This is a genomic window from Sphingobacterium sp. GW821-FHT03E03, assembly GCF_059420745.1.
Genome location: NZ_JBWKUH010000010.1, coordinates 57,672 through 115,342 on the forward strand (window position 1 = coordinate 57,672; position 57,671 = coordinate 115,342).

The 57,671-nt window shown below is 40.7% G+C and carries 44 protein-coding genes and 1 tRNA gene (2 of these 45 cut by a window edge); 35 read left to right on the forward strand and 10 right to left on the reverse strand.

The annotated features are described in order from the left end of the window. From AC07UV_RS13090 to AC07UV_RS13150, 13 genes are all read left to right on the forward strand, one after another. A protein-coding gene (locus AC07UV_RS13090; RefSeq protein WP_454881895.1) for an NADH-quinone oxidoreductase subunit D crosses the window boundary here: on the forward strand, positions 1-553 show its end. 683 nt of this gene lie to the left of the window's left edge; the window shows 553 of its 1,236 coding nt (coding positions 684-1,236); its start codon lies off the left edge, out of view; its stop codon occupies positions 551-553. Beyond that, entirely contained in the window at positions 546-1,067 is a 522-nt protein-coding gene (locus AC07UV_RS13095) for an NADH-quinone oxidoreductase subunit NuoE family protein (RefSeq protein WP_495184077.1), read from the forward strand. The genes AC07UV_RS13090 and AC07UV_RS13095 overlap by 8 nt, the downstream gene beginning before the upstream one ends. Position 1,068: 1 nt before the next feature. After that, on the forward strand, positions 1,069-2,424 hold the full coding sequence (nuoF, locus tag AC07UV_RS13100; RefSeq protein ID WP_259179517.1) for an NADH-quinone oxidoreductase subunit NuoF: 1,356 nt from the start codon (positions 1,069-1,071) through the stop codon (positions 2,422-2,424). 30 nt (positions 2,425-2,454) lie between these two features. Beyond that, a complete protein-coding gene (locus AC07UV_RS13105) occupies positions 2,455-3,474 on the forward strand; it encodes an NADH-quinone oxidoreductase subunit G (RefSeq protein WP_495184078.1) in 1,020 nt (339 codons plus the stop codon). Positions 3,475-3,483: 9 nt separating this feature from the next. Further along, positions 3,484-4,527 carry an NADH-quinone oxidoreductase subunit NuoH gene (gene nuoH / locus AC07UV_RS13110; RefSeq protein WP_495184079.1) on the forward strand — a complete coding sequence of 348 codons (1,044 nt, stop codon included), beginning with the start codon at positions 3,484-3,486 and terminating at the stop codon, positions 4,525-4,527. Between the two features lie 12 nt (positions 4,528-4,539). After that, positions 4,540-5,049 (forward strand): NuoI/complex I 23 kDa subunit family protein, encoded by a 510-nt coding sequence (locus tag AC07UV_RS13115; protein ID WP_077437308.1) that lies wholly within the window; start codon positions 4,540-4,542, stop codon positions 5,047-5,049. 11 nt (positions 5,050-5,060) lie between these two features. After that, positions 5,061-5,558 (forward strand): NADH-quinone oxidoreductase subunit J family protein, encoded by a 498-nt coding sequence (locus AC07UV_RS13120; RefSeq protein WP_120260473.1) that lies wholly within the window; start codon positions 5,061-5,063, stop codon positions 5,556-5,558. Beyond that, on the forward strand, positions 5,558-5,887 hold the full coding sequence (nuoK, locus tag AC07UV_RS13125) for an NADH-quinone oxidoreductase subunit NuoK (protein ID WP_077437306.1): 330 nt from the start codon (positions 5,558-5,560) through the stop codon (positions 5,885-5,887). Before AC07UV_RS13120 ends, nuoK begins: the two co-directional genes overlap by 1 nt. Positions 5,888-5,906: 19 nt before the next feature. Then, positions 5,907-7,829, forward strand: a complete 1,923-nt coding sequence (gene nuoL / locus AC07UV_RS13130) for an NADH-quinone oxidoreductase subunit L (RefSeq protein ID WP_495184080.1) — start codon at positions 5,907-5,909, stop codon at positions 7,827-7,829. Between the two features lie 15 nt (positions 7,830-7,844). Next, positions 7,845-9,287 carry a complex I subunit 4 family protein gene (locus AC07UV_RS13135; protein ID WP_495184081.1) on the forward strand — a complete coding sequence of 481 codons (1,443 nt, stop codon included), beginning with the start codon at positions 7,845-7,847 and terminating at the stop codon, positions 9,285-9,287. A gap of 18 nt (positions 9,288-9,305) precedes the next feature. After that, the gene (locus tag AC07UV_RS13140) at positions 9,306-10,682 is read left to right on the forward strand and encodes an NADH-quinone oxidoreductase subunit N (RefSeq protein WP_495184082.1); all 1,377 of its coding nucleotides are present in this window, start codon (positions 9,306-9,308) and stop codon (positions 10,680-10,682) included. Positions 10,683-10,856: 174 nt separating this feature from the next. After that, positions 10,857-13,349, forward strand: coding sequence for a DUF5686 family protein (locus tag AC07UV_RS13145; RefSeq protein ID WP_495184083.1), 2,493 nt, complete (start codon positions 10,857-10,859; stop codon positions 13,347-13,349). Between the two features lie 4 nt (positions 13,350-13,353). After that, a complete protein-coding gene (locus AC07UV_RS13150) occupies positions 13,354-14,136 on the forward strand; it encodes an enoyl-CoA hydratase/isomerase family protein (protein ID WP_495184084.1) in 783 nt (260 codons plus the stop codon). Between the two features lie 230 nt (positions 14,137-14,366). Here AC07UV_RS13150 and AC07UV_RS13155 read toward each other — a convergent pair whose 3' ends face one another. Further along, positions 14,367-15,260, reverse strand: a complete 894-nt coding sequence (locus AC07UV_RS13155; protein ID WP_495184085.1) for an AraC family transcriptional regulator — start codon at positions 15,258-15,260, stop codon at positions 14,367-14,369. A 126-nt stretch (positions 15,261-15,386) separates the two neighbouring features. On the opposite strand from AC07UV_RS13155, the gene AC07UV_RS13160 reads away from it, so the two are divergent. The 8 genes from AC07UV_RS13160 (at position 15,387) to AC07UV_RS13195 (ending at position 31,793) form a co-directional block, all read left to right on the forward strand. Further along, positions 15,387-16,775: a sugar porter family MFS transporter gene (locus tag AC07UV_RS13160; protein WP_495184086.1), complete on the forward strand. Its 1,389-nt coding sequence runs from the start codon at positions 15,387-15,389 to the stop codon at positions 16,773-16,775. A gap of 71 nt (positions 16,776-16,846) precedes the next feature. Beyond that, positions 16,847-20,215: a tetratricopeptide repeat protein gene (locus AC07UV_RS13165; protein ID WP_495184087.1), complete on the forward strand. Its 3,369-nt coding sequence runs from the start codon at positions 16,847-16,849 to the stop codon at positions 20,213-20,215. Positions 20,216-20,223: 8 nt separating this feature from the next. Then, positions 20,224-23,013 carry a DUF8487 domain-containing protein gene (locus tag AC07UV_RS13170; protein ID WP_495184088.1) on the forward strand — a complete coding sequence of 930 codons (2,790 nt, stop codon included), beginning with the start codon at positions 20,224-20,226 and terminating at the stop codon, positions 23,011-23,013. Between the two features lie 252 nt (positions 23,014-23,265). After that, positions 23,266-23,844 carry an RNA polymerase sigma factor gene (locus tag AC07UV_RS13175; protein ID WP_495184089.1) on the forward strand — a complete coding sequence of 193 codons (579 nt, stop codon included), beginning with the start codon at positions 23,266-23,268 and terminating at the stop codon, positions 23,842-23,844. Positions 23,845-23,927: 83 nt separating this feature from the next. Continuing rightward, positions 23,928-25,097 (forward strand): FecR family protein, encoded by a 1,170-nt coding sequence (locus tag AC07UV_RS13180; protein ID WP_495184090.1) that lies wholly within the window; start codon positions 23,928-23,930, stop codon positions 25,095-25,097. A gap of 180 nt (positions 25,098-25,277) precedes the next feature. Continuing rightward, positions 25,278-28,577, forward strand: coding sequence for a TonB-dependent receptor (locus AC07UV_RS13185; RefSeq protein WP_495184091.1), 3,300 nt, complete (start codon positions 25,278-25,280; stop codon positions 28,575-28,577). 8 nt (positions 28,578-28,585) lie between these two features. After that, positions 28,586-30,427, forward strand: coding sequence for a RagB/SusD family nutrient uptake outer membrane protein (locus AC07UV_RS13190; RefSeq protein ID WP_495184092.1), 1,842 nt, complete (start codon positions 28,586-28,588; stop codon positions 30,425-30,427). A gap of 25 nt (positions 30,428-30,452) precedes the next feature. Further along, positions 30,453-31,793 (forward strand): BT_3987 domain-containing protein, encoded by a 1,341-nt coding sequence (locus tag AC07UV_RS13195; protein ID WP_495184093.1) that lies wholly within the window; start codon positions 30,453-30,455, stop codon positions 31,791-31,793. 251 nt (positions 31,794-32,044) lie between these two features. Here AC07UV_RS13195 and AC07UV_RS13200 read toward each other — a convergent pair. Both AC07UV_RS13200 and AC07UV_RS13205 read right to left on the reverse strand, forming a co-directional pair. After that, positions 32,045-32,116: transfer RNA gene (locus AC07UV_RS13200), tRNA-Glu, on the reverse strand. 111 nt (positions 32,117-32,227) lie between these two features. Then, a complete protein-coding gene (locus AC07UV_RS13205) occupies positions 32,228-32,869 on the reverse strand; it encodes a 4'-phosphopantetheinyl transferase family protein (RefSeq protein WP_495184094.1) in 642 nt (213 codons plus the stop codon). 310 nt (positions 32,870-33,179) lie between these two features. On the opposite strand from AC07UV_RS13205, the gene dcd reads away from it, so the two are divergent. Next, the gene (gene dcd, locus AC07UV_RS13210; RefSeq protein ID WP_120260458.1) at positions 33,180-33,716 is read left to right on the forward strand and encodes a dCTP deaminase; all 537 of its coding nucleotides are present in this window, start codon (positions 33,180-33,182) and stop codon (positions 33,714-33,716) included. Position 33,717: 1 nt separating this feature from the next. Then, positions 33,718-34,827 (forward strand): MBL fold metallo-hydrolase, encoded by a 1,110-nt coding sequence (locus AC07UV_RS13215; RefSeq protein ID WP_495184095.1) that lies wholly within the window; start codon positions 33,718-33,720, stop codon positions 34,825-34,827. Here the strand turns inward: AC07UV_RS13215 and AC07UV_RS13220 are convergent, their stop codons facing one another. Beyond that, on the reverse strand, positions 34,828-36,066 hold the full coding sequence (locus AC07UV_RS13220; protein ID WP_495184096.1) for a glycosyltransferase: 1,239 nt from the start codon (positions 36,064-36,066) through the stop codon (positions 34,828-34,830). A gap of 122 nt (positions 36,067-36,188) precedes the next feature. Here AC07UV_RS13220 and AC07UV_RS13225 point away from each other — a divergent pair, with 122 nt between their 5' ends. The 6 genes from AC07UV_RS13225 (at position 36,189) to AC07UV_RS13250 (ending at position 43,182) form a co-directional block, all read left to right on the forward strand. Then, positions 36,189-38,783 carry a phosphatidylglycerol lysyltransferase domain-containing protein gene (locus tag AC07UV_RS13225; protein WP_495184097.1) on the forward strand — a complete coding sequence of 865 codons (2,595 nt, stop codon included), beginning with the start codon at positions 36,189-36,191 and terminating at the stop codon, positions 38,781-38,783. A gap of 39 nt (positions 38,784-38,822) precedes the next feature. Next, positions 38,823-39,491 (forward strand): AcvB/VirJ family lysyl-phosphatidylglycerol hydrolase, encoded by a 669-nt coding sequence (locus tag AC07UV_RS13230; protein ID WP_495184098.1) that lies wholly within the window; start codon positions 38,823-38,825, stop codon positions 39,489-39,491. Positions 39,492-39,567: 76 nt separating this feature from the next. Then, the gene (locus AC07UV_RS13235; RefSeq protein ID WP_495184099.1) at positions 39,568-40,608 is read left to right on the forward strand and encodes an Atu2307/SP_0267 family LLM class monooxygenase; all 1,041 of its coding nucleotides are present in this window, start codon (positions 39,568-39,570) and stop codon (positions 40,606-40,608) included. A gap of 72 nt (positions 40,609-40,680) precedes the next feature. Beyond that, the gene (locus AC07UV_RS13240) at positions 40,681-41,262 is read left to right on the forward strand and encodes a MiaE family protein (RefSeq protein ID WP_120260452.1); all 582 of its coding nucleotides are present in this window, start codon (positions 40,681-40,683) and stop codon (positions 41,260-41,262) included. Positions 41,263-41,367: 105 nt separating this feature from the next. Then, complete coding sequence (gene rlmN / locus AC07UV_RS13245) at positions 41,368-42,438, forward strand: dual-specificity RNA methyltransferase RlmN (RefSeq protein ID WP_495184100.1); 1,071 nt, start codon at positions 41,368-41,370, stop codon at positions 42,436-42,438. A 9-nt stretch (positions 42,439-42,447) separates the two neighbouring features. After that, the gene (locus tag AC07UV_RS13250; RefSeq protein WP_495184101.1) at positions 42,448-43,182 is read left to right on the forward strand and encodes a ComF family protein; all 735 of its coding nucleotides are present in this window, start codon (positions 42,448-42,450) and stop codon (positions 43,180-43,182) included. 83 nt (positions 43,183-43,265) lie between these two features. On the opposite strand, the gene AC07UV_RS13255 is transcribed toward AC07UV_RS13250, so the two are convergent. Continuing rightward, entirely contained in the window at positions 43,266-43,538 is a 273-nt protein-coding gene (locus AC07UV_RS13255) for a VanZ family protein (RefSeq protein WP_495184102.1), read from the reverse strand. A 266-nt stretch (positions 43,539-43,804) separates the two neighbouring features. Here AC07UV_RS13255 and AC07UV_RS13260 point away from each other — a divergent pair, with 266 nt between their 5' ends. From AC07UV_RS13260 to AC07UV_RS13270, 3 genes are all read left to right on the forward strand, one after another. Continuing rightward, positions 43,805-44,176: a PadR family transcriptional regulator gene (locus AC07UV_RS13260; RefSeq protein WP_282251640.1), complete on the forward strand. Its 372-nt coding sequence runs from the start codon at positions 43,805-43,807 to the stop codon at positions 44,174-44,176. Next, positions 44,169-45,839 (forward strand): PspC domain-containing protein, encoded by a 1,671-nt coding sequence (locus tag AC07UV_RS13265; protein ID WP_495184103.1) that lies wholly within the window; start codon positions 44,169-44,171, stop codon positions 45,837-45,839. The genes AC07UV_RS13260 and AC07UV_RS13265 overlap by 8 nt, the downstream gene beginning before the upstream one ends. Positions 45,840-45,988: 149 nt before the next feature. Further along, a complete protein-coding gene (locus AC07UV_RS13270; protein WP_495184104.1) occupies positions 45,989-48,397 on the forward strand; it encodes a TonB-dependent receptor domain-containing protein in 2,409 nt (802 codons plus the stop codon). Positions 48,398-48,476: 79 nt separating this feature from the next. Here the strand turns inward: AC07UV_RS13270 and AC07UV_RS13275 are convergent, their stop codons facing one another. From AC07UV_RS13275 to uxaC, 5 genes are all read right to left on the reverse strand, one after another. Beyond that, entirely contained in the window at positions 48,477-50,096 is a 1,620-nt protein-coding gene (locus tag AC07UV_RS13275; protein ID WP_495184105.1) for an NADP-dependent glyceraldehyde-3-phosphate dehydrogenase, read from the reverse strand. A 72-nt stretch (positions 50,097-50,168) separates the two neighbouring features. Then, the gene (locus tag AC07UV_RS13280) at positions 50,169-51,608 is read right to left on the reverse strand and encodes an MFS transporter (protein WP_282256155.1); all 1,440 of its coding nucleotides are present in this window, start codon (positions 51,606-51,608) and stop codon (positions 50,169-50,171) included. 33 nt (positions 51,609-51,641) lie between these two features. After that, positions 51,642-52,286, reverse strand: coding sequence for a bifunctional 4-hydroxy-2-oxoglutarate aldolase/2-dehydro-3-deoxy-phosphogluconate aldolase (locus AC07UV_RS13285; protein ID WP_495184106.1), 645 nt, complete (start codon positions 52,284-52,286; stop codon positions 51,642-51,644). Beyond that, a complete protein-coding gene (locus tag AC07UV_RS13290; RefSeq protein ID WP_282251646.1) occupies positions 52,283-53,308 on the reverse strand; it encodes a sugar kinase in 1,026 nt (341 codons plus the stop codon). Before AC07UV_RS13290 ends, AC07UV_RS13285 begins: the two co-directional genes overlap by 4 nt. A gap of 5 nt (positions 53,309-53,313) precedes the next feature. Continuing rightward, a complete protein-coding gene (gene uxaC / locus AC07UV_RS13295; RefSeq protein WP_495184107.1) occupies positions 53,314-54,714 on the reverse strand; it encodes a glucuronate isomerase in 1,401 nt (466 codons plus the stop codon). Positions 54,715-55,028: 314 nt separating this feature from the next. Here uxaC and AC07UV_RS13300 point away from each other — a divergent pair, with 314 nt between their 5' ends. The 3 genes from AC07UV_RS13300 to AC07UV_RS13310 all read left to right on the forward strand — a co-directional run. Further along, positions 55,029-56,330 carry a UDP-N-acetylmuramoyl-tripeptide--D-alanyl-D-alanine ligase gene (locus tag AC07UV_RS13300; RefSeq protein ID WP_495184108.1) on the forward strand — a complete coding sequence of 434 codons (1,302 nt, stop codon included), beginning with the start codon at positions 55,029-55,031 and terminating at the stop codon, positions 56,328-56,330. Between the two features lie 242 nt (positions 56,331-56,572). Continuing rightward, positions 56,573-57,328 carry a tRNA pseudouridine(38-40) synthase TruA gene (gene truA, locus AC07UV_RS13305; protein ID WP_495184109.1) on the forward strand — a complete coding sequence of 252 codons (756 nt, stop codon included), beginning with the start codon at positions 56,573-56,575 and terminating at the stop codon, positions 57,326-57,328. Positions 57,329-57,336: 8 nt separating this feature from the next. Further along, positions 57,337-57,671: the beginning of an ABC transporter ATP-binding protein gene (locus AC07UV_RS13310; RefSeq protein ID WP_495184110.1), read on the forward strand. It continues 1,429 nt past the right edge of the window; 335 of the gene's 1,764 nt are visible here — the first part of the coding sequence; the start codon lies at positions 57,337-57,339; its stop codon lies beyond the right edge, outside the window.

The window sequence follows — 57,671 nt, forward strand, 5'->3', positions numbered from 1 at the left end:
ATTGGATTATGGTTGGTCTGGACCTATTCTAAGAGCAACAGGTGTAGATTATGATGTTCGGGTACAAAACCCTTACTGTTCGTATGAGGAGTTTGATTTTGACGTGCCTGTCGGAGCAACGGGGGATGTATATGACCGATTTATGGTCCGGAATGAGGAAATGTGGCAGTCGCTTCGCATCATTGAACAAGCCCTGGAAAAAATCGAAAAGGAGCCTAAAGGTGTGTTTCATGCGGAAGTGCCCGATTTTTATTTGCCCCCAAAGGAGCAGGTTTATACCAATATGGAAGCACTTATATATCACTTTAAAATCGTTATGGGTGAAGTCGATACACCTAAAGCTGAAGTGTATCATTCCGTAGAGGGAGCAAATGGCGAATTGGGATTTTATTTGATTCATGATGGTGGCCGTTCACCTTACCGTCTTCATTTTAGACGACCTTCTTTCGTCAATTATCAGATGTTTGCACCGATGAGTGCGGGAATGCTAATATCAGATGCAATTTTAAATATGAGTAGTCTTAACGTTATAGCAGGAGAATTAGATGCTTAGTGTAAAACAACATAATGAAAATGTAACGTTTTCCCAGGAACTATTAGCCAAGTTTGGAGAAGTAGTGAGCCGTTATCCGGAAGGGAAGCAAAAATCAGGTCTATTGCCCATTTTGCATTTGGTCCAGGCAGAATTTGGTTGGCTTAGCGCTGATGCAATGGATCAGGTTGCAGTTTATCTCCATATTTTACCAATCGAGGTCTATGAGGTTGCAACTTTCTATACCATGTTTTTGTTGGAGCCTAAAGGTAAGTATGTTCTGGAGATCTGTCGTACTGGTCCCTGTTGCTTAGTTGGTGCAGAACGAATTATGACACATTTGGAACAGAAACTGGGCGTAAAAGAGGGGCAGGTAACCGCAGATGGGCTTTTCTCCTGGCGTGGTGTTGAATGTCTGGCTGCCTGTGGTTTTGGTCCGGTTCTTCAAATTGGACCTGAGTATACATTCTATGAGAATTTGAATGAAGCTAAGGTGGATGAATTGATTGATAATTTAAAAGCTAAAACGGAATAATATGGCACGTAAACTTTTGCTGACACATATCGATGTTCCTGGTATCAATACCTTTGAAGTGTATCGTCAAAAAGGGGGGTACGCTGCTGTTGAGAAGGCAATAAAAACGATGTCTCCTGAGGATGTGGTCGAGGAAGTGAAAAAATCTGGATTACGTGGAAGAGGTGGCGCTGGATTCCCTACGGGAATGAAATGGTCTTTTTTGGCCAAGCCGGAAGGGGTGCCACGTTATTTAGTTTGTAATGCTGATGAGTCTGAACCAGGTACATTTAAGGATCGCTATTTAATGACTTATATCCCACATGCGTTGATTGAAGGGATGATTGTTGCCAGTTTTGCGTTGGGTGCACATACTTCATATATCTATGTGAGAGGGGAAATGATGCCACAGATCAGAATCTTGGAACGTGCTATTGCTGAAGCAAAGGAGAAAGGATTTTTAGGTAAAAATATATTGGGTTCAGGCTATGATCTGGAGATTTATGTCCAACCAGGTGGTGGTGCGTATATCTGTGGGGAAGAAACTGCTTTGTTGGAATCTTTGGAAGGGAAGCGGGGAAATCCGCGTATTAAACCACCTTTCCCTGCAATAGCAGGATTATATAACTGTCCGACTGTAGTGAATAACGTAGAGTCTATTGCGGCAACCGTTCCCATTATTAACTTGGGCGGAGAAGAGTACGCAAAGATCGGTGTCGAGCGTAGTACAGGTACTAAATTGATTTCAGCCAGTGGTAATATCGTTAAACCTGGGGTATATGAAATCGAACTTGGTCTACCGGTAGAGGAATTTATCTATTCGGATGAATACTGTGGTGGTATAGCCAACGGAAAACGGATGAAAGCTGTTGTGGCTGGAGGTTCGTCTGTGCCTATTCTTCCAGCAAACCTTATCCTCAAAACAGCTGCTGGAAACAGTCGCTTGATGACTTATGAGTCGTTGTCTGATGGGGGCTTTCAAACGGGAACCATGCTTGGCTCGGGTGGTTTTATCGTATTTGATGAGGATCAATGCGTGGTCCGCAACACTTGGAATTTTGCTCGGTTCTATCATCATGAAAGTTGTGGGCAATGTTCGCCATGTCGTGAGGGAACCGGATGGATGGAAAAAGTGTTGCATAAAATAGAAAGTGGGCATGGATCGATGTCCGATATTGACTTGCTTTGGGATGTACAGCGCAAGATCGAGGGAAATACAATCTGTCCATTGGGCGATGCTGCCGCTTGGCCAGTAGCAGCGGCTATCAGGCACTTCCGGGATGAGTTTGAATGGCATATACTACATCCTGAAGAATCACAAACAAGAAATTATGGATTGGCACATTACGCAGATCCATTGCAACCAATTGTATCATAATAAAAGCTGTAACGATAAATTATAAATATCATGGCAGAAGCGGAAGATGTAAAGTTTAAGGTCACAATCGATGGTATACCAGTGGAGGTATCACCGGGGACAACCATATTGAATGCAGCAAGGCAAATTGGTGGCGACATCGTTCCGCCAGCCATGTGCTATTACTCAAAATTGGAAGGGAGTGGCGGAAAGTGTCGGACTTGTTTAGTGAAGGTTTCGAAAGGGTCTGAGAAGGATCCTCGGCCAATGCCAAAATTAGTGGCATCCTGCCGGACTACTGTTATGGATGGCATGGAGATCCAAAATATCACTTCACCAGAAGTAGTAGAGGCGAGAAAGGGTGTTGTTGAGATCCTTTTGATCAACCATCCACTGGATTGTCCGATATGCGACCAGGCCGGGGAATGTAAATTACAAGATCTAGGTTACGAGCACGGAAGTGCTGATACACGCTATGAATTTGATCGGCGGACTTTTGATCGTATTGATATAGGTGACAAAATTCAATTGCATATGAACCGTTGTATCTTATGCTATCGTTGTGTTTATGTGGCTAACCAATTGACAGATCAACGGGTACATGGTATTTTGGGACGGGGAGATCATTCGGAGATATCTACTTATATTGAAAACGTAATTGATAATGATTTTTCAGGTAATGTTATTGATGTTTGTCCTGTTGGGGCGCTTACTGACAAGACATTCCGTTTCAAAAATCGGGTCTGGTTTACGAAACCGATAGATGCACATTGTGACTGCCCGACTTGCTCTGGTAAAGTGACTTTATGGTATAAGGGAGAAGAAGTTATCCGTGTAACTGCGCGGAAAGATGAATTTGGTGAGGTAGAAGAATTTATCTGTAATACCTGCCGCTTTGATCGCAAAAAAACGAGCGACTGGATTTTGGATGAACCGACAGAAATTGATCAACAATCTGTTATCTCGGCCAATCATTATGAACTATTTAACCCGCCAAAAGTAGTGAGGGAGAATCCGATACTTCAGCAACAAAATCGCGAACAGTTGGCTAGAACAGAAAAATTGAAATAAACAGGAATCATGGAGTGGTCTTTTGTTATCGAAAAATTAATATTGGTGTCTGTGATCTTCGTTATTACCTTGGTGATTGCGATGTATTCAACACTTGCCGAGCGTAAAATTGCCGGTTTTATGCAAGATCGATATGGTCCGGATCGGGCTGGTATATTTGGAATTTTGCAACCCTTGTGTGATGGTGGAAAATTCTTCTTTAAGGAAGAGATTATCCCCGCAGGTGCACATAAGGTGCTTTTTATTGTCGGACCGACCATCGCGATCATTACCGCCTGTATCAGTTCGGCTGTTATCCCTTGGGGGCAGGAATTGCAGATTGGAGATCGTGTGGTCTCTCTACAGGTTGCAGATGTCAATGTCGGTATATTGTACATGTTTGGTGTGATCGCTTTAGGGGTATATGGTATCATGTTGGGCGGATGGGCATCCAATAATAAATTTTCTTTAATGGGAGCAATTCGCGCGGCATCACAAAGTATTAGCTATGAGATAGCTATGGGCCTTTCCATTATCGCGTTATTGATGGTGACACAAAGTCTCTCCCTTAAAGAGATTGTAGCCCAACAATCTGGTTTCGTCAATTGGAATATCTGGGCACAACCACTTGGATTTATTATTTTCATGGTTTGTGCATTTGCGGAGTGTAACCGTGTTCCCTTTGATTTACCAGAATGTGAGACTGAATTGGTTGGCGGTTATCATACAGAGTATTCTTCCATGAAATTGGGGCTCTATATGTTCTCTGAATACATTAATATGTTTGTTTCTTCGGCATTGATGGCATCTCTTTACTTTGGAGGGTATAATTTCCCTTTTATGAATGACCTAGGGCTGCCAGCAAATTGGATCACAATTATTGGTGTCATCGTATTCTTCCTTAAAATATTTGGATTTATCTTTTTCTTTATGTGGGTCCGCTGGACATTACCACGGTTCCGTTATGATCAATTGATGAATCTGGGCTGGAAGATGCTGATTCCGTTGGCTATTGCCAATATTGTACTTACAGGTGTATTTACATTGATAAAAGATACTTATTTCTCATCATAAGAAAGGATTTTTATGCAACTAAGCAATCGTAAGAAAGTAATCGAACAAAAACCAATGACCTTTTCGGAAAGAATCTATTTTCCGGCAATTGTTAGAGGGTTACGGATTACATTGAGACATTTTTTCAAGAAAATCCCTACTGTCAAGTATCCTGAGGAAATAAGACCTTATTCGAAGAATTTTAGAGGGCAACATTCGCTGAAGCGAGATGAGGAGGGACGTGAGCGCTGTACCGCATGTGGATTATGTGCGTTGTCATGTCCTGCGGAGGCCATTACTATGACTGCTGCCGAGCGTAAAAAAGGTGAAGAACACCTTTATCGCGAAGAAAAGTACGCATCAGTTTATGAAATTAATATGTTGCGTTGTATTTTCTGCGGTCTTTGTGAAGAAGCCTGTCCAAAAGAAGCTATTTATTTGGATGGTCCACATGTCACAGCAGATTACCTACGTAAGGATTTTATATATGGGAAGGATAAGTTGGTCGAGCCGACCTTTGATATTACCAAATTAAAGAGCTAATTCAAGAAATTATGACAGTATTTTATTTAGTAGCCTTCTTGTCTATTTTCTTTGCGCTGATGACCATCTTTACAAAGAACCCTGTACATAGTGTTTTGTATCTGGTCATTACCTTTTTCACATTTACAGTGCATTACATTTTATTGAATGCCCAGTTTTTGGCTGTGGTCAATTTTATTGTCTATATGGGGGCGATCATGGTACTCTTTTTATTTGTGCTCATGTTGCTCAATTTAAATAAGGATACCGAACCGATGAAATCCAATCTGGTTAAATTTATGGGGGTAATTGCCGGTTGTTGTCTTTTGGTGACCTTTTTTGGAGTATATCGTGTGTTTGAGATCTCCAACCCCTTGACTGTCGTTAATCCTGAAATTGGATTGGTGAAAAATCTGGGCAAGGTATTGTTTAACGAATTTTTGCTTCCTTTTGAGTTGTCCTCTTTATTATTATTGACAGCCATGATAGGAGCGATTTTATTAGCTAAGAAAGAACCTAAACAAATCTAATGGAAACAGTTGTTCAACAGTTGCAAGGCGTACCGATAAATCATTATTTGATTTTTTGCACTATTATTTTTGCTATTGGTGTAATCGGCGTATTGATCCGTCGTAATGTTATTATTATTATGATGTCCATCGAATTGATGCTTAACGCCGTCAACCTGCTATTAGCAGCTTTTTCGGTGCAGCATGGGGATTCATCAGGACAGGTGTTTGTCTTCTTTATTATGGCACTTGCAGCCGCGGAAGTAGCCGTCGGTCTGGCTATTATTATTATGGTATATCGGAATACGAAGTCTGTGGATATCGATTCCTTAAATAAACTTCGTTGGTAGAACTTAAGAAATAAATACGATGAGTGAATTAATTTGGTTGATTCCCCTTTTGCCCTTGATCGGGTTTATAGTAAATGGATTGGGCAGAAATGCATTTTCCAAAGGTATGATTGGTACTTTAGGCAGTGCCGTGGTTTTTATTTCTTTTATCTGCAGTTGTATCCTTTTTTCTGAAGTATATCAATCAAGACAGGCTGGACAAGCAGGAGTTATCGAACAACATCTATTTGACTGGATCTCAGTGGGGCATCTAAAAATAAGTCTTTCCTTTTTAGTGGATCCATTGAGTGCGATTATGTTGTTGATTGTGACAGGTATCGGCTTTTTGATCCATATTTATTCTATTGGGTATATGCATCATGATAACGGATTCGGTAAGTTTTTCGCCTATTTGAATCTATTTATCTTTTTCATGCTGCTCTTGGTGTTGGGCTCTAATTATCTAGTCATGTTTATTGGTTGGGAAGGTGTCGGACTTTGTTCTTACCTACTCATCGGATTTTGGTATAAAAACACTTCCTATGCAAATGCTGCGAAAAAGGCATTTGTGATGAATAGAATTGGTGATTTAGGATTCTTGTTGGCGGTATTTTTGATCCTGGGGACTTTCGGATCACTTGAATTTTCTACGGTATTTGCAGGGGCAAAGAATTTTGCTGTTGGTGACATCGCTGTGGTGAGTATCACCATACTGCTATTTATCGCTGCAACAGGTAAATCCGCACAAATTCCACTATTTACTTGGTTGCCAGATGCCATGGCTGGTCCTACACCCGTATCGGCCTTGATACACGCAGCGACTATGGTTACAGCGGGGATCTATATGATCGCTCGATCCAATGTATTGTTTGTACTCTCACCGATTACATTACAGCTGATTTCCATTATAGCGATTTGTACTGCTTTGTTGGCTGCTGCAATTGCAATAACGCAAAATGATATTAAGAAAGTACTGGCTTATTCTACAGTTTCACAACTAGGTTATATGTTTCTCGGTCTAGGCGTGGGAGCATTTACGGGTGCATTTTTTCACGTATTGACTCATGCATTCTTCAAAGCCTTATTATTTCTTGGTGCAGGATCAGTTATTCATGGTATGAGTGATGAGCAAGATATGCGAAAAATGGGTGGATTAAGGAAAGCGATGCCGATTACTTATATCACCATGCTAATTGGAACAATAGCAATTGCAGGTATCCCTCCGTTTTCCGGATTTTTCTCTAAAGATGAAATATTGGCCAATGCATTTGCTGCCAATCCGCTCTTATGGGGCTTAGGATTTTTGGGCGCGTTAATGACTGCTTTCTATATGTTCAGAATGCTATTCATGACATTCTCTGGTTCATTTAGAGGCACGGAGGAACAAAAGCATCATCTTCACGAATCACCAAAAAGTATGACAATCCCTTTAATGGTATTAGCGGTGCTTTCTGTTGTTGGTGGATTGATCAATTTACCCGCAGCGCTAGGTGGAAACCATTGGTTGGAGAATTTTCTTGAGCCGGTATTTGCTGAAGGGAAGGCATTGGTTCCTGCGGCACATCATTTGGAACATAGTACCGAATATATGCTAATGGCTGTTTCAGTAGTTGGTGTATTAATTATGGTTGGACTTGCCTACAACGTTTATGTGAAACGTCAGCAGATACCAGCAGGTGATGAAGCTCCGCGTGGTTTTCTGGCAAATCTTTCCTACCATAAATTTTATGTGGATGAACTTTATGATGCAGTCGTCGTACGCCCGATCAACTGGCTATCGACTTTCTTTGGTCAGGTCGTGGATCAACGTGGTATTGATGGTATTGTTAATGGAGCCGGTAAAGCAACATTCGATACCGGAAAAGTACTCCGCTTGCTTCAAAATGGAAATGTTGGGTTTTATTTATTGATGATGGTAATTGGAGTGATTGCTATTTTCGTTTATGGATTTTTGAGTCTTTAATATTTAGTATAATCGATGGATAACCTTTTCTTACTTATTTTATTGCCGTTAATCAGCGCATTGATTTTAGCTTTATTAAAGACCAATGCCGCCAAGTCAATAGCATTGATTTTATCAATCGTATCGCTCGCATTGACTATCCCATTCCTTTGTCAATTTGATCCAAATGGCGGAATGCAATTCGAACAAAATTGGGAGTGGATTTCTGCCTTGCATATTCATTTTCATCTCGGGGTAGACGGGATTAGCTTGCCGCTGATACTATTGACCAATGGAATGATGCCTTTCATTATTGCGACGACTTTTTCTAAAGACTACAAGGGCAATTTTTATGCATTGATGGCTTTTATGCAAGCTGGATTACTGCTTGTGTTTATGGCATTGGATGCTTTTACATTCTATGTGGGTTGGGAAATCGCTTTGATTCCAATTTATTTTATCTGCGCACTATGGGGCGAAGGTGACCGTATTCGGGTTAATCTAAAGTTTTTCATTTATACTTTTTTGGGAAGCCTTTTGATGTTGATTGGAATTCTTTATCTCTATCAACAGGTACCAAACCACGATTTTGAATGGACTTCTTTTATCGCTTTGGAGCTGGGGGATAACACACAACGTTGGTTATTCTGGGCATTTTTTATCGCCTTTGCGATTAAGATTCCCATCTTTCCGTTTCACACTTGGCAGCCGAATACATATACAAATGCCCCGGCGGCCGGAACGATGTTGTTGGCTGGTATTATGTTGAAAATGGGGGTATATGGTTTAATGCGTTGGTTATTGCCTGTGGTTCCTACGGGCGTAGCTTTATATGGGCAATTTGCAATGATCTTATGTGTCATTGGAATTGTTTATGCCTCTATCATTGCTATTAAACAGGACGATGCTAAACGATTGATCGCGTACTCCTCTATTGCGCACGTTGGATTGATCAGTGCGGGGGTCTTCACTTGGAATACAAATGGTCTAAGTGGCGCAACAATACAAATGTTAAATCACGGTATTTCGGTCATTGGGCTTTTTTATGTACTGGATATCGTGCAGCAACGTACACAAACACGCAGTCTTTCAGAACTTGGCGGAATTGCGAGCAAGGCTCCGAAATTAGCGATCTTTTTTATGATTATCTGTATGGGAGCAGTTGGGCTGCCTCTAACCAACGGTTTTATTGGTGAGTTTCTGTTATTGAAAGGTGTATTTCAATATGGATTCTGGTTTGCAGTTTTCGGCGGACTAACGTTAATATTGGGGGCTGTCTATACACTTCGCCTTTATCAGCAGACGATGTTGGGGGAAACTACGGACAAAACCACGCAGTTTGAAGATGTAAAAGGTGGCGAACTCGTTGTATTGAGTTTGATCTCCTTCTTGATTCTTTATATCGGTATATTCCCGAATTTCTTATTGAATCTTTCTGCGGGTTCAGTGGAAGTTTTAAGCACATTTTTAGGCAGATAAATAGATATATCAATTTGTATGGGAGCTATAATTACACTTTCAATATTAGCATTAGTTGTTCTTTATCTTGGCTTGTTCAAAGCGAAAACCTTGCTTTTGCCGGTTTCCATCCTTGGATTCTTGGTAGCGATTGGTTTTCTATTGAACGATTGGACAGCTGACAAGGGACCTCTTTTCAGTGGGATGGTTCATTTCGATCATTACGCGATTGCTTTTTCGGTTTTATGCATCGTCGTTACTTTGTGCATATTTATTATTTCCAAAGGGTATTTTGATGAAGGTGGGCAGGTTGCAGAGTATTATTCATTACTGATATTTTCGTTGACGGGGGCTGTTTTGGTAAATAGCTATCACAATTTCTCCATGCTCTTTTTGGGTATAGAAATCATGTCCGTGGCACTTTATATTTTAGTTGGTATCCGTAAACGGGATAAAGCGTCAAATGAGGCTGCACTGAAATACTTTTTAATGGGCGCATTTTCGACCGGATTTTTACTGTTTGGTATTGCGTTATTATACGGAGCCACAGGTTCATTCGATCTGGATGAGATAAAAGCCTATGTTGTGAATAATCCACATGCGATCTCACCCTTATTTTATGGTGGTATCTTATTGCTTATCGTTGGCCTGACATTCAAAGTTGGGGCAGCACCATTTCACTTTTGGACGCCAGACGTGTATGATGGAGCGCCTATTTTGATAACAAGTTATATGAGTACTGTGGTCAAAGTGGCTTCTTTTGCAGGTTTATTACGCTTATTTAGTTACAGTCTACTTCCTTTACAAGATTTCTGGGAGCCTGTATTCTTGATTATAGCGATTATCACATTGTTTATCGGAAATATTTCGGCTTTAATGCAATCTTCTTTCAAGCGCATGTTGGCTTATTCCAGTATCTCTCATGCGGGTTATATGTTGTTTGCAATTATCGCCGTCGGAGCGAGTTCAGCCAACAGTATCTTTGCTTATGGGCTGGCCTATTCACTCGCAACAATTGTAGCATTTACAGGGTTGATCCTTGTAAAGAAGACAACGGGATCCGAACATTTTGAGGCGTTCAATGGACTAGGAAAACGAAATCCAATGTTAGCATTTGCTATGACAGTGGCTATGCTTTCACTTGCAGGTATTCCTTTAACCGCCGGATTTATTGGTAAGTTTATGATGTTCTCTTCGGTTATGGAAGATTACCACATTGTATTACTGATTTTGGCCGTGATTAATGCTGCTATCGCAGTTTATTATTATTTGAAAGTGGTGGTTGCAATGTACTTTAGAGACAGTGAGGAATCTTGTGTAAATGTGCAGTGGAACTATTCATTTGTTCTACTGCTTGCGGTTGGATTGACAATTCTTATCGGAGTATATCCGGACTGTCTTTTAAAATTAATATAAAGTTTCTGTTAAAATACTTGTTGTTTAATAAAGCATAGCGATTTCGCTATGCTTTTTTTATATTTATTGATATAACTCTTGAATACAAATTGTATATTGTAAAAAAGAAATCCTATCAGTTTGCAGATGGTGTTTAAAGTGTGTGTTAAATATTTTTCAATAAGCTTTTTGAGTGTGTTGCTGTTCCTACTGATGGGAGGAGAAGCAATTGCGCAAGAATTTATCCGTGGAAAGGTTGTTGACGCACAGACAGGAAAGGGGATTAGTCGCGTCTCCATCAACTGGGTTGGGGAGGATGGCGGTGGCGTCAGCGATACGCTTGGTTATTTTAAGATTCTGGATAAAAAGCAATACAAGCAATTGGTATTTGGGGCTGTGGCTTATGAACGAAGGACAGTTGATGTCCGTCGTGGGCGTGATTCTTTGATGACTGTCCGGTTAACGGCGAAAGATAATACCTTGGATATGGTTGTTATTAATAGAAAAAATAAGAAGCCGAAAGATCCTGCGATTGCTTTAATAGAGCAGGTAATTGCCCATCGCTCACAAAATCATTATAGTCGTATCCCTGAAATTCGTTTTGACGAATATGAGAAGACGCAATTTGGCTTTGTAAACCCTGAAGATAAAGCCAAGAAATTTCCAAAGCCGTTTCGGTTTCTTTTTGAGAATATAGATTCAGCTGTATTTAGGGGGGTAACAATCGCACCATTCTATTTGGAAGAAAATTATGCGAATGTTTATTCTTCATACGATCCTAACCGAAGCAAGAAGATCGTTATCAGCCATAATCAAACCGAACTAAATCCCCGTTTTTTTAATAACGACAATTGGCAGACCCGTTTTCAAACAATACTTCGAGATGTCGATCTCTATGACAATACCATACAGGTTACGAATAAGGGTATATTGAGTCCAATAGCCAGCGGCGCAACAGCCTTTTACAAATATCGTATACAGGATACCATTCAAATAGCTGGTAAAGACTATATCGAACTTCATTTTGAGGGTAAGTCAAAGATTGATTTATTGTTCTACGGTGTACTTTTGATATCAGATGATACACGTTATGCTGTTCATCAGGCGACACTGAATATTGGAAAGACTGCAAATATCAACTGGATCAATGATGTACAGATTGATCTGGGGTACAGCGAATTTAAAAATGGTAGTATGCTTCCGGTACATACCGATTTGAAAATGTTGATTGGAGGAAGTAAATCCGACGTTTTATATGGCCGGCGCGAAACGCAGTATCTGGGACATAGGACAGATTCAATCTCAAATGAGAATTTTGTTGGTGTCCCTGTTGAAAAAAGGTACCTGCTGCAGTCTGCAACAAAAGTCCCAATAGTTCAAGTCAGACCTACAGCATTAAGCAAGGCAGAATTGGGAGCCTATCAGAAAGTTGACTCCGTTCAAAACATGCGTTCTTTCAATCAGTTAGTTGCATTAGGCTATCTATTGGCCAAGGGATATTATAATGCAGGGAAGCTTGAGTTCGGACCATTAGAGTATCTCTATAGCCGAAATAACTATGAAGGTAATCGTATTCGATTGAGTGGTCGGACAACGCGTTTATTTTCCGAGAAAGCATTTATAGAGGGTTATACCGCCTATGGAGATAAAGACAAGGAAATAAAGTATTATCTGAGTACAGCATTTACATTAAATGGAGAACGTATTGTTCAATTCCCCGCGAACTACCTGCGCTTTACCGTCCAGCACGATGTCATGGAGCCGGGGCGCAATTTAGGCTTCCTAAAAGGGGACGGATTTTTCAGGTCCTTTGGAAAGAACAGACCAAATAAGTGGCAATTCAATGATATCTATCGCCTTGATCATCTGATCGAATTCGGTAACCATGTTAGTATTGGAACTGCATTTACACATACCCGTAGACAGCCTAGGGGCGATTTATTTTATGTGAATAGTTTACCTAATCCAGACACTATCCGTCGCGTAAATACCAACGATCTACAAGTCATTTTGCGCTGGGCTCCAAATGAAGATTTTACTTATCATAATCTGGATCGTGGAACGGTAGAAAACAAATATCCAATTTTTACTCTTCAATATAACAAGGGTTTAAAAGGCTTTTGGGGGGCAGATTATAGTTATGATGCTTTGCGATTTAGTGTGTTCAAAAGATTATTTCTATCTCCGGCAGGTCAGGCCGATCTTCAGTTTTCAGGTGGAAGGATCTGGGGGAAACATTTGCCATATACCCTATTAGAGCTTCCCGAAGTCACTAGAGATAAATCTGGGCCTTTGGTAAATTTTGATTTGATGGCCACTTCGGAATTTGCATCGGATCAGTTTTTAAAATTGACCTATTATCACAATTGGAACGGTTTTTTCTTCAATAGAATCCCTTTATTTAAAAGACTGAAATGGCGTGAAGTTACTGGCTTCAAGGCTTTCTATGGAAAATTAAGCGACGTGAATAATCCTTTTGTCACCCCTGAAAATATTCAATTTGAGGCGGATAAAGATGGTATCATTCAAACTAAAGCAGACCGCGATAGACCCTATGTTGAAGGTTTGGTAGGCGTGGATAATATATTTAAATTGCTTAGATTAGAGTATAAAAAAAGATTGAGCTACAAAGGTGGAGATGGGGTTCCTTCAGATACCTTCACCGCATCCATACATTTTAATTTTTAGCTTTATGATCCAATATTCGAACTTAAAATATGAGGTTAAAGATAGCATTGGCTATATTATAATCGATCGCGAACCTCAAATGAATGCCCTGAATCGGGAGACACTCGATGAATTACAGGAGATTTTTAGGCACTTTAATGCGGATAATCATGTGCGTGGTATTATTTTGACAGGAGCTGGACACAAAGCTTTCGTGGCCGGTGCAGATATCAAAGAGTTTACCGACCTGTCTGTCGTTCAGGCCCGTTGGTTGAGCGAGCGCGGCCATATTATATTTACAGATCTTATCGAGGCAGCTCCGAAACCTGTTATAGCCGCTATCAATGGTTATGCGTTAGGGGGCGGACTTGAAATGGCATTAGCCTGTCATATGCGCATCGCTTCTGAAAACGCAAAAATGGGACTTCCGGAGGTTTCACTGGGATTAATCCCAGGTTATGGAGGTACACAACGCCTACCTGCGTTAATAGGAAAGGGACGAGCGATGCAGATGATCTTGACCGGCGATATGATTGATGCGCAAAAAGCTTATGAAATGGGCATGGTTAACGAAGTGGTCCCGCAAGAAAAGCTAATCGCTAGAGCAGAGGAAATCCTTCAAAAAATATTTACACGGTCGCATGTTGCTGTTGCCAATGCCATCGATGCCATCAATGCCGCCGGAGATAGAAAGCGAGATGGTAGTAAGGTGGAGATGGATGCATTTGGTCACTTGTTCGGCACTGACGACTTCAGAGAAGGAGTTTCCGCTTTTCTCGAAAAAAGATCACCCAAATTTCCACTTTAAAAGTAGTTCTGGCTGTGGGGTAGCGCGAGGTATCATCGCTATAAATTGTTAGGTTGATCTTCTTTCGTCAGGGTAGATTATAGACAGGAGTCTATCTGAAATAGACCCATGCTAAATGGGGCTATAAGAAATTGTGGTGCCTGTTTTACCTGAAATATGGTCTTTCAGAGAAAGTTGTTTTTTGTGAAGATAGAAATCTCTAACAGGAAGGCCTGTGAAATTTAATCGACTTATTTCTGATACTTTTTCCGATAATCTTGGGGGGACATCTTCATCTCTTTGGTAAAAGCTTTGGAAAAATGAAATGGATCATAGAAATTCAATTTGAAAGCGATCTCTTTAATTTTCAGTAACGTAAATTGTAAATAGGAGCAGGCCCTTTGCATGCGTAACTGATTGTAGTATACCATGGGTGGATAAGAAGTTTTCTGCTTGAAGAGGTTAATCAAGTGCGATTTTGAATAATTGAAATGAGCTGAAATTTCATCTAAACTAATGTTGTTCTCCAGATTGTCCTTCATAAACATGATGATATCCTGAATGATATTATCGACCTTAACTCGATTGTTTTCCTCATATTGAGTGGAATATTTGATAGATGCCAAAAAATATTGAAGGCAGAAGCTCGTGTATTCTAAATTTTCTGGACTATAGCCCATTTCCAAATTTTGGTAGATACTTTCAAACAGCTGCAAACGATCAGTGTGTTTATTTGAGTCAGTATCATTGATATGAATGATCTGTCCGATTATGTTTTCAAACAGGGAAGCCTCGGTACCTTGAAAGTGAATCCAATAAATACTCCAGGGATCATTGGCCTTGGATCCATAGGAATGTGTTGTATCTTTTGGAATGATATAAAGGTCGTTCCTAGAAAGATTATATAGCATTTCATCCTGTTTGATCCAGCCGCGCCCTTTCTCACAATAGATCAAAATATATTCTGTACAGCCCCCCTGTCGATCGCGGTAATGCTTTTTTGCTGTCGGATAGTAGCCGATATGTGTGATGTGCAATTTTGAAGTGATATTATTCAGTGCTTGATAGTTGCACACGGAATAAGGAAGCACAATAGCCTTCTCTCCTTTGAATCCTTCTGCAATTACATCCGTATCTCGAATCATAAGTTAGGAAATTTGGTATATGCTGTAAAAATAATAATATTTTACATGTTTATCGTGCTCACTTACATGATTCTCATGCAGTATTCCAGTAATTTTACGTCAATAAATCTAAATATGTAAATTCTTATGCAAAAGACCGCGACGACGTATTTGCTGTTAATCACTTTTGTGGCCGCTATTGGTGGGTTTCTTTTTGGCTACGATTGGGTTGTCATTGGAGGTGCGAAGCCTTTCTACGAAGCATATTTTCATTTGGAATCTGACCCAGCGCTTCAAGGTTGGGCGATGTCGTCAGCGATTGTAGGCAGCTTTATCGGTGTATTACTTTCAGGAGGGTTGGCAGATCGTTATGGACGGAAGCCATTGATCTATACGGCTGCAATTCTATTTATTATTTCTGCAGTAGGAACAGGCATGGCTGCTGACCTTAACATCTTTATTATCTATCGGGTGCTCGGCGGAATAGGTATAGGTGTAGCTTCCAATTTGGCACCAATGTATATTGCCGAGATAGCACCTGCGGAGAGTCGTGGAAAATTTGTTTCGATCAACCAACTGACGATTGTATTGGGTATACTCGCAGCGCAAATTGTCAATTGGCTAATTGCGAAACCTGTGTTACCTGACGAGATTATCGCTACAACATGGAATGGACAGCAGGGCTGGCGGTGGATGTTTTGGGCAGGAGCTATTCCAGCAGTTATTTTTTTATTACTGCTTTTCCTGATCCCGGAAAGTCCCAGATGGCTATACAACAAAGGAAAGCATGAAGAGGCCAGACGTGTCTTTTTACGGATGGGTGGTGATTATTATGCTAACGAAAACATGGCTACCATTGACGCTGCCAATAAAAAACATGATAAACTAAAGAAAAGAAATCTATTTAAAGGGAAATTATTGCAGTTGCTGCTGCTCGGAAGTTTTATCGCAGTCTTTCAACAATGGTGTGGCATCAACGTGATCTTTAACTATGCACAAGAGATTTTTACAGCTGCGGGATACACGGTTTCGGGGATGCTCTTCAATATTATTATAACCGGTGTGATCAATGTCATCTTTACCTTCGTAGGAATGTATATGGTCGATAGGGTCGGGCGTCGCGCATTAATGTTGTTTGGTGCTGCGGGACTTTTTGGTATTTATGCGGCTTTAGGTGCTTGCTACTATTTCAATTGCAGCGGCATCTTTGTGCTTCTTCTGGTATTAGCTGGAATTGCGGTTTATGCGATGACGTTAGCGCCGGTGAGCTGGGTTATCATTGCTGAAATTTTCCCTACGGCAGTTAGAGCTCAAGCGATGGCTATAGCTACCTCGCTGTTATGGATAGCATGTTTCGTACTTACCTATACCTTTCCGATGTTGAATCAAAGCTTGGGAGCGGCGGGCACATTTTGGCTGTATGGAATAGTCTGCTTGATTGGCTATGCCTTTTTGTGGAGGCAATTGAAAGAGACCAAAGGCAAAAGTCTCGAGGAAATTGAACAGGAATGGTCTGATGAAGCCATAATACCCTGATTTTTGTATATAGGAATCCATTTTTATAATTAAATCAACTTATAGTATATAACCTAATAGCTCTTCAGAACATGACAGAATTGACACGTTACCTGATTAAATCTACAGTCGATCAGCGCGGTATAGTAAAAGTTTGGGAGGAACCTGTGGCGATACCAACCTACGAGGTTGGTACGATGGAAAAAAATCCAATTTTTGCTGAAAAACGTGTATACCAAGGTAGCTCAGGTGTGGTATATCCTTATCCCATTATTGAAAAAATTAGTGATGAGAAACAGGATAAGATCTATCAGGCACTCTTTATTGAAAATGAATATATCAAAGTGATGATTCTGCCTGAACTCGGCGGAAGGATTCACATGGCCTATGATAAGGTCAGGGAACGGCATTTTGTTTATTATAATGAGGTGATAAAGCCGGCTCTGGTAGGACTTACAGGGCCTTGGATTTCGGGTGGAATCGAATTCAATTGGCCCCAGCATCACCGCCCGACTACCTTCATGCCAACAGAATATTTAGTTGAGCATAATGCAGATGGTAGTGTGACCGTATGGTGCAATGAAATCGAACGCATGTTTCGGATGAAGGGCATGCAGGGATTTACACTTTATCCAGACAAAGCCTTTATTGAAATAAAGGTGCAGGTCTATAATCGCACGGCCTTACCGCAGACTTTCCTCTGGTGGGCCAATCCAGCTGTTGTCGTCAATGATGACTATTACTCTGTTTTTCCACCTGATGTAAATGCAGTTTTTGATCATGGCAAAAGAGAAGTTTCAACATTTCCGATCGCGACAGGAACCTATTATAAATACGATTATTCAGCTGGAGTTGATATAGCACAATATAAGAATATTCCTGTTCCGACATCCTATATGGCCATCCAATCAAAATATAATTTTGTGGGAGGTTACGAGGCAGGAGACACCAATGCGGGTATGTTGCACGTTGCGGATCACCACATTTCTCCGGGAAAGAAGCAATGGACATGGGGTAACGGGGATTTCGGTTTAGCTTGGGACCGGAATCTGACGGACGAAAATGGTCCTTATATCGAATTAATGGCAGGTGTTTACACCGACAATCAGCCCGATTTTGCTTGGTTACAGCCTTATGAGGTGAAATCATGGTCACAATATTTTATGCCCTATGCGGCTGTTGGTCATGTGAAGAATGCAACGAAAGAGCTTGTCCTCAATATGGAGGTCCATCAGCAGCGTGCCGACATTATTCTATATGCAACAGCTGCATTTGAAGGACTTAATATTGTTCTGAGGGATAAGCAAGGGAGAATATATCTCGAAGAAAAGATCCATTGTTCCCCCCGTGATATTTATAAACAAACTGTTTCTGGTTTGCAGAGTGATCCATTTGATTTGATTCTATCGGTTTATGATAGTGATCAAAATGAAATATTGCATTATCAATTGGAAAAACAAAAAGATATTACAGATATTCCAGAACCGGCTCAAGCTGCGTCAATACCAGAGGACATTCAATCTGTGGAGGAATTGTTCCTAACAGGACAACACCTTGAACAATATCGGCACGCAACCTATAACCCTGTGGATTACTATCTTGAGGCATTGCGACGGGATCCGCATGATGCACGATGTAACAATGCAATGGGTGCTCTTTTATTGAGAAATGGAAAGATCGCCGAATCCATCCCTTACTTCCGTACCGCAATTACGCGACTTACCGAACGTAATCCAAATCCTTACGATGGCGAGGCCTATTATAATCTAGGCTTAGCTTTACAATTATCCGGGGAACTGGAAGTTGCCTATGTCGCTTTTTACAAGGCAACCTGGAATGCTGCCTGGCAGGATGCAGGTTATTTTGGGCTTGCACAGATAGATGCAACGCGTGGACAGTGGGACGTTGCTCTGGAAAAAATAGAACGTTCAATAAACCGAAATTGGAAACATCATAAAGCCCGGCAATTAAAAACTTCGATTTTAAGAAAACTGGGGCGGGTAGACGAAGCGTTGAGTTACATTAAAGATTCTCTGGAAATAGATCCATTCAATATAGGCTGTCAATTTGAATGGTACTTGCTGACAAAGGACGAGACTATATTATTGCCTATTCTAGATTTATGTAAAGTCAATGTACAGAGTGTGGTGGAATATGCATTGGATTTTGCTCAAGCTGGTCTGTATGAAGAAGCCATCCAGTTATTGGAAAAAACAATCGATGATCCGCAAATGGTATATCCAATGATATATTATGCACTGGGTTATTTTAACGCCTGTATCGGACAAAATAATCAAGCAAAAGCCTATTATGACAAAGCTCGTATTATGGACCCGACTTATTGCTTCCCAAATCGGTTGGAAGAGATCGTTATACTTCAGGATGCAATCCTGCACAATAATGACGATGCAAAAGCATATTACTACCTGGGGAATCTATGGTACGGCAAGAGACAACATCAAGATGCTGTAGACTGTTGGGAGCAAGCAATACAATTGGATCAACAATTCCCTACCGTTTTCCGGAATCTGGCTCTGGCCTATTATAATCGAATGGGGCGAAAAGAAGGGGCTGTTGCTTTGCTTGAAAAAGCATTTGCATTGGATGAGACAGATGCGCGGTTGCTGATGGAACTCCACCAGCTCTATAAGAAACAAGGATACAATTACGCGGAAAGATTGATGCTATTGGATCGCTATGCAGATCTTGTCGTTAGTCGAGATGATCTTTTCTTGGAACGGATTACACTTTTCAATCTTCTGGGACGGTACCAAGAGGCTCGACAATTGCTGGCTTCCCGACAGTTTAAACCTTGGGAAGGTGGGGAAGGGAAGGTGTCCCGTCAATATACAATCTGTCATCTGGAACTGGCAAAAGAAAGATTAAAAGCCAATGATCCAAAGGGAGCCTTAGCCTTGTTGACAGCTATTGACAGCTATCCGCATAATCTTGGTGAGGGCAAACTGATTACAATGGAGGAGAACGATATTTATTATTACAAAGGTGTTGCATACGGTTCGTTGGGTAATGAGGAGGAGGCAACAGCCTATCTCATCAAAGCTACACAGGGGGCTCAGGAACCCCAACAGGCTCTTTTTTATAATGATCCACAACCAGACAAGATCTTTTTTCAAGGGCTGGCATGGCTTGAGCTTAAACAAGAAGAAAAAGCTGAACAATGTTTCCAAAGTCTAATTGATCATGGTAAAACTTATCTAGACAAACCTTTTAAAATCGATTATTTTGCAGTTTCATTGCCTGATATGGATATCTGGGAGGATGATCTTGACCATAAAAATAGGATTCATTGTTTATATGTAATGGGCTTGGGTTACTTAGGTAAAGGAGATTCCGATCTGGCTAAGAAATATCTTGCACAGGTGAGGCAATTAGAGCCCAATCATCAGGGTTGTTTATCAATACTACGCTCTTTTATAGCGGAAGTCACCCTAAATAATTAAATTCAGACATGCATCGTTATCTCATTTTATTGCTTGCTCTTCTACAGAGCTACTGTGTTTTGGCAGTTGGAGGGCATCAGCTCAATCTTGCCGGACAATGGAGTGTACAACTTGATCCAGAGGATATGGGTGTGAAGAACGGTTGGACTAATAGGTCTTTCACAACACCCATTAAATTACCTGGGACAACTGACGATGCAGGACTGGGAACTGCAAATAGCTTAATACCAGCGCTTACAAAACCCCAACTTTCACACCTGACAAGGAAACATCGGTATGTGGGGGCAGCCTGGTACAGCAAGGAGTTGTTTATTCCGAAAGGCTGGGCGGGTAAAGAAATGATCCTGAAACTGGAACGGATTATATGGGAGTCCAATGTCTGGGTTGACGGAGTTGAAGTTCCGCAAAAACAACGCAGTCTTGTAGGTTCACATGAATTTGATTTAAGCTCTTTTTTAAAGGCCGGAAAAAAACATCGTCTGACTATCCGTATTGATAATCGTAAGAAGTTGGCGATCAGTGTCGATGATATGGCACATGCTTACACGGATCATACCCAGATTATGTGGAATGGAATGATCGGTTCGATGTACATTGAAGCAATGGATCGAGTTCATATCAAGCAAGTAAGTACTTTTCCGGTTTTGGGAGCAAAACGTGTAGACCTGCAGGTCGTTCTTTCAAATAAAGCACAAAGAAATGCCAGTAGCACATTGCGGGTAAGAGCCAAATTTAAAGATGAGCGGAAGTATCTTCCGACAATAGAAAAGGTGGTTTTACTAAGGCCCGGTGATTCAACTATACAATTGAGCTATGACCTTGGCACAAATATCCGGTCATGGAGCGAATTTTCACCAAACCTTTATGATGTGGAAGTGGAGTGCCATTCGAGTGAGGGAGTCAATATGATGCGTACATCGTTCGGTATGCGTGAATTGTCAAAGAAGGGCACGGTGATGGAAATCAATGGGCAGCCCCTGTTTCTTCGGGGGACATTGGAATGCAGCATTTTTCCATTGACGGGGCATCCTCCAATGGATAAGGCAGGATGGAAGAAAGTATTTTTGACGGCAAAGCAATGGGGCCTCAATCATTTACGGTTCCATTCTTGGTGCCCTCCGGAAGCAGCCTTTGCTGTAGCTGATGAAATGGGCTTCTATCTTCAGGTCGAATTGCCTATCTGGGAGAATAATGCAGGTAAGGATGATGCCGTGCTACGTTTTTTATATGAGGAAGCCGATAAGATGATCAGGCAATATGGCAATCATCCATCGTTTTGCTTTTGGAGCATGGGGAATGAGTTGAGTGGCGATTTCGATGCTCTTAATGCACTGGTAAAAAACTTAAAAGAGAAAGATAAGAGACATCTATATACGGCGACATCATTTACTTTTCAACAAGGACATGGAATTGTTGGCGAACCCTTTGACGATTTTCTGATTACGCAGTGGACGGCAAAGGGATGGGTGAGAGGGCAGGGGGTCTTTAATAGTGAACCTCCTGTCTTTAATAAAAATTATAGTGCTTCATTGGATGGTGTTTCTATTCCTGTGGTTACCCATGAGATCGGACAATACGCTGTTTACCCCAATTTGGAGGAGATTAAAAAGTATACAGGTGTTTTAAAGCCGTTAAACTTTATTGCTGTAGCCGAAGATCTGAAACGCAAGGGTCTATTGCATAAAGCGAAGGCATATACCATGTCATCAGGCAAGTTGGCAGCAATTCTTTATAAAGAAGAGCTGGAACGGGCCTTAAAAACACCGGGTATCAGCGGTTATCAACTATTGGACCTCCATGATTTCCCAGGCCAAGGTACAGCTCTGGTGGGACTATTGGATGCCTTTTGGGATAGTAAGAATATTCTTTCAGCAGCTGAATTTAGACAGTTTTGTGCGCCAGTAGTTCCCTTGCTCCAGTTTTCCAAAGCCGTATATACCAATGGTGAAGTATTTGAGGGGATTTTAGACATTAGCAATTATGGTGCTGCAGCATTGAGCGATCAGTTGGTCGAGTGGTCTGTGAAAGAGGATACGAAAACTATTGCAAAAGGTCACTTTCAAGCAGTCGTAGGCCAGGGACACAATGGGAATATAGGCCGCTTTGAAGTGCCACTACAGGCGATACAACAGGCTAAAAAACTGACAGTTCATGTTAATCTCAAAGGCACGAATTATGAAAATCATTGGAATATATGGGTGTATCCAAAAGAAAATAAAATTGATTTTGCTGATGTAAGTTATACAAGAGAGCTAGACGAAGCTTTACGGCTGCTGCAGGCCGGCAAGAAGGTTCTTTTAAATCCTGATTGGAAAAAAATTACAGGTATCGAGGGCAAGTTTGTTCCGGTATTTTGGAGCCCGGTACACTTTCCGAAGCAGGCTGGGACAATGGGATTGCTCTGTGATCCAAAACATCCTGTATTCGCTGACTTTCCAACAGCGGGACATACCGACTGGCAGTGGTGGGACTTACAGATCAAATCGACAACAATGTTGATGGATCAGGTCAAAGGCGGCGAAACCCTCGTAGAGATGATCGATAATTTTGCAAACAATAGAAAATTAGCTTCACTATTTGAGGGGGCAGTGGGAAATGGCAAACTGATGGTAGCTTCATTTGATCTAGCGACTGATTTAGCGCAGCGACCTGTTGCAAAGCAGATGCTGCAATCCATACTCACCTATATGAATAGTTCGAAGTTTGCGCCAAAAGTTATCGAAAATCCTGATGTATTGCAACAGGTTTTGCACTATAAAGAATTGCAGGAAAAGGCTGCTCCAAGTGCTATTTATTAGTTTGATATATTCAGGTTAAAATCTGTATATCAATAAGTTTAATGAAAAAAATGAAGTTGCAGGCCTTGGACAAAACAAGAAAATAATATATATAATATAAGCTGATGCGCAAGTAATTTATTTTTATGAGAAAATGAAACTTTAAATAAAAAAAGGCAGTGCTGTTGAAAGAATTGCTAAATTGTCTCAATAAACTGATTTTTAACCGGAAAAGAAAAACGACCAATATACTGAAGAGTTGGGACTTGGGTTATGAGAAAAGAATTTTATGAAGCTAATTTGATTCAGGATCTTGCTATGGGAAGTGAGGCCGCTTTGCTACAGTTTTACCGGCTGTATGCAGATCGAATCTTTGATGTTTCCTTTCATTTGCTGAAAGATACGGGTTGGAGCGAAGATATTGTGCAGGAAGTATTTGTTAAGCTGTGGACCAATCGCATGAGCATAAAACAAGATGTAGATCTTTGGCCATTTCTATATGTTTTGGCCAAAAGAGAGTGCTTTAACAAATTAAGGAGTATTAAGCGCTCGCATGCTGCTTTTGAACTATTAGCCTATCACATCGAGAGCCAATCCGAGACCGCAGATCGGATGGTCGAACGAAAAGAGCTGTCCGAGGAAATTGAGTGTTATCTTTCCCAGTTACCGGCACAACAAAAACTTATATTTACTTTGAGCAGGGTCGAAGGAGTTCCCTGTCAACAGATAGCTGAGGAACTAAACCTCTCTAAAAACACGGTAAAAAATCATCTTGCCAGAGCATCGAAATCACTGAAACAGGCGCGATCTGGAAGAAACCTATTATTATCCCTATTTTTTTATTTTTTTTAAAAAAAGAATATTTCATGTAGTCCTTTTTTGCTTTTGTGGTGTACTGTCTAAAATAAACTTAGAAAGTACGAACCAATTTGACCATGCAAGAAGAAAGACTACGCTATTTGCTGACCAATTATTTCCGAAATACAATCTCGCGGACTGAGTTAAAAGAGATGTTAGATCAATTGGATGATCTGGATGAATCCCAATTTTCATCGCTGTTTGAGAGCCTGGAAGAGAAGATCCCAGCACGTTCAGAACGATTTGACAGAGATAGCGTGGCCGAGCAGCTTTCCCATCGTATTCAAGAAGACAAAGAAGAATTATCATACAGAGGAAGAAATAGAATAAACTATGTCAAGTGGGGTAGTTTAGCTGCTGCGGTTATTCTTTTTTGTTTTTCAATCGTATACTTCGTAAAGCGCGAAACGGCGCCGATAACACATTCCAAACAGGTTTTAGCGAATGAGATCGCTCTCCCTGATGGGAATGCGCCCATACTTACACTGTCTACTGGTGAGCAATATTCGATTTCTGCCGATAATCCCGAGTCATTGGACAAAGGTAATCTGACTATTGTTAGAGACAACGATGGAACGTTGTTATATCAGCTTAAACATGGTGAGCACGGTTCTGAAAAACGGACATTTCATAGCCCCAAAGGGAGCGCCTTAACGCTACAACTGATTGATGGGACAAAGGTACATTTGAATTCGGGATCCAGTTTAACTTACCCCGTACATTTTGAGACAGCCAATAGATTAGTTTTCTTAGATGGTGAAGCCTATTTTGATGTCGCCCATGATCCCGCCAAGCCCTTTATCGTAGAAACAAAGCAAACACGGATTAAAGTTCTGGGAACACAGTTTAATGTGTCATCCGATTTAACCAAAACCAAAACGCTGACGACTTTGATCAAAGGTAAAGTAGAGGTCAGCTTGGGCGGCACGCATAAAATTCTAGCCCCGGGTATGCAAGCGGAGTCAGATCCACAACAACAGCAAATCGTATTGAAGCAGGCCGATCTAAAAGAGATCTTGGCTTGGCGCGATGGCTTTTTCCGCTTTACAGAAGATGATATAGAAACAGTGCTTCAAAAAGTAAAAGAATGGTATGATATCAAGGAGATCACGATACAATCGACTTCAACAGATACATTTACTGCTATGATGAAAAGAACCAAGAAGCTTTCAGATTTACTCAAGCAGCTCGAAAAGACATCCAATTATAAATTTAAAATTCAGGATGGGAGGGTCCTTGTTATGTGACAATACGAGATGAAGCTAAAAGTAATCGGAAGTGCTCGTAACACTCCCGATCGATGCTTAGCAATTAAATAGACCTAATTGAGTTATAAACCATTTAACACCAAACTTATACAAATGTATAAAAGGAATAGCAAAAGTTGCTTTTTTAAACAAAAATTCTTTGTAAAAGCATTTATCAGGATGAAAGTATGTATACTAATCCTCATCATCTCCCTGGTGCATGTCCATGCAGCTAGCTTTGGTCAACAAGTAACCTTGGATATAAAAAACGGACATTTGGTGGATGTCCTGGATGAGATTCAAAAACAAACGGGGTACGAATTTTTGTACAATAATAAATTAATCGATAAACAGAAGCGGGTGACCATTAAAGCAAAAAATAGAAACTTTAAGGAGGTCCTGCAAGAGTTTTTGACCGAAAGAAATCTCGCTTATGAGCTAAATTTGAATACGGTATTGATCGTGGCAAAACCTACATCGTCTAAACAGTCGCAAAGTGTCGCTCGGGTACAGAAAAAAAAGATTACCGGGGTCGTTTCAGATGCAAAGGGGAATGCATTGGAGAGCGTCACCGTTGCGGTTAAAGGGACAAGTGTAGCAACAAAGACCGATGCACAGGGACGATATAGCTTGGAAGTGGAAGATCAGCACAAGACACTTGTATTTTCCTTGGTGGGGTATCAGTCTATCGAACAGCCTATCGGAAACTCAAATCAAGTAAATGCAACATTGGAAGCTGCGGTGAGTGATCTAGAGGAAGCTGTTGTAGTTGCTTACGGAAAACAGCGTAAAATCAGTGTAATAGGTGCTATTAGTAGTGTCTCACCTCAACAGTTAAAAAGCCCCGTTGCGAAAATCAGTAGTTCATTGGCTGGACAAATGGCGGGAGTCGTTACTGTACAAGGCTCCGGTGAACCTGGATCGGCGACATCATTTTGGATACGGGGAGTCAGTAGTTTCGCTGGAAGTAACAGCCCATTGATCTTGGTCGATGGAATCGAACGTCCCATGGATTTAGTTGATCCTGAGGATGTGGAGTCTTTTTCTGTCTTAAAAGATGCGACTGCGACAGCGGTATATGGGGTAAGAGGTGCCAATGGCATTGTGATAATCACCACGAAAAGAGGGAAGAAAAGCGCCAAACCGACAATCAATGCACGTGTAGAACGTGGTATGTTGGAACCCATAAGACTACCAAAACTGGCCAATGCTGCACAATGGTTGGACTATTATCACGATCTTAATTATGAACAATCTGGTGTGGCACCACTATCGCCAGAGGAAATCAACAAGCATATAAATAAGTTAGATCCGGATGTATACCCTAATGTGGATTGGATGCAGGAAATATTTAAGAAAAGAACGTCCAATGGCAGGCTCAACATGAATGTAACTGGAGGTGGAGATTTTATTAAGTATTATGTGTCGGGTTCCTATATGAAAGAAAATGGGATTTTTCAACCTCGAAAGACATCCAACTATGATCCTTCTGTGAATTTCGACCGAATCAATTTCCGGTCAAATGTAGACATTCGGCTTTCACCTTCGACCGAAGTTAATTTAAATCTTTCCAATCAGTTTGAAACAAAGAATCGTTTGGGAGTGGATTTAGGAACCATGTATGATATCATCCTGCATACCACCCCCGTGGCCACTCCAACGCAATTTTCGACAGGAGCCTATGCAATGAGTCCCTATTATTTTCTAAATACAACAGGGTATTCGAAAGATTTTTGGAATAATGCACAGTCCTTGGTTGGAATAACGCAGGATTTCTCTGAATTAATAACACCGGGATTAAGAGCCAATGTCAAATTTTCTTGGGATGCGAAGAACTCTACATCTTTAGATAGGCGGAAGAATCCAGTCACCTATTATGTAGACAAGAAGAATGCACGGGACAGTGATGGAAATCTTATTTTGATAGATAACGGTGCTGGAAGCGACTATTTCGAACTGGAAGACTTTCATTCTGGCGAACGGGCGATTAACTTTGAAAGTTCTCTGATGTATGATCGGCTGTTCGCTGACAAACATCGTTTAGGTGGGCTATTCTTATTTTCTATGCGCGAGCGAACGAATAATTTTCCAAGTAAAAATTACATTGCAGCGCTTCCTTATCGTAATACTGGGATTGCCTCCCGCCTAACTTATTCATATCAGGACCGCTATTTTATCGAGGGAAACTTTGGCTATAATGGATCGGAAAATTTTGCACCCAAAAAGCGTTTCGGATTCTTTCCGTCTTTGGCGATGGGCTACGTGTTGAGTAATGAATCGTTCTTTAAACCGTTATTGCCTGTGATAAATTTCCTGAAGATACGGGGATCCATTGGTAAGATCGGTAGTGATAAGATTGATGGGCGCCGCCGATTTGCCTATAACTCGGAGATGGAAGATCGTGGTGGATATACATTTGGTTTAGCAGGGAAGAAAATACTGACCGGAATTGCAACAGGTTATCCAGGAAATCCTTTGGTCGCCTGGGAAAGTGCTTTGAAGCGCAATATCGGCGTGGAATTAACCATGTTCAATAAGTTGACGATTCAGGCGGATTATTTTGCCGAGAAACGTGAAGGGATTTATATTCCACAAGAAAGTGTTCCATCTATCGTCGGAGTTAATATAAAGCCGTTAGTAAATATCGGTAAGATGGAGAATAAAGGGGTAGAAGGTTCTTTGGAATTTAACCATCATCAAGGAGATTTCGGCCTTCAGGTTCGGGGTAATATCACTTATAATCGCAACAAAAAAATCTTTGATGATAAACCCACCCCGATATGGGCCTACCAATCGGATATAGGACAACGTTGGGGACAGCAACGTGGTCTAATCGCGATGGGTTTGTTTCAGTCGGAGGAGGAAATCGCACATAGTCCAGTACAAAAATATGGTGACGGGCCTCATCCAGGAGATTTGAAGTACAGAGATATCAACGGCGATGGGCAGATATCTTCTGAAGATATGGTCGCTATCGGTGATACCGATATGCCGCAGTTGACGTATGGTTTCGGAACGAGTGTATCTTGGAAAGGATTCGATATCGCAGCATTTTTTCACGGTGTGGGGGATATCACCCGGATTATTGCGGGAGGACCTTTGTACGGACAGACGGGCAATATCTGGAATTCGGGACAAATTTATGCAGATGTCGCGGATAACCGCTGGAGTGCTGATAATCCCAATCCAAATGCGCTCTACCCACGTCTGTCGCTTAACATTGCAAATAATTCCCAAGCATCAACATGGTGGCAGCGGGACATGAGTTTTATCCGCTTAAAGAATTTGGAGTTTGGCTATACATTGCCCAAACAATGGATTGAAAAATGGAAGTTATCTTCCCTGCGTTTGTATGCACAAGGAGTGAATGTCTTTACATTCAGTAAATTCAAGTTATGGGATCCTGAACTGGAAACAGTGTCGGGAAGCAGCTACCCGCAAATGCGTGTGTTTAATATTGGTCTAAGTGTGATATTTTAACTGAAAAAATGATGAAAAAATATATTTACCTCCTGTCTTGTCTTTTGGTGCCATTTTTCTTTGGGGCATGCAGCAAGTATTTAGATGTCGATCTGGCCAATCAAAAAACCCTCGATGAGACGTTTATGAAGCGTATTACAACCGAGAGATATCTAGCTCAGGTATATGGTTATCTACCCGTTGAGCATGATATGTTTAATAGTGAGGGGGGGAATGTCCCGCTGAGTGATGAAGCACTATTTTCTTGGGTGGCTTGGGTGCCTTGGCTCAACTTCGCTAATGGAGGATGGGGTGTTACCACGGATGAATATGCGACTTGGGTACATAATTATCAAGGAATCAACCAAGCGACCGTTTTTATCAATAATATTGATAAAAATCTGGAATTAGATGAATCAACCAAAAGTATTATGAAGGCAGAAGCGAGATTCTTACGCGCGTATTTTTATTACTTGCTGTTAAGACGCTATGGACCAGTATATATTTGGGGTGATCGAGCTGCTGATGATAAGATCGACGCTAGGTCAGTGGATCGAATGACTTTGCAAGCCAATGTAGATTTTATTCTCTCGGAATTTGATAAGTCAACAGCGGTGTTGCCGCGGGAGATTACAGATCAGGCATGGTATGGTCGCTTGACAAAAGGTGCCGTTATGGCTGCAAAATCGGAACTGTTATTGTATATGGCACGTCCCCTATTCAATGGCGCAAAATTATATGTTGGAATGAAGAATAAAAGCGGAGAATTCTTGTTTCCTCAGACTACCGATCTCACTAAATGGGAGCTGGCGGCCAAAGCGGCCAAAGATGTGATTGATTTAAATCTGTATGCACTGTATCAGGACAATAAAGAGACAAATTCCTTCCGTCGAGCTATAAAGTCTTATATGGGTATTTATTTCGAAAAATGGAATTCAGAAATTATTTGGGGCCGCTGGTCAGACGATGGTTTTAATTATAATGTCCGTACAGCTCCGCCTCGGGTAGTGACAACGGGCTGGGGCGGATATGCGCCATCATTGAAATTGGTAGATGGTTATCCCATGGCAAGTTCTGGACGATATCCGGTAACAGGGTATAGTACCAATGGCCAACCAATTATTGATGAAAAATCAGGGTATCAAGAAACAGGATTTACGGATAACTATGTTCACCCATTGGACAATTTTGGGAACTTCAAAGCTCATAACAGTTGTGTGGGACGTGATGCCCGCTTCTACGCCTCTATTTTGGCTAATGGAATGTACTGGATCAATACATTACATGGCATGAAGAAGGTTACATTTTTTGATGGCGGAACATCAACCTATACCACAACAGGTGACTGTGTAAAATCTGGGTACCTTTGGCGAAGAATGAGTGACCCGACAAATGATATCGAGTCGGGAAACTGGGGGCAGTTTGCTTGGCCCTATTATCGCCTTGCTGAGATATACCTCAATTATGCGGAAGCATGTAATGAAAAACCAAACCGGGATGAAGTGGAAGCATTGCGCTATGTCAATCTCGTGCGTGAACGTAGTGGATTGAATAAAATGGAGGTCGCTTATCCTGAAGTATTAGGAAATAAGGAGTTGCTTCGGGTATTGCTCCGCAAAGAACGGATGGTAGAAATGGCTTTTGAGGGGCATCGCTATCCGGATCTAAGAACTTGGATGATCGCAGAGCAGGAAATGAACGAACCTTATTACACGCGCAATGTTGCCGCCAAAACGTATGAAGCCTCATGGGAAAGAACGAAAGATGTTTTTCCTGGAAGACGAGTTTTTCAGCCAAAGCATTATTTTTTTCCGATACATCAAAAGCAATTGAGCGAGATGGTCAACATTACACAGAACTATGGATGGTAGTGCAAATTTACTAATACTGAAGAAGATGAGAAATTATATATCCTATTGTGTTTGCCTATTGACTCTATTCCTAATTAATGGCTGTCAGAAGGACGACCGGATGAATAATATGGTAGACGATACCATTTATATCCGAGATTATAAAGAGAATAAAATAACCGTATTTGATTGGGGGAAGTTTGATTACAATGTGACCGTCGTTAAAGCTGGAATTGGGCAGAAGGAAGCGAGGGTGAACTTTAAGATTGATGAAGCATATCTGGCTGATTATAATGCTCGAGAAGGGACAAATTATAGGCTACTTCCTGCGGACTGTTATAAAATTGACAAAGTAGCTTTGACTTTTGAAAAGAAAGATTATTTACATGATATAGCAATAGTGTTTGATAGTGAACGGATAAAATTATTACAGGGGAAGTATAAGGAAATGTATGTCCTTCCTTGCCGAATTGAAGCTGAGGGGGGCATATTACGTTCCTTGAAACCAGAGATGGCTGCAACTTTGCTTATTCCCAATGTTAAAGATCCTTTTTTAGCATTCGCTTCACCGGGTTTGCAACTTGAGCAGATTAAATTGACACCAACGGGATCAGAACAAATAAAGGGGCAGGCCTCGGTTATAACAAATTATCCTAATCAATGGGATCTTGCATATGACGTTGAAATCGATCCACAGATTTTGGATACTTATAACGGAACAGTTTCTGATGATAAGAAACTGAAATTACTCCCGAAGACGGCATATCAATTGTCGGATATGCCCTATAAAGTCAATGCTAAGAAAAATAAGGCGACCTTTGATTTTACGATCATCAAAAAGGGGCTTGTTAGTGGAACCACAAATTTATTTGGAGAATATGCCTTGCCTTTACGGATCAAATCTGTTTCAAAAAATAGTATTAATCCAGAAGCGTCAACCATATTGATACCCGTTTCATTTCAACCGCCAGATATCGCCCGTACAGGATGGAAGGTTATTCAGGCTTCATCCGAATGGATCGGTGGCGGTGAAAAGGAGAATGTTTTGGATGGTAAAACGGAGACCTTTTGGCATAACGTATGGATGGGGGGAGAACCACCATTACCTCATTTCTTAATCATCGATTTGGGTAAAGAGTACGAAATGATGGCGATTGAGCTCATAAGACGAGCAAACAATGATCTGAAAACCGTATTATTTGAGGCTAGCACTGATAATAAAACCTATATTCCGGTAGGTAAAGTTGATTTCGGTACAAATAATCCAAAACATACACTGATGACCAATATTCCGACGACGAAAGCACGTTATTTGAAATGTATTGTTACTGAGAGTAACCGTCCACCTTCATCTGCCATCGCCGAAGTATATGTAAAGGGGCTGTAGTGATATATGGTATTTGTTTTATTATCTAGGGTAAATAATAGCCGCTTCATATTTGGAGTGGCTTTTTTATCTCTTAATATACTCTGTGCTGTGCTATTGTTCCGCGAGATATAAATTAGCTTATTTGTTTAACACTAATAATTATAGCCTTTTTTGTTGGATGTATATGATAAAGCTCGAGTTACTACTGATTATAGGTTGTAAAAACAAAAAATCCTGCAAATTTTGTTTGCAGGATTTTTGTTTTTTTGTAGCCCGTAGGGGAATCGAACCCCTGTTTCAAGAATGAAAATCTTGCGTCCTAACCCCTAGACGAACGGGCCATTTCCTTTGTGATGCTGCAAATATAGAAGCTTTTTCAATAAGCACAAAAAAAAAGTGCGCTTACAATGCTAATTCGCTGAAATTGAGAAAAATTATTTTTTTAAGCGACCTTATCCAACAGCATATGCCAGCATATATTCATTGAATTTTTCATAATGCACCTCAAAAGTCTGGTGGATATGGTTGCTGTCCAGTTCGAGTTTCAAGACACCTTGTTTTTGGTATTCGAAGGGTTGTATGGTCATGTTGTTTAAGAAAGAGACCCCTGAATTCCCCTGAAGTTTATAGATTGCCTCTTTGGCACACCAACAGGCATACAACTGCTCGTATCGTGTATCACCCTGTGAAATAAAAGCAAGTTCAACGGGTTTGAGAAACTTATGCTGGATCCGTTCAACTTTCGTCTTGATAATTTCCATATCTATCCCTACTTCTCCTTCGGTACTTATCATTGCTGCGGCATAGTCAAAAGAGTGCGAAAGTGATATCTTCTGCGGGAAATTGGCAAGGTAAGGTTTTCCGTTAGCATCAGAAGGGCAGTCAATATAACGTGAAGTATTTAGTAAAGTCCGCAACAACACACGTGTAGCAAGCCAATGTAAGCGCCGCTTCCCTTTATTAAAAGAACCTAATTTGGCCTTCTCACGCTCATCCAACTGAAGTTTGGACAATAAATCATCATCCGATTCTTCAATCCGCCAAATGGCAAATTTGGTTTGGCTATCTATTTCACGTAAATACACTAGACTCATACCCAAATTTAAAAAACAAATCGCAAATTATCGCACACTCAATGCCGAGCGATTTGAAATGTTGATTAGCATGTCTGAAAAGAAGAGGACAAAATCAATTTGAGTGGATTGCTGAGATTAGCGTTGATAGCATTTGAAAAGCGGGCTGCCGCTCGTCTTTGAATGATCAAATGAGGCTGATCCGCACCCGACAGAGCGAATTATTAACAAAAACGAACACTTTAAATAAAAAATAGCGTAAAAATTTGTGTGAGAACCGTATTTTTGAATTTATATAGCATGGCCTGATGCTCTTGCTATCTTGATACACATGATTTTATCGGATAAAAGAATTCTTGAAGAGATTGAAAATGGCAGCATTGTCATTCAACCATTTGATCGTAAGTGCTTAGGAACAAATTCCTACGATGTGCATTTGGGTAAATATTTAGCAACTTACGCAGATCGCGTTTTGGATGCCAAAAAACACAATGAAATTAATCATTTTGAAATTCCAGAGGAGGGTTTTGTATTGGAACCTAATACCCTTTATTTAGGTGTCACTCAGGAATATACAGAAACGCACAAACATGTTCCTTTTTTAGAAGGAAAATCGAGTACTGGTCGTTTGGGAATTGACATCCATGCGACAGCAGGTAAAGGTGATGTGGGCTTTTGCAATACATGGACATTGGAGATATCTGTTGCACAACCCGTGAGAGTCTATGCAGGTATGCCAATCGGTCAATTGATTTATTTTGCTGTAGAAGGCGAGATAGAGACTTTTTATAATACAAAGGGTAATGCAAAATATAATGGCAAGACTATCCGTCCTGTCGAATCCATGATGTGGAAGAATAGTTTTTAAAATGAAAAACATTGGGTGGATTATTTTAGGGATGCTATTGATTGTCTTAGTCAGTGGGTTGCTCTATTATTTTGTCCATCCTATGTTTGGCGGAAGCTTTAAAGGTGCGCGATTAGAGCGGATGAAGCAATCCCCTAATTTCAGAAATGGTGTATTTCATAATCTTGAGGTGACACCTTCCTTGAAGAGTGATGTAAACATCGTCTCTTTAATGTGGGATTTTCTTTTTAATAAAAAGCCGGGGCTTAAGCCATTGGGTGCATTACCGGCCATGAAATGTGATCTAAAAAACCTGCCGTCACAAGATATTCTGGTGTGGTTTGGCCACTCATCTTATCTCCTGAAGATTGATGGTAAATTGTTGCTTGTAGACCCTGTATTCAGCGAAAATGCCTCGCCCGTTCCGGGGAGTAACAAAGCGTTTAAAATCGCAGTGGATTATACAGCAGCAGACCTCCCCAAAATAGATTACCTATTTATTTCCCATGATCATTATGATCATCTTGATTATGAGACCATAATCAAACTGCGTGAGAAGGTAGGTAAGGTCATCTGTGGTTTGGGGGTAGGAGCGCATTTGGAATCCTGGGGTTATAAAGCAGAACAAATTGTCGAAGGCGATTGGTATGATCAGATAAATCTTGTGCCTGATTTTCAGGTAACTTTTACGCCCGCTAGACATTTTTCCGGACGTAGGATCACGAGAAACAATACCCTTTGGACTTCCTTCGTCTTGAAGACTTCAAAATATAATTTATTTTTAGGAGGCGATAGTGGTTATGGAAAACATTTTAAGACAATCGGTGAACGGTTTGGTCCATTTGACCTGGCTATTTTAGAAAATGGGCAGTATAATGATGCTTGGCATTATATTCACTCTTTACCCGAAGAATGGGGCCTTGAAACCAAAGATCTACAAGCTAAAGTCACACTGCCTGTCCACTCTTCAAAATTTGCTTTGGCCATGCACGGATGGAAAGAGCCAATGGAAAAGTTTTATGAAACTGCTCAAAAGGAACATAGTAAACTTATTACCCCAAAGATAGGAGAACTGGTTCATCTGAATAAATTGGATACCGTATATTCCCCTTGGTGGCGGGAGGTTAATTAATTATTGCTTGTTCTTTTCAGCAATCCACAACGACATATATTTTGTGCTCTGTACAGTGTGATGCAAGAGTATCTGGCTAATAAAATTCTGCTGCCGATGTTTATCCAATTGTACTTTAAGTAAAGATAGATTGGTCATGAAATCTGCTTGATATTTTCGTTTTTCATAACGCTCGTTGATAATACGAATGCCATTAGTCTGTGCTGTTTTCCAGGTGATCTTATCGTTATAAAGTTCCACTGTTTTTTGACAGAATTTCTCAGGATCATCTTCAATAAAGCCATTCCAGCTTAGGTTACCTCTCATCGCCTCGGCACCAATGGAAGTTGTGATGGAGGGAGTCCCCGTTTGCATGGCATCGATAAATTTGCCTTTTACACCAGCGCCAAATTGTATCGGCGCAACCAATAGTCTGTAATTGGACATGGTGAGCTTTGCAGAATCAGCCCGTCCCTTGATATGAAAATTCTCCCTGGGATTATGCAGCTGAAGTACTTTTTGGGTAGGATAGGCCCCATAGATATGTAATTCTACTTTCGGAAGCATTTTCCGAAGAATTGGCCAAATCGTTGTCTTTAGATATTGCACGGTATGCCAGTTCGGCTCATGGATGAAATTACCAATAAATAGTAGGTCTTTTCGCTCTTCAAATGGTTTCCAGGCATTAATATCGGTAGCAGTAATCTCATTTTCAAGAAAAGGGAGATAATAGAGAATATCGGGTGAAATGCGGAATACTTCCGTTAGAATTTTCATTTCGGACTCCGAAATAATCAATGATAAATCGCATCGTAATATCGAAGCAATTTCTCTTTTTGCTGTGTCGGTAAATAATTCCTCGAAAGAAAAATCGTCCTTGTTTTTAATACAGGTTTGTCGTGCCTGTCTTAAGAAATGGAGATCCTCGGTGTCGAGCACCCGAAGAGCATCAGGACATTGTTGGGCCACCCGCCAACCATATTGTTCCTCCACCATAAAGCGGTCAAAGACAACGATATCAGGCTGCAGCTCTGCAATAAATCCGTCAAAACTGTCAGAGTTTAATACAATGGACTGTTCGTCAACACCTAAAGGTTTTAATGCTGCACTATAGGGCGACTTCGCTGCTGCGGAAGCAAATGTAATTTGATAAGAACGATCCAGGAATGTCTCGATCAGTTGCATCATCCGAAAACCGGCAGCTGAGGATGTTGGCTCTGGCCATACCAGTCCGATAAACAAAACCCTTTTCTCTTTCATGGGCGAAAATTACAGATTAATGTCAAAAGAATTGATGAAAACTTAACAATTTATCATTTTCAAACGATTAGCTTTATTTCGTGTTTATAATACGGGATGGTTATTATACAATAAACGATAATATGGGCAAAACTATTGTTCAACGCATTCGACATTTTTCGCCAAAAACCTATTGGAAGGAGCTAATAGCCGTTTTGGTCATTCTGTTAGCCTTTGTTTTTTTTAGAAATGAACGGAAAGAGCTGGCCGCCATTATTCCGCAGTTAAAGGCGGCAGACCTGACTTGGGTTTCGGTCGGCATTGGTATAACTCTGCTTTATGTCCTATTGCAAGGTCTGATGTATGTGCAAAGTTTCAAAGCCATTGGTCTTTCGATCAGTTTGAAAATCGCTATAGGTCTCTTCTTAAAAAGAAACCTGCTCAGCGTATTCCTCCCTGCGGGCGGTATAAGCTCACTTGCTTATACGACTACTCAGTTACGGAAGAGGAATCTGAATACGACACAGATTCATCAGGCTGGCGCTCTCTATGGTTATGTAGGATTGTTAACCGTTTTTCTGATCGGTGTACCCGTAATATTATATACCATTTGGGACAATAAAAATTTTGGGGATGCATGGATTTCATTACTGATTTTGGGTGTTCTTTTGGCTGTTGTATTCTGGCTGGTATGGTCTTTTCGTACGCATAGAGGGATCTATCGATGGGTGGAATTAAAATTTCCAGCAGTAGCCTCCAATATAGACGAGATATTTTCTGGAGAAGTGAAGATGAAATATCTCCTAGGGACGGTATTGGCTTCAATCGTTGTGGAGTGCTGTGGGATAGCCCATGCTTTTGTCAGTATGTATGCTTTGGGTTTGGATCACTCCTTTGAGGCGGCAGCTATCGCCTACACGGTTTCGGTAGTTTTGATGATTGTATCCCCTTTTTTGCGAGGATTGGGGGCGGTGGAACTAACCATGTTATATATCTTCAAAGCATACGGTTACGGTCAAGCCGAAGGTTTGGGCATAACCATTCTTTATCGGGTATTCGAATTCTGGCTGCCGCTATTGTTAGGATTAATCGCTTTTGCTTGGCGCGGTAGGCAGCTTTTAGCGCGTGTAGGACCAGCCTTGCTGATCTTCTTTTTGGGTATGGTCAACATTGTTTCGGTACTGACGCCACCATTGGCAGATCGCATGAAGCTAGACCGGTTTTATTTACCTCTCGAAGCTATCCATGCATCAAAGTTTATGGTATTCGTTTTGGGAGTAGGTTTGTTGGTTACCTCGGCCTATTTGATCAAAGGCTTTCGTGTGGCATTTTGGATAGCTGTTGTGTTCAGTGCGCTTTCTTTATTTGGACATGTGTTTAAAGCATTGGACTATGAGGAAGCATCAGTAGCCCTGTTGACTCTTATCTTTTTGGGGATTAGTTATAAGCAGTATCGGATTAAAAGTAATATTCGCTGGGTAAGGATCGGATTCGTAACCTTTGCTGTCGGATTGATTGGGGGCTGTTTATTTGAAATATTAAGCTTTTACTTTATTGATGAACAGCATTTTGGTATTGAGTTTACTTGGCGGCAGTCCATTTACCATACCATAAGAAGTTTTTTGTTATTCGCTGATGATGATTTGATGCCACATACCAATTTCGGGCAGGAATTCCTGCGGATTACGCAAGTTTTGGGGATTTTTTGTTGGTTTCTACTCATCTATGCGCTCGCCCGCCCGCGTTTGATTACCGACGAGGATTCGAGTAAGTCTGAACTAGAACGGGCGCAGCAGCTGTTGGACGAATTTGGGCAGTCACCTATGGATTTTTTCAAATTGGGGAAGGACAAATATCTTTTTTTCTCTGAGGTTTCAGAGGGTTTTACAGCTTATCGACTAGCAAATGAGTTTGCCATAGTATTGGACGAACCAGTCTGTGAACAAGGAGATAAAGAAGAACTGGTTGAAGAGTTTGACCGGTATTGTTATGCAAATGGGTTAAAAGCGATTTACTATCGGGTTGATGAAAATAGTTTGGTTCATTTCTCGTCGCTTCGAAAACAGAAGATAACAATCGGTCAAGAGGCTGTTTTGGAATTAGCGGCATTTACACTGGAAGGAAAAGATCGTAAATCACTGCGTAATGGACTTAATGCAATTCAGAAAAAAGGGTTTACCACAGCAGTATTGAAAGCGCCGCAGCAACTAGAGACCTTGGAAGAGCTTAAGGCCATTTCTGATGAATGGCTGAGGGAATTTGATAAAAAAGAAATGGTCTTTTCCCAGGGAATGTTCAGCGCCGAAACCCTCGTTGAGCAGGATATTATTGTTCTTAAAAATGATGGTGACAAAATCGTGGCCTTCCTGAATATTATTCCTGATTATGCCAAGGATGAATGTACTTATGATATGACCCGAAAGTCGCTGGAAGCACCGGGCGGTAGTATGGATGCACTAATAGTTGAGATGATCAGCTATGCAAAAGCTCAGAATTATAGCTATTTGAATATGGGAATGGTTCCCATGACTGGGTTGGAAACAACGGATAGTCCGGCAGAAAAGATTATGAAATTTGCTTCCACCCGCTTGGGAAACTTCAAACATTATCATAGTCTGCGCGATTTTAAAGAGAAGTATGCGACCTTTTGGGAAAACAAATATCTTATCTTTGATAATGATTTTGATCTGATACAGCTCCCTGTTGCATTAGTTAAGGTGATGAAACCTAATGATTAATATACTTTGGAGCCTTATTAAGCAAGCATTACTGATCCTATGAAGAAGTTGACCGTTTTATTTATCATCGGTTGCATGGGATTTCATGCACTCGCCCAACAACGTTTGATCGAAATGAAATATTGGAATAATAAATCAGTATTACCTCTGGTACTTTACTTGAGTGGGGATGGTGGATTCAATTCTTTTTCAAATAAAATATGTCAGCTGATTGCTGATGCGGGTTACGCAGTGGCTGCTATTGACTCCAAGAGCTATTTTTGGAAGAAAAAGACCGCCAAGGATATCGCCGCGGATATCTCGAATACGCTCAAAAACCTTATTTTGGCAAGACAGAACCAGCAGCTTTTTATTGTGGGATATTCTTTTGGAGCAGATGCAGTACCTTTTATCATAAACCGTATTGATCCCTTGGTAAAGAAAAATGTGCGAAGCATCGTACTGTTGGAGCCCTCAGTATCCACAGATTTAGAGATTCATATCACCGACATCTTAGGGCGGAGTAGTACCAAACGTAGCCTTGACGTTGTTGCCGAGATTAATCGGATAGAGGGGATTAAAACGAGCATTGTTTTGGGAGATGATGAGGCCGAATTTCCGGTAGAAAAGATTCGATTGAAAAACTTTAACAAGAAATATCTTTCAGGTGGACACCATTTTAGTGGCAATGCAGATAAAGTGGTTAAGACAACCCTGTCTCTTTTTTAGTATTTCTTATCCTAGATCAAATAAATTGATAAAAAGACCCACTATTTTTGAATTAGTTTTTAAATAGAGAAGACACATGGAATTAGGAATAGGAATGTTTGGTGACTCGAGGATAGATCCCACTACAGGTCAGATCCAGGCTGCACAGGATAGAATGAAAGAAATTATTGAAGAAATCAAACTGATGGATCAGGTTGGGTTGGATTTCTTTGGTATCGGCGAGCACCATCGGGAAGATTATGCTGTCGCTGCGCCCGAAATTATACTGGCGGCGGCTTCCACAGTTACCCAAAACATCCAGTTGGGTAGTGCTGTTTCGGTATTGAGCTCGGCTGACCCGGTCAAATTGTTTCAAGATTTTGCAGCGGTCGATCTGTTGTCCGACGGTCGGGCAGAGCTTATGGCAGGTAGGGGCTCGTTTATTGAGTCATTTCCGCTATTTGGATATGATTTGAAGGATTATGCGGATTTGTTTGAGGAGAAACTGGAACTACTACTACGGTTGAATAAACAGAATCCAGTGACTTGGCGTGGAAATTTTAGAGCTCCTTTGATCAATCAGGAAATTTTTCCGCGACCAAAGAATGGATCTTTGCCAATCTGGGTTGCAGTAGGGGGTACCACTTCATCTGTTATCCGTGCCGGAAAATTGGGTTTGCCTGTCATGTTCGCAATTATTGGGGGGATGTATGAAAGTTTCGACCATTTGTTTGAAATGTATCGCCAAGCTTATGAAGATAATGGACATGATATGTCAAAATTTCAAGTTGGTGTTCACATGCATGCCTTTTTTGGTGATAACAGTGCGCAGATTGCGGATTATTATTATCCGATCTACTCGGCACAGATGAATCGGATCGGAGCAAGTCGCGGATGGCCACCCTATCAAAAGACACAATATGACTTTGGCAGATCGTCTCGGGGGCATCTTATCGTTGGCGATGCAGAATATGCAGTTGATAAAATTTTGGAGATCCATGAGAAATTTGGATTGACCCGTTTCTCAGCACATATGGACGTTGGCGCACCCGGACATAAAGAAATGTTGCGGTCTATTGAGATCTATGGCGAAAAAATCGCACCTAAAATTAGGTCGGTACTTAATAAAGATAGCTAAAAGAGCGTATTATCATTTTTTTTAAGCAGAGATATTACCTACCTTTGTCAGTAAATTATTTTAGATAGTAGAATGCTTGGACTTAAGTTGTTGACAGATCCGCGATGGGCAAATATCGCTGAAGGAAATTTGGAGGAGATTCTGACAGATCATGCTTGGTGTGAACAGAAAGCCGCTTCAAATGCAATATCCTTGATCACAAACAACTCAGAGCATGAGGATTTGGTTCATGAATTGACAGCTATAGCTATTGAAGAAATGGAGCATTTCAAAATGGTTATTGACATTATCAAAGAACGGGGCTACACATTGGGGCGTGAACGGAAAGATGACTATGTCGGTCAACTGATGAAATTCTCCAAAAAAGATGGCAGCCGGAATATGGCTTTTATAGACAGACTACTATTTGCTGCTATGATTGAAGCGCGTAGTTGTGAGCGGTTTAGGGTTTTATCACAAAATATTCAAGATAAAGATCTAGCGCAATTTTATTACGATCTGATGGTGTCCGAAGCAAATCATTATACCACATTCCTGAATTTTGCAAGGAAATATTCCGTGGATGTCGACGTAGACAAACGTTGGAAAGAATGGTTGGATTTTGAGGGTAAACTGATCCAGTCTTACGGAAATAAAGAGGCCATACATGGCTAAAGGATAGCGAATCTACCTATTTTAAAACACATACATAACAGTTGTCCCGTTCTATTTTCTTTAGAACGGGATTTTTTGTCACTTAATTATTCTTATCTTTGTACCGTGATTGAAAAAAGTAAAATAATAGATATCAGGAGTTTGTCTTTGAGTCAGATCAAAGATCAACTGACCGCGTTGGGTGAGCAAGGCTTTCGTGCAAAGCAGATTTACGAGTGGCTATGGGAAAAATCCTGTGTAGATTTTGATCAAATGAGTAATTTGAGCAAGCCCCTACGCGAAAAGCTGAAAGAAAATTTTACAATTAATGCTGTCAAAGTTAAGGAGTCGCAAATCAGTTCAGACAAAACGATAAAAAGCAGTTTTAGACTTTATGATGGCAATATCATAGAAGGTGTACTTATTCCTGCACCCGAACGTATGACAGCCTGTGTTAGCTCGCAGGTCGGTTGTAGTCTGACCTGTAAATTCTGTGCGACGGGTTATATGGATCGAAAACGTAATCTTAATGCGGATGAAATTTATGATCAAGTTGTACTAATCAGTAAACAAGCTGAAGAAAATTACAATCAGCCGCTGACGAATATTGTCTATATGGGTATGGGCGAACCGCTGTTGAACTATGCCAATATGATGAAGTCCGTTGAACGTATCACAGCTGCAGATGGTCTTAATATGGCTGCTAAACGAATCACTGTATCTACAGCCGGTATTGCGAAAATGATCAAAAAGTTGGGTGATGATCAGGTGCGTTTTAATCTGGCTCTTTCGTTACATGCAGCCAATGATAAAAAACGGAATGAGATTATGCCGATCAATGAGCAGAATTCCTTAGCTGCATTGGCGGAAGCACTGAAATACTTTTATGCGAAGACGAAGAGCCCAATAACATTTGAATACATTGTTTTCAATAATTTCAATGACGAATTGGAGGACGCAAAAGAACTTGCTAGATTCTGTAAGCATGTGCCTTGTAAAGTAAATTTGATTGAGTACAACCCAATTGCTCTCGCCGACTTCCTGAATGCGGAAGCTGATAAGATCGATGTATTTGCCAACTACCTCAAAAGCCAAGGAATCATTACGAACGTAAGAAGAAGCCGAGGAAAAGATATTGATGCCGCTTGCGGACAATTGGCAATAAAAGACAAGGATAAGGAGACTTCAGAGGCATAGTTTACAAGATTGTTGGTATCTTTAACTGAGGGAGTTACCTGTATGCAATTTGATCTACGAAATATTCTGGGTGATTTTGCCGCCATATTCTTTCCCAAGGAATGTGCGTGTTGCGGTTGTGCGCTTAAATATCAGGAAAAATATATCTGTATTGCCTGTGATTTCCATTTGCCTTATACCGATTTTCATACTTACTCGGATAACGATACTGCCAGGCAACTTTGGGGGAAAGTCCCTATCGAAGAGGCCTGTTCTTTTATGCTCCTACAAAAGGGGAGCCGTGTGGAGCATTTAATTTACCAGATTAAATACAATAATCAACCCTTTTTGGCTGAATATCTTGGTTATCAGTATGGTCTCAAACTGCTTGAATCGGAACGATACCGCGGTTTATCAGCGATTGTTCCAATTCCTTTACATGCGAGTAAACTCAGGAAAAGAGGATATAATCAATCAGCATATTTTGGGCAAGGCCTATCTCGGGCAATGAATATTCCTTTACGGGATGATGTACTGAAACGTCAACGGGCGACAATGACACAAACAGGTAAAGACCGTCTATCACGTTATGAAAATGTAGAAGATGTATTTGTCTGTAGACAGCTTTCACAACCGCTGGGAGAACATGTTTTACTTGTTGATGACGTTCTAACAACCGGTGCGACAATCGTTTCGGCTGCACTTACGCTACAGGAATCGTTAGGATGTAAAGTGTCTGTCGCAACTTTGGCTCGTGCCCAATAGTTGTATTGACAGCCCATGATGAAGCGATAGTTGATCCAAGCGCTCAAAGTATTAAATAGATCTGAGTACATGAAGAAGATCTTCTACACTCTTCTGTTTACGTAGTTCAATAGATAGGCAAACCCCGCCATACCAATACCTACAGAGTCAGCAAATAAATCCCACCAATCACCACTACGGTAAGTAGAAATATAAAGCTGAAGTAATTCGGTCAATCCGGCAAATGAAAAGCCTAGGAATGATACAATGAAAATAGGGAGCCAACGTGTTGGTTTTCCTCTAAATTGCTGTATAACACCGTTATACAAGAGAGTGCAGAAAACGAAAAACATACCCGCATGAACGAGTTTATCCATGCCAGGATAGCTAGGCACTGCATCAAAATTATTTCCGGGAAGCGTACACAAAACAATAACTATGATGGCCCAAATAAAACACCATTTATAGTCTAGTAGGATTTTAATCATGGGGATAAATATCCAAAAATTTCCTGATAGAAATGAAATTTAAATAATTTTAAAAAATTATTATACTGATAATCAGTTGATTATTGTAATTGTTTTGTTTTATATGGTACTATGTATTGCATGGTACCATAAAATACATATATCTTTGTATTGTTATGATAGCTGAAAATACACAAATCCAAATGAGGAAGGGGATACTTGAATATTGTATCCTATCCATAATTTCTCGAGGAGAAATTTATGCCTCCGATATTATCAGCGAACTGAAGAAAGCCCAATTGTTGGTTGTGGAAGGAACCTTATATCCGCTTTTAACACGTCTAAAAAATAATGGCTTGTTGAGTTATATATGGAAGGAATCGACTTCAGGTCCGCCTAGAAAATATTATGAAATTACCCAAGAAGGGCTCGATGTCCTTGCAAGATTGGATGTTACCTGGAATGAATTGGTGTTTGCTGTAAACACATCATTGGTAGGTAGAAACAATGATTCAACTAAACCAGTTAAAGACAATAGCGATGAATAAGACAATAATTATCAATATAAATAGCATCGTCTTCCATATTGAGGAGGATGCCTATGAGGTACTGCGGTCGTACATGATTGATATACAGAAGCATTTTGGTCAATCGGAGGATAGCCGCGAGATTTTAGAGGATATTGAGAACCGTATTTCTGAGATGTTTACAGAGAAGATCCAGGCAGGAAGTAAAGAGGTCCTCAATATGGAAGATGTAAATGCCGTTATTGATCAGATGGGCAGGGTGAGTGATTTCGAATCGGAGGATCAGGACGACTACGCTTCTTTTCGCCGCGAGACGAATTCCGATGGTTTTAAGGTCGGCAAAAAGCTGATGCGTGATCCCGATGATCGAGTTTTCAGTGGTGTCTGTAGCGGTCTAGGTCACTTTTTTGGGATTGAGGCCAAATGGGTTAGACTACTTTTTGCACTGTTTGTCATCATCGGAGGATCGGGGCTGTTGGTCTATGTCATTCTTTGGATTGTAATGCCACCTGCTATGACCAGGGCTGATAAAATGGAGATGCGGGGCGAAGCGCCGAATATCCAGAATTTTAAACGTTCTTTTGACGAGGAAATGAGCGGTGTGCGGGATACGTTTTCACGCGGATTGGATCGGACAGGAGATGGGGTGACAAAACTATTGCAAATCATTGTAAAAGCCATTGGTGTCTTTTTTGTCATCCTTGTTGGGGCAACACTCATTGGATTGATTATCGGATTAATATTCTTTGCATTAGCTATTGTAAACGTGATCCCTGATGTAATGGACGACTCTGGACCATTCTATTTAATGGAGCCTAACGATGTGCCTTTTGCTTTGATAGCTGGTTTTTTGTCTATATTCATTCCTCTTGCGGGATTATTTTACTTACTTCTACGTGTTCTTTTTGAAAAGAAGCCGATGAATAATTATCTGACAACAACGCTCTTCGTAGCGTGGTTGGCATCGATAGGAGCGATTATCTACTATTCAACTTCGATAGCAAAAGAATTTAGAGAATCAAGTACCATTGTCGAAGAAAAGCCTTTGCAAAAGCAATCCGTGTATTTTTTAAGTGAAAATGATATTCGGGTAATCCGTTTAAAAAATGGTGTTAAAAGCGGTGTCGGCATAAAAAGCGATAACTTTTCGTCCTATCTGAAACGTGATATCCGGATCCGGATCGAACGTATAGATTCATTACAGGAACCTTATATACGCTATGAATATTCTGCTAAAGGAAATACCTATAAAGTGGCTACCGACAGGGCTGCCAAAATCAATTATGTCCTTAAACAAGATTCAACTGCACTGATTTTTGATAATGCATTCCAGTTGACTGAGGGTGAGCGTTATCGGGACCAAGAGGTAAATGTTACATTGTTTTTGCCCGTAGGTACCAAACTGGTGATCAATGATAACCTGGAGGATAAGTTACGTGACATCTCATTTTACGACTGCCGCGACCGATACAATAAAGATTTAAGGGATGTAAGAGATGTCGAATTTGTGGTGACCTCGCTTGGTGTAAAATGTGCTTTGCCAGAAAAGGAATCTGCAGAAGAGGAAACTGATGATTCGGATAGCAACCATATTGTTATTGCTGATACATCCATTGTAATCCGAAGGGATACGATCATCAATGCGAAAAAAGATGGAGTGTCTGTTCAGATAAAAAAGAAATAAATCTTTAGAAGTCTTCCGCTCCTATGGAGTGGAAGACAAATTATACAAGCCAATACCATTATGAAACCCTTATGAGCTTATTGAATCTGCAAAACCAGATGAATATCTGCATCATAGGAACTTCATTGCCTTAAAAAATGATTAACCTAATGAAAAAGTGTTTTTACTTCTTACTGTTAAATTTGTTGATTGTCTCCTTTGTCCAAGCGCAAGTGAAGGTTACGGGAAAAGTGCAATCTGCAGATAGTGTGCCGCTGCCTTTAGCAACGGCCTACCTGATGAAAGTCAATTCTGCTGTTGTTCTAAAAGCTGTCGTGACGAATGAATCGGGAGAATACCAATTTACAGATGTGGGGCCGGGGAGCTATCTCGTCGAGGCAAAGATGGTGGGGTATGCTTCAAATCGAAGTGGCACCTTTGCTATCAACAAGTCCGATCATTCACTTGAGGTAATCCAGCTTAATGCTGATAACCGAAAATTGCAGGAAGTCACGGTGGAAGGAAAACGCCCTATGGTCGAGAGTAAACCCGGCAAACTGATCCTAAACGTAGAGAATTCTCCATTAGCAGCGGGCAACAATGCATTGGATATTGTCCAACGTGCACCAGGTGTAAGCCTCGACAACAACAATAATTTGCAGTTGATGGGGCAGTCGGGTGTAGCGGTTACCATTGATGGACGACAGACTTACATGTCTGGTGAACAATTGCTTAATTTTCTGAAAAGTACAGATGGCAATCAAATTAAATCTGTGGAAGTGATTACGACCCGAGCTGCAAAAGATGATGCCGAGGGAGCGGTGGGAACGATTAACATTGTCCTTAAAAAGAATCGGATGGAGGGGTTTAATGGAGCCCTTAATCTGACGACGGGGCATGGTGAAAAGTTCCGGGGAAATAGTTCCCTTTCATTGAATTACAAAAGGAATAATACCACGCTATTTGGATCATATGCTTATTCTAATGAAAAGTCTTATCGAAGACTTTACATCGATCGTGTCATACAGAATGGAGGTAAAAAGAAATATTTCGAGCAAAAGTCTACATTGGATGAGGATGAGCGCAATCATTCTTACCGTTTTGGTGTTGAACAAAAGACATCTTCAAGAAATACGTTGACCCTGCAATTCAATGGATCTAACAATACCGAATACAATGACAATAATAGTAAAACCAACATTGGTACAGCTGTATCCGTTTATGATACAATATTAAGCTCTTCGTCTTCTTTCAAAGAATTGTTCGACCGTTATTCGGCTAATCTTAATAATGAGTTTAAGATAGATTCCAATGGACGGAAACTGACTGTTGACCTGGACTGGAGTAAATTTAGGAGCAGTAAACGTGTTACTTATCTCAATCAATATGCTGATATCAATAGTAAACCAATTGGTCCTGCGGAAAATGAACGTAGTGGAATGCCAATTGGTATTGATATCTATGTTGCAAAATTCGACTATGAACATCCCTTATCAAAAAAATCAAAGCTTGAGATGGGGGCTAAATATTCGAATGTAAAGTCCGATAATGACCTTCTTTTCGAAAAGCTGCAGAATGATTCCTGGGTAAACGATACGACACGGACAAACCATTTTGTATACAAAGAGCAAATCGTGGCTGCCTATCTAGATTATAATACCAGTATCGGAAAGTGGAGTCTTAAGGCGGGTGTGAGGGGAGAATATACGATTTCGGATGGTAATTCTCTTACGACAAGTAAACGTGTGAAACGTGATTATTTTCAACTTTTCCCCAACGCTAACTTGACCTATTCGCTCCATGAGAATCATATCTTGTCATTAGGTTACACCAGAAAGGTCACACGTCCTAATTATCGACAATTGAACCCATTTGACTATTATATTGACAAGTTGACCTTTGAGCGTGGAAATCCGTATTTAAATCCTCAATTTTCAAATGAATACACATTGAACTATACGCTATTGCAACGTTATAATATAACACTGGGGGTCAATGATGTGAAAGATGCAATTGTGGAAAGCATGGGACAGGATTCGGTCAAAGGTGAAACCTGGGTCATTCGGGAGAATTTGGGGCGGAATCTGAATTCCTATTTAAATCTCAATATTCCTGTGACTGTGTCGAAGATCTGGAGTATGAACAATAACATCACAGGAATCTATTTTGATTTTGATGGTATGATTTCAGGTATTCCGGTCAAAAGGAAATCATTTCTGCTTCAAGCGAATTCCATGCATAATCTAAAATTAAGTAAGAGCCTTACTACCAATGTCAATTTACGCTATTTTTCACCTTTTAAATATAGTGTGTATGATCTAGAAGGGCGATGGGATATGGAAGTCGGTGCGACCAAAACATTTAAGGATCAGCGTAGTTCGTTAAAACTAGCCGTTAGTGATTTGTTCAATACAGGCAATCAAAATTTACTCACTACTTTTGGCGAATTTGATTCTAAGATCAGGCAGCGTCAAGATCGGAGGGTAGTACGATTGACCTACTCGTACAAATTTGGTAACCTTAAAAACAATTACCGTAAAAAGGATACGAGCAACGAAGAGAAAGACCGGGCTCAATAGAAAGCTTAATAAAATATATTGTAACAAAAAAGAGGGCAGTTCAATTAAATGGACGCCCTCTTTTGGTTTATACTAACTACTAAAAAATATACTTTGTACTCAGGAAGTTGGACTCATTTTCGCTGACAATCTCATTTAAGAGTTTCTTGTTTTCCTCCGTAAACTTGGCTGCGACCAAAGAACGGATGGAGAACGAGCGCAATGCATCTACCACAGACAGTGTTCCCTCGGCGCTATCTTTTCTTCCGGTGAACGGGAAGGTATCTGGACCGCGCTGGCATTGGCAATTGATGTTGACACGGCTAACCTGATTGACCAATGGGTCGATCAAAGATGAGACTACAGCCGCGTTATTGCTGAAAATGCTCACTTGTTGTCCATGAGATGAACCGATGAGGTATTCGATAGGCTCCTCTAGATCATCAAAAGGTACAACAGGGATGACAGGTCCAAATTGTTCTTCTCTATAAAGCTTCATCTGTGAATTTACAGGATAAACAATGGCAGGATAGAAAAACGATTCGGCAACCTGACCGCCGTTCTCGTTTACTACTTTTGCACCATAAGCTTTCGCATCTTCGATACATTCAGTCAGATAAGCTGGTTTGTTGACTTCTGGAAGTGGTGTCAAGGAAACTCCTTTCTCCCATGGCATTCCATATTTAAGTTTGCTCACTTCGGCAGAGAGACGTTTTAAAAATTCTTGTGCTAAACTGCGGTGTACATAGATTATCTTCAATGCTGTACAACGTTGTCCGTTGAAAGATAACGAACCCAATACAGTCTCAGAGACAGCTAGATTTAAATCCGCATCTTTTGTAATAATTGCCGCATTTTTGGCATCTAACCCTAATATTGCACGCAATCTATTCACCTTTGGATGTAACTTTTTAAGTTCGTCAGCTACACGGCTAGAACCGATTAAGGTCAACACATTGATTTTGCCAGATTGCATCAAGGTAGGTACGATCTTGTTGCCTCGACCATAGATGGTATTAACTACACCTTTTGGAAAACTTGTTCTGAAGGCTTCTAATAAAGGATAATGTAATAGCGTTCCGTGTTTAGGTGGTTTGAACAACATCGTATTCCCCATGATCAATGCAGGGATCAATGTTGTAAAAGTCTCGTTTAATGGGTAGTTGAATGGTCCCATACATAAGACAACACCTAAAGGAGATCTTCTGATCTGTGCAATGATACCTTGTTCAATTTGAAAACGTGATGAATCGCGGTCTATATCTTTTAGTGCATCGATTGTCGCATAGATATATTCTACTGTGCGGTCAAATTCCTTTACAGAGTCTGCATAGGACTTGCCGATTTCCCACATAATAAGCTTGACAACAATGTCTTTCTTGGCAATCATCTTTTGTGTGAAATTTTCAACACATGTAATACGATCGGCAACACTCATTGTTGGCCACTCTCCACGTCCGTTGTCGTATGCTTTTACAGCAGCGTCAAGGGCTTCGATGGACTCTTTTTCTGTACAAACAGGAAAGCTGCCGATGCGCTTACGTTTCAAGCCATCCTTAGTCTTCACACAAATCGGTGAAAATACCTCGTTTACTTGACCCGTCCAAGAAATCATTTCTCCATTGGAAAGGAACTCTCTTTGATCGACCTGTTCGTCCAGTGTAAATTCTGCGGGAATGTCTTTCTCCTCGTAGAAGATACCTTCTAAGTTTAAGCTCATTGTTTTTAAAAAATGGTTTAGATTGATATTTGTAATGATACTGCTAATATACTATAAATTTTACAATATATGTTAATTTTTTATTAAAATAAGTTTAGGTACTAGTGTTTTCATTACGATCCATGCAATCAGGTAGGCAATCGCACAAAAGGAGAAGATGATAAAATATCCTGCTTCCTCGCCTTTAAAACCCATAAAGGTCATTTGCGTTTCCTTGGCATAATCGAATAACCATCCCGATGTTTTATTGATGATAAAAGCACCAACGCCACCCGCAAGTCCACCGATTCCTGTAACCGTTGCAATGGAACGTTTTGGGAATGCATCTCCGATTGTCGAAAAAATATTAGCGGACCATGATTGGTGCGCTGCGCCTGCAAAACCGATCAAGATTACAGGTATCCAGTAGGATATATGGCCCAATGGCTGGGCAAACAGGACCACCAATGGAACAAAAGCGAATAAAAGCATGGCTTTCATGCGACCTTCATAGGCATTCATGCCTTTTTTCTCAACGAAATAGGTTGGTAACCAGCCCCCGTAAATGGAAAGCATTGTAATTGCATAGAGTACGAATATAGCCAGCTGCCCTTCAGTATCGGACGATTTTATATCGTATACAGCGGAGAGGTAGGCCGGCATCCAAAATAGGAAAAACCACCAAACACCGTCTGTCATAAATTTTCCGAAGACAAAGGCCCAGGTTTGTTTGTATTTAAGGCATTCAGAAATTGTTGTTCTTGGAACTTTTGTATTCCCCCGTAGTTCCGGCTGCTGCTCGTGATCATCCTGATTGATATAGGCTAATTCCGCAGCATTTACTTTCGGATTTTCATCTGGTTTTTTATAGAGAAAGATCCAGAATCCCATCCAAACAAATCCTAGGGCACCAATAATGATGAATGACATTTCCCAGCCCCAATGAGCAGCGATAACAGGGATGGTCAAAGGAGCAGCCAGGGCACCTATTGTTGCACCGGAGTTGAAGATACTTGTCGACAGTGCCCGATCTTTCTTTGGGAAGTACTCCGCAGTAGCTTTGATTGCCGCAGGGAAGTTTCCTGCTTCTCCAACTGCGAGGATAAAACGGGCAAAGATAAATAAGTTGACACTGACGCTAATGACAAGGCCAGCATTGTTAACATGAGAAATCGCTTCTTTTGCACCTTCAAAGCCTACAAACCATTCGCCAGCGACAATGCCGGAGGTTGCGATGCCACAGAAAGCGTGCAATATGGCGCCAATAGACCAAATCCCAATAGCCCATAAAAATCCCTTTTTTGTATCCATCCAGTCTACAAACCGACCTGCAAAAAGCATGCTGATTGCGTAGAAAATAGAAAATAAGGCAGTAATATTTCCGTAGTCTGTATTTGTCCAATGGAATTCGGGGCTAATAAAATCTTTCCAGGTCAAAGAGAGTACCTGACGGTCTAAATAATTGATTGTAGTAGCAAAAAATAGTAAGGAGCAGATTACCCAACGGTAATTTCCCTTTTTCTCCGTATTCATCATAATAGGTTTATAAAGTTTGTTTTTTTAAGTTTATCGTGCTTTCGACACGAACTCGAGTGCCAGCTTTGTATTTTCAGCTAATTGGTCGGTATTTTTTGGATCGATCAGCTTGCTGCCCATACCGACGGCACATACTCCTGACTTGAACCATGCTTTTAAATTTTCCATTTCGATTTCTACACCCCCCGTAGGCATAAATTTTTGACCTTTAAAGAGATCGCGTATAGATGACATAAAGGCTGGCCCTAAGATATTCGCCGGAAACAGTTTGATGAGTGCGGCTTTTTGCTGTTGAGCAGTATAAATCTCAGTAGGTGTCATACAGCCTGGAATCCAGAGTTTATTTTGTTCATGTACGAGTGCTCCAACCGCAGGATTGACCAGTGGTGCAACAATAAAATCTGCACCGATTTGGAGAAATTGTGTTGCGTCTTCGACGGATTTAATGGTGCCTATACCCAGATAGAGATCTGGCATCTCAAGGTCTCTTACCGCTAGCAAGCTTTCGAAGATGGTTAGTGCTTCAGGCCCACGGTTCGTAAATTCAAAGACACGTATGCCCCCCTGATATAAAGTACGGAGAATATCAATGCTCTCTTCTTTATCATGATGGAAGAACAAAGGAAGCATCCCCTGTTCAATAATCTTTTCTAATACTTTCTCTTTCAAACTCATGCTATCATTCTATTTTTTATATCGTCAACTGTACTTGTTGTGGCATCGCTGGGAATAAACAGTTTGTCAAATGCAGCGAGCGTTGCAAACTCCAGTGTCTCCGTTGGCGAAAGGTTGGAATATAAGCCATAGATCAGACCTGCCATAAAACAATCTCCACTACCTACTTTATCCAAAATCTCTGCCGAGCGGAATTCCGTTGATTTAATTAAATTATCCGTATCAAATAGGGTAGTATAATATTTTATTCCTTTGGATTCATAGTCAAATCGGAAGGTATTGGCCACATATTGACACAGCGGATTGTTCGCTATGATCTCCTTGCTTGTTTGCTCTGCTTGCCGTAATAATCCCTCTTCTTCGTATCCCGCTGACTGTGTGATGAACTTACTGTCGAGCTGTGTGCCAAGCATTTGATGTGCAGCCCATATGTTGCCCATAATTAGATTACAGTATTTCGCAATCTCTGGCATAATGTCTTTGGGATCCTTGCCATATTTCCAGAGCTTTGAACGGTAATTAAGATCTAAAGACACAAAAATTCCTTTTTCTTGAGCCACTTTAACAGCTTCAAGGCAGAGGTCGGCAATGTCTGCATTGATCGCAGGACAGATCGCAGAGAAATGGAACCATTGAACATCCGAAAATGTTTGATCCCAGTCTATACTGCCTACTTTGAGGCTAGCAAATGAGGAGTTGGCCCGGTCATAGATTACCCCTGCGTTTTTCAGGTCCTTTCCTTTAGGTAGGTAATAAATTCCTAGCCTATCTCCCGTCCATTGCATGGGAGAGGTGTCTATATTTTTTCGTTTTAAATAGAGATCAATTGCTTCACAGATTGCATTTTGAGGAATGGCCGATAGATAAGACGAGGGCACTCCCCAAAGTGCCAGTGCAGTCGCCACATTTAATTCTGCTCCTCCAATATAGAAGGGTAGTTGATGCTGTTCAATCCAATCCTGCTCTATGTCTGGACAGATCCGCAGCAACAATTCTCCAAAGCTTAATACTTTACCTTGCATTTTCATTAAAATTCAAAATATTCTTTTGCATTATTATAGCTGATATCCTGTACAATTTTTCCTACCCACTGGATATCATTTGGGATTTCACCATTTTCGATATCCTGTCCGAAGATGTTACAGAGTAATCTCCTAAAATATTCATGCCGTGGAAAGGAAAGGAAGCTTCTAGAATCAGTCAACATACCAACAAATCGACTTAACAGGCCCATATTTGATAAGGTATTGATTTGTTTTGTCATGCCATCTTTTTGATCCAAAAACCACCAAGCCGAACCAAACTGTATTTTCCCTTTTACGGAGCCATCATTGAAATTTCCAATCATTGTCGCAAAGAGTTCATTGTCTGCAGGATTCAGATTGTATAAGATTGTCTTGGTCAGTTTATTCTCATTATCTAATTTATTCAAAAATTTTGACAAAGCGCGCCCTTGACTGAAATCACCAATCGAGTCCCAGCCTGTGTCTGGACCGATCAAACGGTGCATGCGGGCATTGTTGTTGCGCAGTGGACCAATATGATACTGTTGCACCCAGCCCTTTTCATAATCCCATTCGGCAAAATAGATCAACATAGCCGATTTGAATTTTAGATTCTCAGTAGGACTAATTTCTTTTTTACTTCTGATCTTACCGAATATATCTTTAATCTCCTGCTCCGTATAATCCTCTGCATAAATTTGCTCTAACCCATGATCAGAAACCTTACAACCATTGGCAGCGAAGAAATCATGTCTCGATTTCAATGCATTCAGGTAGTCTTGTAAATTACTGATTTGCCGATTGCTTACCCTTTCAAGTTCGTCAATATACTGATTGAGCGCTGCGATGTTGTCCGCATTCATGGCTTTATCTGGACGGAATGCCGGAAGCATTTTGAAAGATTCCTTTTCTTGGGCAAACTGTTGATGATATTGGAGGCTATCGATCGGGTCATCGGTTGTACAGACGACCTCCACATTCATCATCCGAAGCAGTCCGCGTACGGAATGACTGTCTTGTTGTAGTTTGGCTTGCGTGTCTGCATATATTTTGGATGCGGTTTTGGGAGAAAGCAAATCCGTTATACCGAAATAGCGCTGCAGCTCAAGATGGGTCCAATGATGAAGTGGATTCCGTAATGTATAAGGAACAGTTTCGGCCCATTTGATGAATTTTTCTTCATCCGATGCGTCTCCAGTAATATAGCGCTCATTGACCCCATTTGCTCGCATAGCCCGCCACTTGTAATGGTCTCCATGAAGCCAGGCTTGACTGATGTTGTCAAACTTGATATCGTTGGCTATTTGCTCTGGAATCAAGTGGTTATGGTAATCAATGATGGGTAGATCTTTTGAATAATTGTGGTACAGCTCTTCTGCTGTTTTGTTGTTTAATAAAAAATTCTCGTCTAAAAAAGCTTTCATATATATAATTTATAAGCTTGTATTCCATTTTACTACAGTACCGTTTTTGCGATTACAAAGCATCATAACTTTCGCTGTTGAGACGAAAGGAAAGAAAAATTGCAAAAGAGTTGAAAGTTTGGTCGTCCGCATTTCAAACTGTTTAATTGGTCAATGAAATTACCAATATTAAAGCCTTAGTTAAAGGAAATTGATTAAAATAAATGCGCAAACGTTATCGGGGATTGTATTTGGGATCCAATTATTTTAGATGTGCCTCCCGATTTATCTGAAATCAGGCAGAATGGTTATATTTGCTCATCAAATTTCTAAACATGGACATTCAATCGCTATATCAGATTTATAAACAGTATCCAAATATTACAACAGATACACGTAAAATTGAGAAGGATAGTATATTCTTTGCACTGAAAGGCGCAAATTTCAACGGGAATACCTTTGCGGAACAGGCTCTTGAAATCGGAGCGAGGTATGTTGTCATTGATGAGGAAATTTATAAAAAAGGGGAGCAGTATATCCTGGTTAAAGATGTGTTGACAACATTGCAGGGACTGGCAAATTATCATCGGAAACAGCTAAATATTCCCGTTATCGGTATAACAGGAACGAATGGAAAGACAACAACAAAGGAATTATTATATTCGGTTGTCTCTCAGAAATATAAGACCTATGCCACAAAGGGGAATCTAAATAATCATATTGGCGTTCCTTTGACCTTGTTGGCCATTGATGCAACTATCGAAGTTGCCATTATAGAAATGGGGGCAAATCATCTCGGAGAAATAGCCTTTTTATGCGCAATCGCTGAACCGACACATGGATTGATCTCCAATGTGGGGAAGGCACATCTGGAGGGATTTGGTTCTTTTGAAGGTGTTAAGAAAACAAAAGGGGAACTATACGATTGGCTTCAGGATCATCAAGGAACACTTTTTTTGCAGGGGGATAACCCACATCTTGGCGAAATGGCAGCAGCCCGTCAAATTGCTGAAATTGTGACTTACGGATTTTCAGAGAGTAATGATGTCATCGGTAAATTGATGAAAGCAAATCCGTTATTGCAGATTTCCTGGAAGACAAAAGAAGATCCACAGACCTATGTGATAGATACACAACTTACAGGTTCATACAATACAGAAAACTTTTTAGCCGCTATTGCAGTGGGCCTACATTTCAATATCTCTCCGCAGGAAATCAATTCAGGGATTGAAAGTTATACGCCGACCAACAATCGCTCGCAGATCATGAAAACAGCGCAAAATACAGTGATCTGTGATTATTATAATGCCAATGCAACGAGTATGGCTGCTGCCTTGGATAATATTCGGATTATTGAGGCCGATAAGAAGGCGGTTATCTTGGGGGATATGTTTGAACTTGGAGCAGAATCTTTCGAAGAACATCGGAAAATCGTGGATAATGTAAGAAGTATGTTCGCTGATCGTAAGATTTTTGTCGGAAAGGCATTTTTTGAACATAGAAATGATGATGCCGAGTTTTATGAAACGACCATAGAAGCGAAGGTTGCCTTGCAAGAAAAACCGATTATTGGAGCTACAGTATTATTAAAAGCTTCCCGTGGTATGGCTTTTGAAAATCTGATAGACATACTGTAAGTTCCTTTTATTTTTCTTAGGGTCAACCAGGTATTAATGTTGGACTTTGTCCGACCTACCAGCGCAATGTTTTCATGCTGTGTGTACTTAAAAGGGGCACTTAATGCGGACGCAAGATGGTAAGTTAAATCTAAAAGCGACGTAAGTTTTGTCATGTGAGGATTAAATATTGACCAAAATGAGCAAAATAGTCCTTCGGGGAAATGTAGCTCATTTGGAAAAATGTACCTTTGTATCGTATAATGGACAAAAAACGTTTTTTTTTAGAAATAGCCTACTTTGGGCAATCATATCATGGCTGGCAGGTTCAAAACAATGCAATTTCTGTACAGGAAGTATTGAATGGTGCTTTGGAGACCTTGTTACGTGAGCCTATCGAGACTACCGGAGCAGGAAGGACAGATACCGGTGTACATGCGAAGCAATTGTATGCTCATTTTGATGCAGCTCCTGTAGGGATATTAGCAAAACCAGAGCGTTTTATTCATTCACTTAATGCCCTATTACCTTTTGATGTTGCGGTTAAAAGATTGATTGAAGTTGCCGATGATGCACATGCCCGATTCGATGCGACGCATAGATCTTATGAGTATCACCTTCATTTCCATAAGGATCCGTTTATTTATCCCTATTCTTGTTTCATGCGCGACCGTCCTGATGTCGATAAAATGAACGAAGCTGCCCAGTTTTTGTTGGGTAGGCAAGATTTTGAATGTTTTAGCAAGTCTCATACGCAAGTGTTTACAAATATTTGTGATATTCGTAGAGCAGAATGGTTATGGCATAACGAGCAGGATCTCGTTTTTCATATTACCGCTGATCGTTTTTTGCGCAATATGGTTCGTGCTATTGTGGGAACTTCGTTGGAGATCGGACTGAAGGGTAAACCAGCGTCCTTTATGCAAGAAGTGATCAAGAGCAAAAGCCGTGGCAAGGCAGGTGTGTCTGTCCCTGCACATGGATTGTATTTAACAGAAGTAGCGTACCCTTATATATAAATATTAACGTGAGTCAAGATAAAATAACAGGTAAAACATACGATGTCAATTTGTTGCGACGCATGAGTCGCTATATGCGACCCTATCATGTTGCATTTTGGATATCGGTCGTTTTAACGATCCTATTGGCGGCTGTTGCGCCGGCCCTACCTATGCTGATCCAGCATACACTGGACAATTATATCTTGAACTTTGACACTGGCGGGCTGTCTTATATGCTGATTGCCATGCTTGCATTGGTCATTGTGCAGACCTTAATCCGTTATTATCATACCCTGATGACAAATACCCTGGGGCAGTCTGTTATCAAAGATATTCGAATCCAGGTCTTTAATCATATTGT

Bases quoted from the DNA above. Each gene is read 5' to 3' on its own strand.
- AC07UV_RS13095 (WP_495184077.1), top strand. From the start codon at position 546: ATGCTTAGTGTAAAACAACATAATGAAAATGTAACGTTTTCCCAGGAA.
- nuoF (WP_259179517.1), top strand. From the start codon at position 1,069: ATGGCACGTAAACTTTTGCTGACACATATCGATGTTCCTGGTATCAAT.
- AC07UV_RS13105 (WP_495184078.1), top strand. From the start codon at position 2,455: ATGGCAGAAGCGGAAGATGTAAAGTTTAAGGTCACAATCGATGGTATA.
- nuoH (WP_495184079.1), top strand. From the start codon at position 3,484: ATGGAGTGGTCTTTTGTTATCGAAAAATTAATATTGGTGTCTGTGATC.
- AC07UV_RS13115 (WP_077437308.1), top strand. From the start codon at position 4,540: ATGCAACTAAGCAATCGTAAGAAAGTAATCGAACAAAAACCAATGACC.
- AC07UV_RS13120 (WP_120260473.1), top strand. From the start codon at position 5,061: ATGACAGTATTTTATTTAGTAGCCTTCTTGTCTATTTTCTTTGCGCTG.
- nuoK (WP_077437306.1), top strand. From the start codon at position 5,558: ATGGAAACAGTTGTTCAACAGTTGCAAGGCGTACCGATAAATCATTAT.
- nuoL (WP_495184080.1), top strand. From the start codon at position 5,907: ATGAGTGAATTAATTTGGTTGATTCCCCTTTTGCCCTTGATCGGGTTT.
- AC07UV_RS13135 (WP_495184081.1), top strand. From the start codon at position 7,845: ATGGATAACCTTTTCTTACTTATTTTATTGCCGTTAATCAGCGCATTG.
- AC07UV_RS13140 (WP_495184082.1), top strand. From the start codon at position 9,306: ATGGGAGCTATAATTACACTTTCAATATTAGCATTAGTTGTTCTTTAT.
- AC07UV_RS13150 (WP_495184084.1), top strand. From the start codon at position 13,354: ATGATCCAATATTCGAACTTAAAATATGAGGTTAAAGATAGCATTGGC.
- AC07UV_RS13155 (WP_495184085.1), bottom strand. From the start codon at position 15,260: ATGATTCGAGATACGGATGTAATTGCAGAAGGATTCAAAGGAGAGAAG.
- AC07UV_RS13160 (WP_495184086.1), top strand. From the start codon at position 15,387: ATGCAAAAGACCGCGACGACGTATTTGCTGTTAATCACTTTTGTGGCC.
- AC07UV_RS13165 (WP_495184087.1), top strand. From the start codon at position 16,847: ATGACAGAATTGACACGTTACCTGATTAAATCTACAGTCGATCAGCGC.
- AC07UV_RS13170 (WP_495184088.1), top strand. From the start codon at position 20,224: ATGCATCGTTATCTCATTTTATTGCTTGCTCTTCTACAGAGCTACTGT.
- AC07UV_RS13175 (WP_495184089.1), top strand. From the start codon at position 23,266: ATGAGAAAAGAATTTTATGAAGCTAATTTGATTCAGGATCTTGCTATG.
- AC07UV_RS13180 (WP_495184090.1), top strand. From the start codon at position 23,928: ATGCAAGAAGAAAGACTACGCTATTTGCTGACCAATTATTTCCGAAAT.
- AC07UV_RS13185 (WP_495184091.1), top strand. From the start codon at position 25,278: ATGAAAGTATGTATACTAATCCTCATCATCTCCCTGGTGCATGTCCAT.
- AC07UV_RS13190 (WP_495184092.1), top strand. From the start codon at position 28,586: ATGATGAAAAAATATATTTACCTCCTGTCTTGTCTTTTGGTGCCATTT.
- AC07UV_RS13195 (WP_495184093.1), top strand. From the start codon at position 30,453: ATGAGAAATTATATATCCTATTGTGTTTGCCTATTGACTCTATTCCTA.
- AC07UV_RS13205 (WP_495184094.1), bottom strand. From the start codon at position 32,869: ATGAGTCTAGTGTATTTACGTGAAATAGATAGCCAAACCAAATTTGCC.
- dcd (WP_120260458.1), top strand. From the start codon at position 33,180: ATGATTTTATCGGATAAAAGAATTCTTGAAGAGATTGAAAATGGCAGC.
- AC07UV_RS13215 (WP_495184095.1), top strand. From the start codon at position 33,718: ATGAAAAACATTGGGTGGATTATTTTAGGGATGCTATTGATTGTCTTA.
- AC07UV_RS13220 (WP_495184096.1), bottom strand. From the start codon at position 36,066: ATGAAAGAGAAAAGGGTTTTGTTTATCGGACTGGTATGGCCAGAGCCA.
- AC07UV_RS13225 (WP_495184097.1), top strand. From the start codon at position 36,189: ATGGGCAAAACTATTGTTCAACGCATTCGACATTTTTCGCCAAAAACC.
- AC07UV_RS13230 (WP_495184098.1), top strand. From the start codon at position 38,823: ATGAAGAAGTTGACCGTTTTATTTATCATCGGTTGCATGGGATTTCAT.
- AC07UV_RS13235 (WP_495184099.1), top strand. From the start codon at position 39,568: ATGGAATTAGGAATAGGAATGTTTGGTGACTCGAGGATAGATCCCACT.
- AC07UV_RS13240 (WP_120260452.1), top strand. From the start codon at position 40,681: ATGCTTGGACTTAAGTTGTTGACAGATCCGCGATGGGCAAATATCGCT.
- AC07UV_RS13255 (WP_495184102.1), bottom strand. From the start codon at position 43,538: ATGGATAAACTCGTTCATGCGGGTATGTTTTTCGTTTTCTGCACTCTC.
- AC07UV_RS13260 (WP_282251640.1), top strand. From the start codon at position 43,805: ATGATAGCTGAAAATACACAAATCCAAATGAGGAAGGGGATACTTGAA.
- AC07UV_RS13265 (WP_495184103.1), top strand. From the start codon at position 44,169: ATGAATAAGACAATAATTATCAATATAAATAGCATCGTCTTCCATATT.
- AC07UV_RS13270 (WP_495184104.1), top strand. From the start codon at position 45,989: ATGAAAAAGTGTTTTTACTTCTTACTGTTAAATTTGTTGATTGTCTCC.
- AC07UV_RS13275 (WP_495184105.1), bottom strand. From the start codon at position 50,096: ATGAGCTTAAACTTAGAAGGTATCTTCTACGAGGAGAAAGACATTCCC.
- AC07UV_RS13280 (WP_282256155.1), bottom strand. From the start codon at position 51,608: ATGAATACGGAGAAAAAGGGAAATTACCGTTGGGTAATCTGCTCCTTA.
- AC07UV_RS13285 (WP_495184106.1), bottom strand. From the start codon at position 52,286: ATGAGTTTGAAAGAGAAAGTATTAGAAAAGATTATTGAACAGGGGATG.
- AC07UV_RS13290 (WP_282251646.1), bottom strand. From the start codon at position 53,308: ATGCAAGGTAAAGTATTAAGCTTTGGAGAATTGTTGCTGCGGATCTGT.
- uxaC (WP_495184107.1), bottom strand. From the start codon at position 54,714: ATGAAAGCTTTTTTAGACGAGAATTTTTTATTAAACAACAAAACAGCA.
- AC07UV_RS13300 (WP_495184108.1), top strand. From the start codon at position 55,029: ATGGACATTCAATCGCTATATCAGATTTATAAACAGTATCCAAATATT.
- truA (WP_495184109.1), top strand. From the start codon at position 56,573: ATGGACAAAAAACGTTTTTTTTTAGAAATAGCCTACTTTGGGCAATCA.